Below are 42,915 nucleotides of genomic sequence, written 5' to 3'. Positions count from 1 at the left end.
GCTTACGCGATGATTAGGGCTTTGAACAAACTTACTGGGCTAGGTATGCCTGAAACCCACTATGTAGCTTGATATTTGAACAATGATGAGAGTGTTGTTCGCTCACTCGATTTAGGAAACAAAGCCTTAGTAGGCCATAATTTCTAGTTGCTCGACGATCTGGTTGCCTTGCTCAAGCCCTACATGATTCACAATCTTCGCTTTAATTAACTCAACATAGTTTGGCTGGATATTGTCGTCATCATCAAAAAGAGCGTCGCCTGCGTCGGAGATTAGTACTGCTAAGGCATTAAAACAGCGAGACATTTGGGCTAAATCGGTAAAAAGAAGGTTGGGCTTCCAACCACATGCGCCATGGCGAGCGAAAAGAATGTGTTCATCCTTTAAATGATAAATTAAGGGATCGCCATAGGAGCTTGCCAGTACTAGCCAATTATCATCCCAAGTAGGCTCCCGCGCTTGGGTGATACCATGCCAGCGATAACCCATTTGAAAATCGATGAGGTCTTCAAATCTTGGAAATTCAAATAGGGCAAAACCTATATCAAGTTGGCGTGATTCAGGAATATCAGAGCTAAGCCATGGCTTTAATGCTAGTGGGATGATCAAGTCCATCGTGATTACATTCCGTTGTCGTAAGCAATGAGCAGATTGCGATGCGGCGCATGTGCTATTCGCCGTGATTAAGCTATTTCCCCATGCACTCGGCGAGTAATTTAATAAAAAACTCGCTACCTTTACGCTCACAAAATTGAATATTGCGCTCGGGGATTGATTCAGGGTCGTTATAGTTAGCCAGGGCTAACTCCATACTGGCCTCGCGAATAATATGCAGGGTTGGGTAGGGCGCGCGGTTGGTAAAATTGGCGGCCGAGTCCTGTGGTTCATCCTCAAAACAATAGTCGGGATGAAAATGCGCGAGCTGATAAACGCCTTCATAGTCGTTGTCGAATAAGGCGTCGTTCGCCATATCGACGAGATCGAGGTAAGTGTAAAAGCCCTCAAATCCCCGCGGCAGAATAAACAGCGAGGTTTCGTGCTCTGGGTGCGCATCCAGGTATTGGCATTCTTCAATCAATGCCTTAAGCACTAGCTTGACTTTGGTTTGTTCAACAACAAGATAGCGAATACTGCCGCGCTCGACCTCACGTCTAGCGAAGGGGCAAATATTGTATTTCATGATCACTTTTTTCACCCAGTTATCGGTTTGTTGAGTGATCAGTTCTATCTCATTCATGCTAGTGCTTAACTCTTACGGCCAAAATTAGGGGGCGATCATAGGGATGATAGACGCCACAAGCAAGATGGCCATAGTGATATTAAAGATCTTCTGCTGGCGTTCGTTTTTCAAAATACGTTTAAGTGCTACACCAAACCCAAGCCAGACCACGGCACAGGGAAAAGCCACACATAAAAACACTGTGGCAATAGTAACCACTTGAGGTGTGAGATCCTGTTGTACTGAGGTAAAAGTGGCAATCGCGCCCACGGCCATAATCCAGCCTTTAGGATTAACCCATTGAAATGCCGCGGCTTGCAGAAAACTAAAAGGTTTAGCGATGCTCTTGCCCTCCATCTTGCTACTGCTATTGGCTATCAACCATGACAGGTACAGAAGGTATACAATCCCAATGACTTTAATCACTTGGTGGATAATCGGGTAGGCTTGAAATAGGGCGCTTAAGCCTAGGCCGATGGCGAGGATCATGGTAGGAAAGCCAAGGCTAATCCCCATCAGATGCGGAATACTGCGTTTAACGCCAAAGTTGACCCCTGAGGTCATCAGCATAATATTGTTAGGCCCAGGAGTGATCCCCGATGAAAAGGCAAACAATGCGATAGCCAGTATTAACTCCATAGATAAATTCCACACCTTTTATATATTGTCATTTTTGGCATTGAATAGGGATATTACTCTCGAATTTAAGCGCCGAGGTATTACTATCACTGACGTTGAGCGAGGCATTCTAGCGGGTAAATTGAATCGCGCCTATACGCTGTACGGGCTTTATAAAGTAACAAATCATAACTATGTGGTGCACACTAAGGTTTCTGAGCAATATAAGTGCAGCGGTTGCCGAACGTTGCAATTTAACACTATGATGAATATCGACTTTCAGTCTGAGAAATAGCAACTATCCTTAAGCTGTAAAAATTGCCATAAGGGAAAGAGCATGTATTTACCACAAAAAATAAGATGTGTACTGACAATTGTAAGCTTGAGTTTGCTAGGTCTTACCGCCTGTGTAAGTGTGAACGATGATTCGCAAGTGCTACGAACTACTGTCGTAACTTCGGGGGATTTGAGTCAATTACCGCCGAGCGCCATGACCTACAGTTGGCATCCCACACTACAGAAGATTTTTGTTGACCGCAGGCTCGATCAACAACAAGTCTTACAACATATGCAGGACACCCTTAAAAAAGTGCTGCTGACAAAAGGTTATCGCTGGGTTGAAGACCCGCAACTGGCGGACTTTCAAGTGGGGTTCGGCATCGCCATGGGCACACAAATGTCGGATGAGCAGATACTTGCCGCCGCAGGCTTAGTGCCTGGCCTGTCGAATCAAGGTGTTGATCTTAAAAAATACGATAAAGGCTCAGTGTTGATTAGCTTTTTTAAGCCAACGGGCATTGCGGGTCAGCCTTATGAGATGGTATGGCGAGTTCTTGGCCAAGGCTTTGCCAATATTAAGGATATGGACGAAGTCAAAGCCCGCTTCGATGGCTCAATCGAGGAAATGCTGCTATCGCTGCCCGCCACTCATGCGGTGCAATAGGGCGGATATTTTGGCGCAGTAATCAGTAAAGTCTTAAGGTGAGTAAGATGCTCGCCTAAAGAGCTAGCTGGAACACGAGTTTAGGATGTTGCAATGATAGACTAGACAATTCAGTTAGCTATTTACTTACCTATCTACAGATGACAGGTATTTTTACCTGACTAGGATATACGTCCGCAGAGGACTTATAAAGGGAGATTATGATGGCACAAAGTATCTTTGTTAATTTGGCGGTTGAAAGTGTTCAACAATCAAGGGCTTTTTATGCTGGTCTAGGGTTTGGTATCAATGAGCAATACAGCAATGAGCAGGCTGCTTGCGTGGTGATCCGCGGACAATATTTATGTGATGCTGCTGGCGAAGCCTTTTTTTGCTGGTTTTACCGATAAGGTGATTGCCGATGCCCATGCCACGACAGAGGTACTCAATTGCCTAGACTGTGACAGTCGAGAACGTGTCGACCAATTGGTAAAACTTGCTGAACAGCATGGTGGCAAAGCCTATCGTCAAGCACAAGATCAAGGGTTTATGTACGGCCATGCGTTCGAAGATCCCGATGGACATATTTGGGAACTTGTCTATATGGAAGCGCAAGTTGGTTAGTACATTGCCTTTCAAGCCAAGCGTTGCTAAGCCAAGAATAGCGCGCGTTGTGTAGGGCTTCGCCTTAGCACAACGCGGCGTAAGCTAGTTGCTTAAGGATACACTCACTTCATAGGCCGTAAATTTGCGGATATTAATCACGCCCGTATCGAACAGTAAATATTGGCCTTTGATGCCCTGTAAAATTCCGCTGACCACGGCGTCTTTATCAAAATTATGTGAGCTGATTTTTTTGGGGAAAACTTCAATCGGATAATGAATGGTTTGAATGTCTTCCTGCAATCGCTCGATGCTGTAATCACCTTTTTGCATAGCGATTTCATGCAGTTTTGCTTCGATGTGTGGGATCAGTTCCGCAGCCTTAGCATTCAAATCGATATCATCGGCATGGCCCTTTAACATGGCTTGCCAGTGAGTTTTATCGTTGATGAGCTTGGCTAACTCCACTTCCACTAAACCCGAGATTTGTCGTGTCGACACTTTAAAAATCGGTAAACCTTGGGTGGCACCTTGGTCAATCCAACGAGTTGGCAGTTGAGTGTGGCGAGTGATGCCGACTTTGATGCCTGAAGTATTAGATAGATAAACATAATGCGGCACAAAACAATGGCTTTGCGCCCACTCTGGCTCCCGGCAGGTGCCTTGGTCAAAGTGGCAAGTTTCGGGCTTCATGATGCACATATCGCAGCTGGCGAGCTTTTGCATACACACAAAGCAATGGCCTTGCGAATAGCTCTTTTTGGTCTTTTTGCCGCAGTTACAGCAGAAGATGTTACCCGTGTGGGTAAGTGTCAGCGGCTTGCCAATTAAGGGATTCAGTGGCAGTAATTCTTCACCTATCACCAGTTGATACTGTACTTGTTGCGCCTCATCTAAGTGTGCGCGCAGCTTTTTTAGCGTTCCTAACATAGGTGTTCCTAGTTTTTATTGTGTCACTGGGTTGGGCAAGGCTTCCCAGCGCACTTATGCATTCGTCATTGCTTGGTGTGCAGTATACAAGATTATCTAGTCGAGTTTAGATAGGAATTTTCGATTGATACCCCAACTTGATTTAAATGTACGGCGGTTAACGAGGGCCAATGAACTGTCAATTAACTCGTGGTGAGTGCGTCAGTTTGTTATTCACTTGTAGGTTATTTTGGACAAGCGTCCAGCATATCGGTAATCTTGTCATCCTTTTTAATCATTGAGACAGTATCTTGCCTGCCAATTTTTTACTCCTGCTCGCCGCTGCCATTTGGGGCTTTGGTTTTGTCGCGCAAACCTTAGGAATGGAGCATTTATCGCCCTTTGCATTCAACGGGCTACGTTTCTTAATTGGTACGCTGTCACTCGTTCCACTGGTGTGGTACTTGGCTCGGCAAGGTAAAATTCATCTCGGTACACCTAAAGATTTTGCCATTGGCTGCGTGGCGGTAGGCGGATTGCTGTTTGCTGGCGCCTCATTGCAACAGGTGGGGCTGCTGTATACCACCGCGGCCAATGCGGGCTTTATCACTGGGCTTTATATCGTGTTAGTGCCGATTTTGGGGCTGGCGCTGAAACATGCTACTGGCGCAAATACATGGTTGGGGTGTGCCGTTGCATTAGTGGGGTTGTATTTTTTAAGTATTAAAGACGGCTTTCACATTGGTTATGGCGATATGCTGCAATTGATTGGCGCGCTGTTTTGGGCGATGCACATTTTGGCGGTAGATCATTTTGCCAAGCGGATTTCGCCAGTGTTACTCGCCATGATGCAATTTTTGGTGTGCGGCGTATTAAGCCTGCTGGTGTCGGCGGCCATTGAGGTCACGACAGTCGATAAGGTGGTTGCCGCCTGGGGCTCACTGGCCTATGCGGGGCTGATTTCAGTGGGTATTGCCTACACTTTGCAGGTGCTGGCGCAAAAGCATGCGCATCCTGCCCACGCGGCGATTATTTTGAGTTTAGAAACTGTGTTTGCGGCCATCGGCGGTATTTTATTCCTTGGGGAGAGCTTAGGGCTGCGCGCCTTGGTTGGCTGCGGTTTGATGCTGCTCGGTATGCTGATTTCTCAAGTGCCGCTGCGTTATTTGATTAAGTCTCGGCACCAGAACGTTAACTAAGTCTCTATAAAAAAACGCCGCTGGCAGTGCCCGCGGCGTTTTTTGTTAAAAGTGTTGAAACCTAACGGCTGAGTTTATCCAGCACTAAGTCATCACCGAGGGCGTAGAGGGATTGCATTAGTTGCTCCTCTTGAGCAAGGTCGGTCAAGCCTAAACCTATGGTGGCGCGAAAGAGGGCGATGCCAGTATGGCCAGCGGTTTCAAATTGACTGCTAAATTGCTCGATATTGATGCCAAGTGCGGTGATCCGATTGGAGATATCCAGCACTAATCCGGGTCTGTCGTAGGACACTAAACTGTAGGTCAGCCGCTTAATGGGTTTGAGGGCGACTGAGGTTTTAGCATAGGTGAGGGTGAGCCCGTCGATACACTCTAAGGCTTCAATCAGCTCGTCCATTTTCAGGGAAGGTACTTCGAGTAACAAAATGGCGGCAAAAATCCCGTCGATATGGCGCAATTCTGAGTCGAGCCAATTGCCGCCATGGCGACTCACGGCGTGGGCGATTTGCTCTACTAATCCTTTTCTATCAGGTGCTTGAAGCGTGATTAAATATCGTAGCATGGCGACTGACTCCTATTTTTTGTAAAAGGCACCTGTTTTACAACGGGGTGTAACACAACTGTCATCTTTGCGTCATATAATTCAACGCACTTAGAATGAAGGGTGTTGTTATTGCTCAGTTTATGCTCAAACAGTGTAAGCATAGCATTTCGCAATTCCTAGCGAAAAAACTCACAGGCTTTAATAATAGAGGTTCTTAATGGAAAGTCAGGTCATTCAACCTGGTTCTGCGCCGCACAGTATGCTGAAAGGCGGACGTTCAAGTCGCAGGGCATTTAAGGATAAAGCGGCTCAAATTGGGGTCACGATTGGCGGCACTATGGTGTTTGTCGCCTTATTGTTGATCTTCTTCTATTTGTTATACGTGATTAAACCCATTTTCGACAGCGCGGATGTGACTCCAGTAAAAAGCGTGAGTTATCAACATGCTGAAGTCGCGACCCTGATGGTCGGTGCTGATGAGCAAAATGAGGTAATGTATCGCGTAGCCGCCGATGGCCAAGTGGATTTCTACACTGTTGCCGATGGCAGCTTACTCTCCAGTTTTACCCCGCCATTACCTGCGGGTGTGACCGTAACCAGCGCCGCGATTGCTGCGCCGAGTGAGCAACGTTTTGCCCTAGGTTTGAGTAACGGCCAAGCCTTAATCGTGGGTATTGAGTTTGGGTTAAGCTATCCCAATAATAAACGTCTTATCACGCCAAAACTGCGTTATAGCGCAGGTGAAACACCTATCACGATTGATGGTTCTGGTAGTGCTATCCACCATTTAGCTTTTAGTTACAGTAGCGATAAAATCACCTTTGCCTACCAAGATAATAATGGCATTTGGCGTTTAAGCCGTCTTGAAGGTCAAGAAAACATGATGACCGAAGAGATTGAGTGGACAACGACGAGTGCACTGCTCCCAGATGCCCCTAAAAAGGCGGCGCACCAATTAATGACCCCTGATCAACGCCAACTGATGTTGCAGATGGGCAATAAGGTGTTTGTTTACAATATTCGTGACATTGAAAATATCGATTTAATTCAAGTTATTGATGCCGAAAAGGACAAGTCTAAGGTTAATAATATTGCCTTGCTCGCAGGTGCTAGCTCGATTTTAGTGAGTTATGACAGCGGTGTGGTGACCCAGTACTTCCAAGTGAATGGTCCAAAAGGCCGTTTATACAAAGAGATCCGTGAGTTTACCGACTTAGCGCCAGTGGCCTCGATTGCCTCTGAGTTCTACCGTAAAAGCTTTGCCGTGGTGAGCCCAGAGGGTGAGTTATCACTCCTGTACACCACCAGTGAGCGCGAACTGTTTGATGAAAAGTTTGACCTTAAAAACCCAGGTGTGATGGGCTTTAGCCCACGTTCGAACGGCCTAGTGGTCGAAGCGAACAACCAACTGAATATCTTCCACGTGGAAAACTCGCACCCAGAAGTGTCTTGGAGCGCGTTGTGGAATAAGGTGTGGTACGAAGGTTACCCTGAGCCTAAATTTGTGTGGCAATCCACCTCGGGCAGTGATGACTTTGAAGCCAAGCTGAGCTTAATGCCATTGGCCTTTGGCACCATGAAGGCTGCATTTTACGCCATGTTATTTGCTGTACCATTAGCGATTGCAGGCGCGATTTATACCGCTTACTTTATGTCGCCTAAGGTGCGCGGCATTGTTAAGCCAACCATCGAAATCATGGAAGCTTTACCAACGGTTATCTTAGGTTTCCTCGCAGGACTTTGGTTAGCTCCGCTGATTGAAGAACACTTGCCGGGCATCTTAGTGCTGCTGATCTTGCTGCCGACCTCGATTTTGCTTTCAGCCTATTCTTGGAGCAAGTTACCCGGTAAATGGAAACAACGTTTACCTGAAGTCTATCAGGAGCTGATGCTGATCCCGGTTATCTGCTTTGTGGGTTGGTTCTCCTTTGCCATCAGCCCGATGATTGAAGTGGCATTGTTTGATGGTAACACTCGCCAATTTATCACTAACGAATTAGGCATCACCTTCGACCAACGTAACGCGCTGGTGGTGGGTATCGCCATGGGTTTTGCGGTTATTCCAACCATTTTCTCGATTGCGGAAGACGCCATTTTCTCTGTGCCACGCCATCTATCTAACGGCAGTTTGGCGCTGGGCGCGACGCCTTGGCAAACTCTGACTCGTGTTGTGCTGCTGACCGCAAGCCCAGGGATTTTCTCTGCGGTGATGATGGGCCTTGGCCGCGCGGTGGGTGAAACCATGATCGTACTAATGGCAACGGGTAACACCGCCATTATGGAATGGAGCGTGTTTGAAGGTATGCGGACATTAGCGGCTAACATTGCGGTAGAAATGCCTGAATCGGCAATTGGTAGCTCACATTATCGTGTGCTGTTCCTCGCAGCTTTTGTACTGTTCGTATTCACCTTCTTCTTTAACACCATTGCCGAAGTGGTAAGACAGCGTCTGCGTGACCGCTATAGCTCGCTGTAATGGAGATAAGATAATGATACTAAATACTATTTCGCCAATGACCTTGAGAGGTTTGTGCAATGGGTAAGTGGGTAAAATCAGGCTCGCCATGGATTTGGATGACAGGTGGCGCGGTGAGCATCAGTTTGATTGCAGTATTAGGTTTGTTACTGCTGATTGCATGGCGCGGATTAAGCTACTTTTGGCCTGCAACGATTTATCAATGGGAACTTGAAGATAACACTGGCGCACGTTCAACCTTAATCGGTGAGATTTACGATAGGGAAGAAGTGCCAACCGAACGCTTAACCGCCGCGGGCCACGTGTTTAAACAGCCACCCGGTGAGTTTGTGACGCGTTACTTAGTGAAAACCGGTAACCGTGAATTTGTGGGCCTAGATTTCCGCTGGATTTTAGCGACTGACATTATTAGCCGTAGTGAGCCAGCTGATGTCGCAATGCTTGAGCGGACGAAAAACGGTAACTTTTACGGTTACCCAGTGGCCGTGATTGAAAACGGTAAACGCTTAGAACTTAAAAACGATGCGCTTGAATCCTCCTTAATGGAACATATTGAGCGCGCAGTCGCACTGTCTGACAAAGCCTTATCACTGCAAAAACAAGATATTGGCTCGATTAACTACAACATCGAAAAACTGCGTCTAAAAGAGCGCCGTTACGAGTTAGATGGTGAGCTGACCGATAGTCGCAAGCAGGAGTTAGCCGCGGCGAAACATTCGCTCGAACAAGACTATAAAGTACTCGAAAAACAGCTGTTTGCCCTGCGTGATGAAGCGGCTCGCGACGCTGTGATTGTACGCGATATGCGCGGTGTTGAGGTGGAACTTAAATTAGACACTGTGCTGGATGTCACCTACGTCAACCACTTAGGCTTGATGGGAAAAATCGGTAAATGGTTTGTCGGGGTTGGCCGTTTCCTGCTGGATGACCCACGCGAAGCCAACACTGAAGGGGGGGTATTCCCTGCAATTTTCGGCACAGTATTTATGGTGATCTTAATGGCCATTATTGTTACGCCATTTGGGGTGATTGCCGCGATTTACCTGCACGAATATGCCAAAAAAGGCCCAATTACTAAGATGATCCGTATTGCGGTAATCAACTTAGCGGGTGTGCCATCGATTGTGTACGGGGTATTTGGTCTCGGGTTCTTCGTATACATGATGGGCGGCTCAATTGACCAACTGTTTTACGCCGAAGCCTTACCATCACCGACCTTTGGTTCACCAGGGGTGATTTGGTCGGCGCTGACATTAGCGATTCTGACCCTGCCAGTGGTGATTGTATCGACCGAAGAAGGCTTAAGCCGTATTCCGAGTGCTGTGCGTCAAGGTAGTTTGGCACTGGGCGCGACTAAGGCCGAAACCCTGTGGCGGATTGTGATCCCGATGGCAAGCCCTGCGATCATGACGGGTCTGATTTTAGCTGTGGCCCGCGCCGCGGGTGAGGTGGCACCGTTAATGCTGGTGGGTGTAGTGAAATTAGCGCCGACATTGCCACTGGACTTAAACTTCCCGTTCGTGCATTTAGAACGTAAATTCATGCACTTAGGGTTCCATATTTATGATGTGGGCTTCCAGAGTCCTAACGTTGAAGCAGCACGTCCTCTGGTATACGCCACCTCCTTCTTGCTGGTAACAGTGATTGTGGCACTGAACTTAACCGCGATTAGTGTGCGTAACCACTTACGTGAAAAATATCGTTCGCTTGAGCATTAATCAGCGATTATCCTGAAAGTATTAGGACTGAATATGATTTCTATAGATTCGACAGCCATGAAAACCAACAACTTTGACTTAGCAAACTTGAGCCAGAACGATACCGCGCTGGAGATCCGCAACTTAGACCTGCGCTATGGCAATAAGCAAGCGCTATTCAATGTGTCGATGAAGATCCCCAAAAAGCAAGTTACGGCGTTTATCGGCCCCAGCGGTTGTGGTAAATCCACCTTATTGCGTTGCATTAACCGCATGAATGATCTGGTGGACAACTGCCATATCGACGGCGAGATTTTGCTGCACGGTCAAAATATTTATGACAAAAAGATCGACGTTGCCGCCCTGCGCCGCAACGTAGGTATGGTGTTCCAGCGTCCTAACCCATTCCCTAAATCGATTTACGAAAACGTGGTTTATGGACTGCGTCTGCAGGGCATTAACAACCGCCGTGAACTCGACGAAGCGGCCGAGCGTTCGCTACGCGGCGCGGCGATTTGGGATGAAGTGAAAGACCGCCTGCACGATAACGCCTTTGGCTTATCCGGTGGTCAGCAGCAACGTTTGGTGATTGCCCGTGCGATTGCCATTGAGCCAGAAGTATTACTGCTCGACGAACCTACTTCGGCACTCGACCCGATTTCAACCTTAACCATCGAAGAGCTGATAACCGAACTTAAAACTAAGTACACAGTGGTTATCGTTACCCACAACATGCAACAGGCGGCGCGGGTATCGGACCAAACGGCCTTTATGTATATGGGCGAATTGGTGGAATACGCCGATACCAACACCATTTTCACCACACCGAAAAAACGTAAGACCGAAGACTATATTACCGGCCGTTACGGTTAATCACCTTGCCCTTGGCAGTGGTTATGTGAGTGATAAGCGATTAACGAAATAAGCCACCGCCTAGAACAGAGTTAAGCATTGCAAACTCCATCTAGGCGTTGATACAGTTGAGTAAAAGGTTGGCAAAATGGAAAATATGAATTTAAACAAACATATCTCTGGGCAATTTAACGCCGAGCTAGAAGATATTCGTAACCGTGTACTTGCTATGGGTGGCTTGGTTGAGCGTCAATTAGAGCAAGCCATCGACGCCTTAAGCACCTTAGATGCCGAATTAGCGCAAAAAGTGATCTTAGGTGACCATAAAGTCAACGGGATGGAAGTCTCGATTGACGAAGAATGCACCCGTATTATCGCCAAGCGCCAGCCCGCAGCGAGCGACTTGCGGATGATCATTGCGATTTCAAAATCCATTGCTGATCTTGAGCGTATCGGTGACGCCTGTGTGCGTATTGCCAAGGCAGCATTAGATAAGCGATTGAATAATCAGCAGCCTTTATTAGTCAGTATTGAAAATATGGGCCGCCATGCGACTCGTATGCTCCACGCCACTTTAGATGCATTAGCCCGTATGGATGCAGAGTCTGCATTGGAACTGCACAAGGAAGACGCTAAACTCGACCGTGAATATGAAGGCATTATCCGCCAATTAATGACCTATATGATGGAAGACCCACGCTCAATCCCCGATGTATTAGACGTACTCTGGGCAGCCCGTGCGGTTGAACGTGTGGGCGACCGCTGTAAAAATATCTGCGAATACATTATTTACTACGTAAAAGGTAAAGACGTCCGCCATACTTCCTATGAAGATATGGAAAAGGATATGAAGAACTAAACGCCTTTTATCACAAGGCGTTATCCACAAACGCTCTGCCTAATCCGCAGAGCGTTTTTGTTTAAGGGGGTAAATGGAAGAGGGCACTTGAGAGTCGTTGCTGATGCGTATTGGTAGGTGAGCCATGGTATTTGCTCAACGACACGCAGCGAGTCCATCCGTGGATGCTCGACCGCCCCGTCCGTGGGGCTGACGGTCGTCTCGCTAATCACCATGGCTCACATGTTTAACATCGGCGTAGCCTGTTTGTTTTAAAGGAGATAGAGACTCGTTTGGGGACAAAAGCGTGCTATGTTTTGCGCGAAATTATCTCCATTTCGGATAAAAAAAAATAATCCCAAACGCTGAGTCGTAACGAACTTAAGGATGTAACGCTTGGCTTGAGGCTTTTCCTTTACACCATTTGCCGCTGTTATGCTGTTTTTTAAACGCGCACATGCTATCCCATCGACCACTTATGCCACTGTATTGACGTCGAAACTCTTTGGCTGATGTGAGCCACGCATCGGGCGCAATGCCTAATTCATTGAGTAGTTTCGGCCGTTGATTATCGATATAGCCTTTCTTATCAAGGCGGATGGCGCGGCCTGTCCAATCAATCAGTTCGAGATAATCGGCAAAATGAAACGGAATGCCCGCTTGCTCATTTAGGTGAGCTGCGCCATCGAATTGGACCAGAGCCTTGTGGGGAATATGAGCTTGATTAGTTGCGGAGTCAGTTTGTGGCGTTGAGATGGCTAATGAACGATTGGGTGAATCTAGCGAGTTAATTCGCTCCTGAATCGATGTAAAATCAGAGGATTGCAAAGAATCGGCAATGCCTGCTCGAATGGGGTTTAAATCGACATACATCATACACGCGAGCAGGGCTTGCTCATCTAGCAGCGCTTGCGACTTAAATCGGCCTTCCCAAAAGGCGCCCTTGCACTCATCTTCACGATTAGCCTTACGGGCAATTTCTTCGTTTAAACAACGCATAAACCAAGAAATACTGCTTAATCGTTCATGCCACTCGGTAATTAAGCCATCGAGCAACATGCGTTCACCTTCGATTAATGCATCACCATTCATATACTTAGTCGCGACTGCATGGCCTTTAGTGATTTGGCACCAACGGCTGATAATGTCTTTTTGCGTTAAGGATTTGGCCTTATCGACATCTATTTTAAGCACTAAATGATAGTGATTGCTCATCACCGCGTAAGCGCAAATATCCACACAAAATATCGCAGACAAGGCTTTGATTTTATCAACAATCCAGCCACGTCGATGCTCGTAACTGCGCCCTGAAAACTTATCCTCACCGCACAAAAAAGCCCTGCGAACACAGCGATTTATCACGTGATAGAAGGGCGTTGCATTAGCATCAATTAGCTGTCTTCTGGCAGAAGTCATTGCAAACTCCACACAGACAAAATCAGGATAATTTAAAGCCTAGTAGAAGACGCTGAAAAACACAAAAAGATGTGGCTGTCCTCGCTATTTTAAAGCCTAGTTGAAGGTGCTGAAAAACACAAAAAGATATGGCTGTCCCCGCTTTTGCCCCTTGGCCTTGCTAACCCCGAGGTGACCATATATGTCCCCGCTATTTTGAGCAGTCCAAAACAGTAGAAGTGATCACTTGTGAACAGCAGAAGCGATCAATTACGCCAGTGCCGCCAATTGGCGGCGCTGCATCAAACTGCCCGCCCTGCTGGCAGCGACTGATCACTTCTACCGGCAAGCACTGCCCAGACCGCTGGTCGAATTGCCCGGTTTCAGGCAAGAAAAAGCCCCACATAAATGGGGCTAATTGACTAAAAGTGTGACGCATGTTCTATTTCTTTTCTATCTTTGTTCTTACAGTTCAATACTAAAGCATACTGAAAAAGGGAGGTCTTTAGGAAGATGCTTTGTTACATCTTCAGTTGGAACGTCTCCCTTTATTAAGTCAATCTTTCCATGGTCAAATACAAAACAATTTGAAGAGAAAGTGTAAGCTAACACCTCTCCTCGAAACGAGTTCACACACTTCTCGGGAATAGCAAGTAATCTGCAAAAAATATTAGATAGTTCACTGATATTATCTATATTATCCCTCACCCAGTCCTTATCTGCTGATACTAAGTACCAACCATTAACATTCTGCACTAGCACTCTTCTAGCTGATAATGCAAGCGCATCAGACATCAAGTGGGATGCTATTTCGTTTGCCGGTGACTCTGTATTTGCTAAGTACTTCTCAGGGTGCGCCTTTATTAACTCAACAGCCGTTGGTACTGGTTTTAGGTCGTTCAAAGTATATTTTTTCATGGCGTCGCTACTATATCTTCAGTCTTTCTATATGAGTTAAATGTTCCAAATGCTTGCGGAGGGACCAAATATTCATAACCGTCCGCTCTAAATCCACCAACAGGAATTTTCTGAAAGTAGGCTCCGTTAGCATTTAGCCCGCCCAGTGCTTTGTTTGAAATTATAAACTGAATGACGGCACCTTCTCCTCGTCGAGTGGCGAAGAATGCAGCGTCATCATAGTCAGTAGCCAAGTAAAAACCCGGTGGCCCATCTATTTTATTGCCAGCTGCTATCTGAGCACTAAGCGGCTCACCGTTTAGCAATCTGATCGCTGATTGAACGTCAGTGCCATGGTAAAGCACTATTCCTCCATCTGCTGTTCTTACTCTTGAAATTGCGGCCGCTTGCTCTTTCTCATACGCAGCTATGTTTGCAGCAATAATTGGTGCCGCAAGCGCTTCCATTTCTTCATCGGTTGCTGTTTTGGTCGGTTTGAGGGCCTCAATCCCTGCCATAACTGCACCACCACCTAGTAGTGCAGCGGCGCCTTTAGCCAATGTTTTGGCGCTTAGATTCTTTCCTGCTGCAGCGGCAGCGGCACCACCGAGGGTTAATACATCCGCACTCCCTCCACTGGTGCCACCATTCCCCCCGCCTTTAGCAATCTGCTGCTGGGATCCAATATCAGCAGTCTTACCAGCATTGGCTATTGAGTTGGCAACCGCAGCCTGACCTTTGCTGGAACCATTGCTGATATGCACATTACCTTGGCTATCCTTGCCGATATGGCCAACGGTTTTGCCGTCCGCATTGGTGATGGCTTCAGTTTTCCCCGCTTCCAAGCCATCGGCACAACCTTTCAGCGTATCGTCCGTCGAACAGTAGCCCGTTGGATCTATACCAGACATGGGGTTATTCATGATATACGAGTAGGGATTCACGCTCTGAGTCGATGTCGGACTCTGAATTAACGGGTCCACCGACATAAACCTACCCAGGTTGTAATCGTACACCCGGCCGTTCATATGAATTAACTGCTGCTCATTCAAATGCTCGTGGTCGGTAAAGCCACGGCGGTTTTTGTTGGTCACATCCAAATCCTGCAGCTTTGATTGCAGGGTATTTTTATTCACTATATCAGTACGATGCCCACCGCCTGTCGATGCGGTTCGCCCAAAGGGGTCAAAATAGCGCTGACTAACAATATTGCCATTTTGGTCCGCTAGGGTGGTGGCACTGCCGAGGCGGTCCTTGAGAGTAAATTGCAGCAAATGACCACGCTGTGAGGTATAACTGAGTACCGCAATGTCGTCTAAGTAGGCACGCCAGCTACCATCACTGTCGGCTTCGTAGTACTTATCGACATAATAAGTGGTTGTGGTTGTGCTACCGACTGTACGGCTCTGCTTGGCGCGCATATTATCGCTGCCATAGACAAAACTGGTGGTGGCACCACGGCCAGAGACACTCAGTGGCTTATCCATGGCATTGTAGGTCATGGTGAGGCCATCACCCACACGCAAATTGCCGCGCTTGTCGTATTGAAAGTTTACTGTGGTGTTATTGAGCTTAGTCAGCTGGCACACTGCGTTAGGGCCAGCATTATTGCCCGCTGCACAGCTGGCATTGCCACCATAACGGTAGGCTGTGGTGCTATTGGCACTGTAGTCGGTCTTGTTAAGGAAGTTACCGACTTTATCGTAGGCATAGTTAACTGTGGCGCTAAAGGTCGGATTGGTATTGCTAAACTGATACTCGGTTAGGCGATTAAGCGTGTCATAACGGTAACTCTTAGTTATGCCTGTCACCCCATCACGTTCACTGGTGAGATTCATAAACTCATCATAGCCATCATAGTAGTGCGCATGAATCCGCCCCAGCGGGCCATCCACCTCAACACTCGCCATGGTGCCTTCACTGTAATAACTGCGGGATTCAGACATCACCCGGTTACCAAGGTCAGCGCCTGTGATATGGCCCGCTTCATCCATGGCTGTGACTTGACGATATTGATAGCCAGAAGCTGCATTGCTGGTCTGCTCGAGGTAACCGTAATCGTTATAGCTATATTTCAGGGTTAAGCCGTTCGGGTATTCGAGTGCCTTAGGACGACCATAGAAGCTATCGTATTGATGTTTAACCGTGCGACTCACACCATCAACGGTCACTGTGGTTTGCGCCAATTGCTGCGCAGTTGTGTAGGCATAAGTGCGAGTGACGCCGTTTTCGGTTTCAGAGGTGAGTAAGCCTTGTTTGAGCGTGTCCCACACGAAGGTGGCAGTACCCGGCGCGCTGCCGCCTGAAGTGGTTTTGCTAGTGATACGACCCAGAGTATCCAGGCCGAATAGCTGGATAACATCGTCATTGAGATTGACAGGATCCATGATGTAAGTTTGCTTATCCAATTCGCCTACGCTGTTGTAACCAAAATTGGTAGTGCCTTGATTAGGGTCGATAACTTGGGTTTTATGCCCAAAACCGTTGTAAGTCGCCTTGATATCACTATTGTTGGCATCGCGGATAACTAACGGCCTACCAGCGCTATCGTAGGCAAACCGGTTGGTGCCATTCTGCGCATCCACGGTTTCATATAACCAGCCTTGACTACCATAGGTGCGCGACATACTGCGACCGCCGACGGTAATGTCTGTGGTGAGGCCATTATATTCGTAAGTCGACACAAGGCCGCCGGACTGACCGTTAGGTATGCTGCGGAATTTGGGTCTATCGAGTGCATCAAACTCACTGAACTCGGTATAGTCTGCCGCCGTGCCGTTACCATAGGGCGTCGATTCTCGGGTTAAGCGGCCGAGCGCATCATAATGCTTATCCTGATATTGATAGCCGCCATCGAAGCCCTGAGTTGCCGTGCGCAGTAATCGACCTTGGCCGTCAAAATATTGCTCCGTTTCGGGGATACCTGCACCACTGGTGCGGGTCACCACCACAGGAATATTGTCGTTGTCCTGGGGCGGATTATTCCCCTCATTGGCGAGTAAATAACGCAAATAGCGGGTTGGACTACCCGTCTGTTTGACCTGCACCGGACGACCGATACCATCGTACTGGGTTTGAGTCACGATATTATTAGGCGCTATCACTTTGGTGGGGAGTCCTAGCCCCATATCGTATTCGGTAGTGGTGATATGGCCCTTGGCATTGGTGACCTTGTAAGGCAGATAACCATCGTCAGCCTGAGTTGTACCGTCTTTGGTGTAGGTAAAACTGGTTTGCCTTGCCGCCATGGCGCTACACGTACTACTTTGCCCTGTGGTTTTAGTCCACAGTGGCAGACCGTAACTGTTTAATCCGGTTTCTTCGACGCGATAACAACTGCTATTACTGGCGGTATAAGTCACTTTAGTGGGTAACTTATGATTGCTATCCCAGGTATTGACCGTTTGCAATTGCCACTGCGCCTTATCCATCGTGCCGACGGGGTCATCTCCCCAGTTGCGCAGCGCAGTAGTGTGGCTCGTCTTTATCGAATTGAACTTATTGAGCCACCAATTATTAATATCGGGCACATAATCGGTTTCCGTGACACTGGTATAGGTATTCGCCTGACCCTTTATGTAATCTGTAACCGTTTGAGCTTGCTTTTTAATATTGCCCGATGAATCAACATCACTGGCATTCACTTGCACTTCTTGTGTTGATAAAGCAATGCCCTGTAAATCCCAGCTTTGCTGTAGCGAGCGGGTTTGAATATTGTGGTAAACACCGCTTAGGGTGTGCTGTGGATTATCTGCCCAAGTGTTCGTCACTTGGTTAACGGTAGTCGAACCTACGCTGACCGTTTGTTCAGTTAGCAGTCCCACCTCAGGAAACTTCTGCTTGAAGACGCTATGCACGGTCTTATCCCGCTGCATATCCTTTTCCCAGATTTGATTAAATCCGGTAAAGCCACGTCCTTGCAGGTTGTACATCGCGCCTTTATAGGCATATTGGGTTTCATTTTCGCCACTCTGTCCGTTGCTTTGCTTGAAGGACTGCACCACATACATACTGGAGGCGAAATGCACATAGCCGGTTCCCACTTCATCGAAATCTGTGGCGTAGAGTTTATCCTGCCCGGCACTGCCTTCTCCTGTTGACAGTGGGCGATAACGCCATTCGCTACTGTTACCAAAGCCATCCGTCACTGATTGCAGGTAATCCGTGGCGGCATAATCGTTGGTTGCTTGTCCAGTACCCGAACCATAGTTACGGCTGAGGTAAGCGCCATATCGCGCGCCCCACATGCTTGAACCCGGGTTTTGTATCCACGTTTCGTTAAACTGTCCCGTGCCAGGCACGCGTGGCCCATAGGTTGTGAGCATATCAACCAGACCATCCCCAAATGTATCCACCAAGCGGGATTCATGGGCAGAGCCGTAATATGGGGTGGATTGCTTTACCAACCCCCAGCGGCCATCGGCTTGCAACACGAATTTAATTGCATCGTATTGATAAATCGAATCATCAAAATCTGAACTGGCAATTGGTTTGCTGGGAACCGTATTAAAACTGTTTACAGGCATATCCCCATAGAGCGCATCACCACAGAGTGTCCTTTTGATGCCGCTGCCCGAAGTCCCACCGGGAAACATAACATAGGCACAACCCGTGATAACCCTCGTACCTGGAAGTAATATTTCCTCAATACCATCTAAATCGATGTCAGCCGTTTGCATACTGTCAAAGTATTGTGGGTAAATTACATCCATAGGCTCTTGCGCCGTGACCACCACCGAATGGAAACGCTCTTTCAAATGCAGATTGCCCGCAAAAGCCACCCAAGGGGCAAACGTGGCGCGTCCTTGATTAAGTTCATAACCAATCACGCGGTCATTATTTACCATGCGCCAGGAAATAATGTCCGCTAATTCATCACCATTAATATCAATCAGCTTTTGGAAAAAATGAAAACCATCCCCAGTATGGAATGGATAAGTTGGAGCACTTGACCATTGCACACTCCATTGTTGCGGTGTGCTGTTATTTAAGATGAAACTTCGCAACACGGGGACAGGGGCATTCGCCGCACCACTGCCGCCCAAGCTTGACACCACAAAATCCACCATCCCATTGCCATCAATATCACCCGCCATAGTGACATCAACTTCAGGTCTTGCTGGCCAACTTCCCAGTTTAGGGTCTATTGCGGTCTCATGGATTAATTGAAAGGAATTCGCGGAATAAGGCGTTGATGCGTTACCCGTATTTAAATAAGCCCGCCAATAGCCTTTACCGCTCACAACAGTAAAGACCATCAGGTCAACATCCCCATCTCCGTTGAGGTCAGTCGCGCTCATTAGCCTATCAGGGCTTGGAAAGCGATTCGGATTAAAAGGGATGCCCGTTGACACATACGAAGCTGCCCCTGATGCAGATAATTGAATATGTAAGATGTTGTTGATGGATTTAAAGGGGTCGACTTTACCGTCATGGTCCGCATCGAATGCAACACAAATCCAACCATCGGAGACATAATCGTTATAGCAAGCTTTCTCATGAGTAAAACCATTTTGACCCAGCATGTCCTGCTCTGCATTTGAGTCATATCCTGGGAAATCGGTGGAACCATCACCATTAGCATCGCCATGCGGGGTCACTTTATTAATGTCCAACTCACCTGAGAATACCGTTTGCCCACCAATGAGGAGTTCATTGGCTTTAACTGTTGACGCGCTATCGCGCCAAGTCAGTTGAGTTTGCGGTGTGCAGCGGCCTAAGGCATCGCACTGCGCTAGCGCCTTTAATAAGTGGCGCCCACTAGCCGGACTCAGTTGATAATCAAACTGATATTGATGAACTAATTGTCCTCCTGCACCATTGACCTTAAGCTCTGATAACAAACGAGTACTGGTTGTTAGCCCTCCGGCCAGATAACTTTTACGCTTGTCAGTCCGAGGCTGATAATAAAATGTGACATTCCTATCACCTAATGCGCCCAAACCACCTGTATATAAAATCTGGCTAAGAAGATGCTCACCCGCCACGCTCGTATCGTATTGATAATCGATGGTATTAGCGCCATTGGAATAAGACTCCTGAGTCACCTTCCAACTGAGTGCAGTGCTTAAGCCGCTTGGCACAAAGCGACTGTTGGCGTTTGCGCCATAGGTAGCCTTGCTACCATCAGGTTTGTAGGCGGTAAAACTGCTGTTACTGTCATTAATATTGCCGAGCTGTACCACTTTAGTGAAGGAATCCATCTCAGTGCGATATTCGGTATTACCTGTGCCATAGGTGCCAGTAATGGCAATCAAGCGCTGGCCATCGAGGCACAATCGGTCTGTTGAGGCATTAAAGGTGACCGCACGGGTAAAACCATCCTGCGCAAAGGTTGCACCACAACGACTAATACTTGAGCCCGCATTGAGTGACCAGCCCATCCCCAGCAATCCATTACCAGATTGAGAGTTGTAGCTAAGTGATATCGAAGGTTGAACGCCATTACGCCCTGGCGGTAAATCGATAGGAATGTGATAACTTGCCTGGCCACCTGAAACGCCAGCTCGCCCCTTAACCGCAGCCGCACTTAAATCAACAACTTCAGCGGGCTCGATATCACTACCGCCCGCATCGGCAACTGTCACCCGTGATAGGTTTTTCCAATCACTGCCAAGCACGGGCAAACTGACCTGAGTATTGCTGGATAACTTCCAGGCACTGCACGCCGTTGAGCAAGCCCGCACTTGATATTGATAGGTGCCCGAAGCGAGTCCCGACAAAGCATAACTGGTGGCCGTTCCAGAATATTTCGCAACCCATACGCCACCATTAATGCGTTGCTGTAACTCATAACGCGTAGCGCCACTGACGCCAGCCCAAGAAACGCTAAACGCCCCTGTTGTATTGGTTGCAGGAGTCGAGATAGAGGCTGGAGCCGAGGGGGTAGAAGGCGCAGAAGGAGTGCCAACAAGAATAGAAGGGCTATAAGCGCTACACAATGAACCTTTGCAAGCATTGATGCGATAGTAATAACCTGGGAGGGTCTTATTAGGGAGTTGCAATAATCGTTTGCTTGACCAATCACCACTGCAAACATCACCCCCAACAGCAAACGTAGCATAGGCAGCTGTATTATCCGCTTGACCTAATCCCGTATAGATTGATGCCCAAGACTGATTATTGATGGATTCTTGGATATTAACGGCAGTGACAGAGCAATCAATACTCCAGCGTAATTCGACACTTGACGAAAAACGACTACTGGAAAGAGAAGGTATTGCTACAGGTAAAGGAATACTTGGCAATATAGGGTCAATTTCAACATCAGGTTTTGTCAGCGCCGCCTCACTCGGTGCTCCCACAGACAACCCCAATAGCAATATAAAAGCGGCAAAAGATGAGTGACGGTGCGGTGTCCACAGAGGCAACATAATATTCCCTTTAGTTTAACTTTCCTTTTTTGTCAAATCAAAATACAAAAATAAATACATGATTGCAACACATTAAAAACAAACAACTAACTTAAGTGCTTGCGAATCAATATTGCGATAAGGCTGACTACGGTAAATAGGGGATGTTTTTTTGGGGGCAGAGCTACCGTGCGATTAGACCAAGGCAATGGCGCTCAACACAACCACTGCCTTTATCCATTTACACCTCAATGGATTCCGATATGCGCAGTGCATCTTCAATCTCAACACCTAAGTAGCGGACGGTGTTATCTAACTTGACATGGCCAAGTAATATTTGAATCGCTCGAATATCTTTCGTTCTACGGTAAATCAGCGTGGCTTTGGTTCGGCGCAGTGAATGCGTGCCGTACAATTCACTATTTTGGCCTAACTGACGCGCCCAGTTTTTGACTATCGCGCGGTAATAGCTATAACTCATCGGCTGATGAGCACACCTTGGGCTCGGAAATAAGTAGTCTTCTGCGACGAGCCGCTTTTCAAGTAACCAAGAAGTCAAACAATGTTGGGTTGGTAGCGTAATTTCAAACTGCACTTCACGGTGAGTTTTACGTTGCGTTAAACGCACTCGCGGATTAATGATGCCTGCTGAGGTAATGTCTTGAACCTTCAAATGCAGTAAGTCACAAGCGCGTAATTTTGAATCAATCGCCAGATTAAGTAACGCTAACTCAGCAATATTATGCTCTAACTCCAAACGAGTGCGAATGCGCCAAATCTCTTCCAATTTAAAAGGTCGTTTTTGTCCCATGGGATGACCTTTATTCCAAGCGTCCATACAAACCTCCTCGGGTAGTGATGAATAGACACTTAAATTTTAGGAAATGGTGCGCTTAATTGGACACATATGGATTATAAAATCTCATGTATAAATGAAATTAAAGCGGAGTCTAAAAATGGAGTGCTAAATTGCTTTGGGGCAAAAAGTTTTTAGCTAGATGAACAGTTCAATGGTCGTAAAGATTGTCATTGTTGCAACTGTGACCGTTGGCGGCATGGATGCCGCCGTCGAGCCCTCAGGGATGAGTTTATGGCGTGTCACTGGGGAAGCAACAGTGAAATAGCTTGCCAAACACGGTGGTCAGTTTAAGCCAGTTATCATGGGTTATAAATCCGTCCATATATTCTTTAATAAATAACACTATCGACTTGTTTTAAACTCGCTAAGCAGGAAAAACCGCTATAGCACTGAGCACCAGTGCGAGCGGTATCAGCGTGATCATGGCAAGGGTACCTAGACAACCAGACAGTTGTTTTTGTCGTGCTAAATTTTCGGCTTCACTCATTTGTTTAACTGCCTGCTCTACATCTGCTTTTCGTTTTTCGAGTAACTGTGCAGAGGCGATAACCAGTTCTTGAGAGTCAGCAGGAACTTTCTCGGTTACTAGGGCGAGTTCACCTTTGAAGGCGTGTACCGTATAGCGATAATTACCTTTTGAGAAAGTGTCTTTCTCAAAGCTGACATTCAGTACTGCATTGCATCCACAATGCTTTGCAAGCTGTTCTAAATGACGTCTTCCTTCGCTGGGGTCTTTAAAAAAGCGGGTCGTAATGGGATAGCTAACAAGCACTGTGCCGTTTTTAGGGTGGCGGTCTTTAGTGGTAAAAAAGTCAACTAATCGCTCCCTGATAAAGACTTCGGGCAAACTGATCGCTTTGGCGGCTAGGCCTTTAGGTGTGGGCGTTGGATCAAAATGGACCATTCTGCCTTTGACTAACTTGCCTTCATCTTTCTTGTCTAATAGTTCAGAAAAATGCAAAAAATAGCTTTCACCATCATCGCCTTGGATAAACCCATACTTTTTAGCGGCAAGGTATGAGACAACTTTTCCTTTCAAAACAGTAGCCTATATAAATTGATGCTCAGCCGAGAATTATGTTACTAGCCTAGCGTTATAAATGAAAAATATTATAAATCAAATAGATAATCAGATAAACGATCTGAATTTATCTGCAACACGGCACATAGACCATGTCTTCGAATCTAGGATCGTCATAGGCATCTGCGTGGGAAAGGTGTCCATCAAAAGCCCCAATTTTATTGATGGTTGATCCTTGTTTAAACACGATTTGTAAACCGTGCTCGGGCTCCCAATCGCAGTGGCAAGTAAGGGAGATATACACGGCGTTATCCCCATGTAGGCGGCGTGACACCATTAATTCGTCGCCAAACTCAATATGGCGCCACACTTGGTTCGGGCTAGGAATATGAATATGTTCTTCGCTCGCAGGCGTAATGTATGCGCAGCAATCTTGATAATATTGGTAAATCGCGTCTTGGGCTTGCTCGAGTGCGGTATGGTCTAGGGCGAGAAAATGTTGCACCGCAGTGTGAAAATCCTCCACCTGTGGGTCGGTTTCGTACTCTTCTAAGACAAACTCAAATTTACCGCTTAGCGCATTGATCTCAATGGGTTGGCTTTTAAGCCAGCCATCATAGGGATCAACTTCAAGCAAACCTAGGATGGGTATTGTTATCATCTTATCATTCCGTTCATTGTTGACTTTATTAGCTAGCTATTGCTGAAATTTATTTTTGTAAAACAATATTTTATAGTATTTCTATTCTGAAATAAGGTTATTCGTGCCGATTAAATATGATTGGATTAGACGCTACTGCGTGCAGGCCGGCAGATATTCGGATAATTCCAATAAATTCAAATCGGGGTCGCGGATATAGACGGAGTTGATGCGACCTGTGGCGCCGGTGCGCAGGACTGGGCCTTCAATAATCTCAACTTCAAGGTTGTTTAAGTGGTTGATCACTTCTTCGATATTGTGGCTGACCACAAAACAGAGATCGGCGCTGCCGGGCGTAGCAAGGTTTGCCTTCGGTTCAAATTCGGCGCCTGCTTGGTGAAGATTGATTTTTTGATCGCCAAAGCTTAATGCGATACGGCCCTGACCAAATACGGACTTTTTCATCCCTAACACGCGTTGATAAAAGTCGACACTGGCCTCGATATCTTTCACAGTTAACACTAAATGGTCTAGGCGGGTCACGCGCATATTCTTTCCCTCGATGCCGTAGCAGTTCGTTATTGGTTTTCTCTGCGCCTTACCTTACATCAAGTGCTGGTGCAAAAGTGACTCTGTGGTAGCATTTAACGCGCTTTTTAGCGTAAATAATTTATGCCTTTTTTTATCCCATTGGATTTGATGAGATTGTAATGAAGAAAACCTTAGCCCGTGGCTTGATGAACCTGTTGCCGATGGCGTTAAGCCTGTGGTTATTTTGGTCATTGTTTGTATCGTTAGATGGTTTAGGGATTTTTATTTTAGAGTTGGTAGGGATTAACCAACATTTTGTCGGCGCGGGCTTTATCTTAGTCGTGGCCATAGTGTTTGCGGTGGGCCTGTTGTTTTCGGTGAGTCCCATTGTGTGGCTCTATGGCTGGATTGAACGTCAGCTGATGCGTTTTCCGCTGTTTAAATCTGTCTATGGCAGTATTCGTGATATCGCTTCCTTAATGAACCGTGAGGGCAAACCCAATACTCAGCAAACTGTGTTGGTTAAACAGGCCAATGGCGGGTTTGTGGTGGGCTTTATTATGACGGATACGCCGCCGCAGCCGTTGCTCGATGCTTTACCCGAAGGGGATTGGGTGCCTGTGTTATTCCAACTCAGTTACCAAATGGCGGGGGTGACTAGCCTCGTCAAACGTGAAGATTTGATTTTAGTCGACTGGTCTTTTGAAGAGGCGATGCGCTTTAATTTAACGGCGGGTATCTCACAAACGCCGGGCGCGGCAACGGTAAAAACTAAAGCTGAATAAAGCTGTTTTGGTTTTTTACGTCAAATAGAGGTATTTTTGTGATATAATCCGATGGCGACTTAATAGGTCGCCATTTTTTATGCTAATTCAGCGACTGTTGTTTAGCATTATCTGTATCTCTATTGAGTCAGTTTTCGACAGTATGTGGTCTCTGTTCGAAGGCACTCCAGTAGAGCTTAAGCAAGGCCGAGTCGTTATTTGTTACGGGTTAACCGTTAACCGTTAACCGTTAACCGTTAACCGTTAGCCGCTAATCGCGCTTTGCATTCCTCACTCTCGATATCACCGATATCGAACCGCTTATATGCATTATGTCGCCATTGAGGTTGAACCCTGCGATCCGGTCGCATGGTGTCGATGCTCGCTGTCTTTAAGAGGGCGGCTGGTTCTAAAAGGGCATTGCACAACTGCGGTGTAGTGGTTTGTCGAGCAAATGGTTACTGACTTTGCTATTGCGTAAAAGCGTCGAGCAAACAGGAAAGTGGGGAAGCGTTATCAATATGAGTATGACATCACAAGGTATTGCTGACCGCGAGCCCTTGTCATGGATTATTTATGCCTATTTCATCCTGACCACATACTAGCTGAGGCTAGGGTTACCTATTATTGTGCTATCTCTTCAACATCGAAGGGATGTTAATAGGGAACTGGCTAGAACAAGGGAGTTTTATGTCTATCAAGTCGAGTATTAATCCACCGGTTTTTTATTCGTCGGTCTTTTTTATCACATTAATGGTGATGATCTGCGCCATTTGGCCCACCGAGGCCAATCACTTTTTCAAATCCATGCAGTCGTGGCTAGAGGCGAAAGCGGGCTGGTTGTATATCCTTGGCGTGGCGGTTTTTCTGATTTTTATCATCTTTGTTATGGTCAGTCGCTTTGGCGATATTAAGCTAGGCCCCGATCATGCCGTGCCCGACTATAGCTATAAGAGCTGGATTGCCATGCTGTTTTCGGCGGGGATGGGGATTGGATTGATGTTCTTCGGCGTTGCCGAACCCGTGATGCATTACTTAGCGCCGCCCGATGCAACCCCTGAGAGTTTGGCAGCCGCTAAAGAGGCGATGAAGATCACTTTCTTCCATTGGGGCATACATGCGTGGGCGATTTACGGGGTGGTTGCCCTGAGCTTGGCCTATTTTGCTTATCGGCATAAGTTGCCCTTGTTACCTCGCAGCGCACTCTATCCCTTAATCGGTGAGCGCATTCATGGCCCGATTGGCCACTGCGTCGATACCTTTGCGGTATTGGGGACAATGTTTGGGGTAGCGACCTCCCTAGGCTTTGGGGTGTTGCAGGTTAACTCGGGCCTAAGCTATTTATTCGCGCAACTGCCAAATAACACCACGGTGCAAGTGTCGCTGATTATTGGCATTACCTTACTCGCCACTTTGTCGGTTTTTTCGGGACTCGATAAAGGGGTGAAGCGCTTAAGTGAGCTTAACTTAGGCTTGGCCCTTATTCTGCTGCTGATTGTGTTAATCCTTGGCCCAACGGTGATGTTGCTACAGGCTTTTGTGCAAAATACTGGTAGTTATCTGAGTGATATTGTTAATAAAACCTTTAATCTGTATGCCTATCAGCATAAGGAAGACTGGCTTGGCGGTTGGACGCTACTCTACTGGGGCTGGTGGATTTCGTGGTCACCTTTTGTCGGCACCTTCATTGCGCGGGTGAGTCGCGGCCGTACCATACGTGAGTTTTTAGTCGGCATTTTATTTGTACCTTCGGCGCTGACCTTTTTGTGGATGACGGTATTTGGTAACTCGGCCATCGACGCTATTATGAATCAAGGCGCGACCTACCTAAGCGAAGCGGTGAATACCAATGTTCCCGTGGCGCTGTTTGTGTTTTTTGAACATATGCCGTACCCGCACCTGTTATCGGGCATTGGGATTTGTTTAGTGGTGACCTTTTTTGTGACTTCATCTGACTCGGGATCCTTAGTGATCGACAACCTGACTTCGGGGGGCGATAACAATGCACCCGTTTGGCAACGGGTGTTCTGGGCATTACTCCAGGGTGTGGTGGCCTCAGTGCTGCTGCTTGCGGGTGGCTTACAGGCACTCCAAACCGCCGCTATTGCCAGTGCGATGCCATTTTTATGCGTGATGCTGCTGATGTGTTTAGGGCTGTATAAGGCGCTGAAGGACGATTGGCTTAAGATCAACAGCGTGCAGCTCCATACCACCAGTGTGCAATATGCTAAGACCAATATCAGCTGGGAGGAGCGTATCGAAGTCTTAGTGTCGCATCCCACGGAAGATGAGGCGCGTATCTTCCTCAATAATGTCGCGACACCAGCGTTATCTAAGGTGTGTCAGCAATTTATGAGCAAGGGACTGACGGCGGATCTTGAGTATCTCGACGGCAAAGTGCGATTGGTGATTAGCAACGAAGCCTATCAACCCTTCGTATACGGTGTGCGGATGCGCTGCTTTGAAATCGTCAATCCGGTCGGTGAAGAGTTAGAGCAGGGCAACAATTGGTATTATCGCGCCGAAGTGTACTTAGAGCAGGGCGGCCAGCACTATGATGTGATGGGCTATACCGAAGAGCAGCTATTGGCGGATGTGGTCACCCAATACGAGAAATACCTGCACTATTTGCACTTGTCCAATGCTGACCAAGGACATGTCGCCTAAACGTTTTGCGCATCAGAAATATTGCCCCAAGGAATAACTCGGATTATCCTTGGGGCACTTTTTTAGGGGTTATCAGTTAGGTGTGAGCATGTCAGCAAATCCAGGCCAGAGTAAGTTAGATCAAGTCTTAGCCCAAGAGCGGGAATACCGCGCGAAGCGTGAGGGCGGTTACCGCGAGCAGGCGCTCAAATTGTATCCTTGGATCTGTGGCCGCTGTACCCGCGAATTTACCTCAAAAAATTTAAGCGAGTTGACGGTTCACCATAGAGATCACAACCACGACAACAACCCATCCGACGGCTCGAATTGGGAATTATTGTGTCTCTATTGCCACGATAACGAACATTCACGCTTCGAAGAACTGATCCGCTACGGCAGTACCACAGAAACCAAGCAAGCGGCGGCGACCTATAATCCCTTTGCCGATTTAAAAGCGATGATGAAAAAGTAGCGATAAAAGTAAAAAGCCTGCAATTTCAGGCTTTTTTTGCAAGTCGTGCCTCGGCTTCCAGCCATTTAGCGCGGCTTAGCACCTGTTGATTTTCGTCGCCTTCGAAATGGGCTTTGCGGGCGGGAAGTTGCGCGATAATCGCGGCATGTTCTGCATCGCTGCTATCGCGCCAAGCGACAATCTCATCGATATGGCGAAAACAGCCCATGCAATAATCTTCATCATTTAAGCCGCAGCGGGCGACGCAGGGGGAGAGCATACTTTTCCTCTAAAACTCTTTTCTTTAATTGGCTTTTTTGGGTATACACACATGGATTGCCAACTGGTATAGCAAGTTGGCCAAAACTGCGGCGATACTAGCAGCTTTAGGCGCCATATGGGCAGCGATATTAAGTCAAATGCGCCTTGAAATTTGTAAAGGCTTAATGACGGCATAGTTTTCAAAGTGACGGCAAAGTTTTCAAAATAGTTTTCAAACTGGTTTTAAAAACAGTGCTGTTGTGAAGGCTTGGCGGCTAAGGCCAATAAGAGAGTCAAATGGAACACATCAGAGTAAAGCAAATTCAGCATGGCAATTAAGCTCGATAATCATAAGCAGGCAAGGGTCGAGCGTCAGGACAGGCTCAGGGCGCACTTTATCCAATTGGATAAGTTACTTGAGCAGAGTCGCGCCCTGTGGCAAGTCCGTGCCTTTGAGGCAAAAGCACTGCCTTGGGCGGCGCAATTCCCAAGGCTAGCAACCACCCTTTGGGCGCTTGATGATGCTGTGCTCGATAGTTTGGATGCCGAGCAATCGGCGTTAGTCGATGCCTTATCTCCTGCACTCAAGCAGGATCTTGCCGCGTTAGGCTTAGACTGGGATCTGTCTTTACTCCTATCCTCCTTTGCCGAACTTTCGCTGGGCTCAGATATTGATTCAGATATAGGCTTTGATATTGGCTCTGATGATATTGAAACTGCTACTTCACCTCGTATTGATCTTACCGAGCTGGCTCACTTTAGCGCCCATATAAAAGGCCGTAAGTGGGAGCAGATCACTGCCTTTGTGCAGCATTTGCCCGATGCGGGATTACCCGTGCTGGAGTGGTGTGCGGGCAAAGGCCATTTAGGCCGCTTAATAGCCAAAGCACGTGGTGTGGATGTGTTAAGCCTCGAGTGGCAGGCGATGCTCTGTGAAGAGGGCCAAGCCTTTGCTGATAAATGGCAATTATCACAGCGATTTCTCTGTGCTGATGCCTTCGCTATCGAAGGTAATGCTTGCGAAAATTCCACTCATCAAACCAATCCTTTTCGCGCCCAGCAACAGGCGGTGGCGTTGCATGCCTGTGGCGATTTGCATGTGCGTTTACTGCAATTAGCCGCAGCGGCGGGCACCCAGGCTCTGGCGATTTCACCTTGCTGCTATCATTTAATTCAAGCTAATCAATATCAAGGCTTATCGACACTCGCCAAACACAGCGCTCTACGTTTAAGTCGCCATGACTTGCAATTGCCTTTACAACAGAGCGTGATTGCAAATCCGAAACAACAGGCGCTGCGGCATCAGGAAATCGCCTGGCGGCTCGGTTTTGATGCGTTGCAGCGAAGCTGTCGTGGCATAGATGCTTATTTACCTTTACCCGCAATAAAGCAAAGTCAGCTGAGTGGTGAGTTTGCCGAGTTTTGCCATTGGGCGGCAGCGCAAAAGGCGGTTACCTTAGATGCAGATTGTGATTTTGACGCTTGGCTCGAGATAGGAAAGCAGCGACAAAGGTTAACCCGACGCATCGATTTGGCGGCGCATTTATTCCGCCGTGCGCTGGAGCTGTGGTTAATTCTCGATCGTTGCTGCTTTTTGCAGGAAAGTGGCTATCGGGTGACCCTGAGGGAATTTTGTGCAAACAGTGTGACACCCAGAAATGCGCTGATTTTGGCGCAAAAATTGAGCGAGTAAAAAACAATCTACTATTTAATGTTATACCTGACTGTTTTTTATAAAGTATTTCTTTATTAGTTCATTTTGAATTAACGGATTGGCGGCATGATCGTCACAAGGGTTTATAAACCCTGTGAGACAAGTCTAAGGCGAAAGATGGTTTTTTATTGAATCATCGGGCTTTTCTTGTTCAAATGTCGCCTTAATGACACATAACAACTAAAAACTGACCTAAAAGATCAGTGATCCTAGTGAGCGAATAAAACAGTTTCATGAAATATTCCCGCGTATTTATTAATAGCCTTGCCTATGAACTGGCACCTGTGGTGGTTTCCAGTAGTGAGCTAGAATCTCGCCTCGCGCCTCTATATCAAAAATTTCGCATTCCCATGGGGCAACTTGCGGCCTTAACGGGTATTACCGAACGCCGTTGGTGGCCAAAAGGGCATCAATTATCTGATGGAGCGATTAAAGCGGCGCACAAGGCGATAGCAGAAACGGGAATAGAAGTCGCCGAACTGGGCGCTGTGGTGTACACCGGCGTTTGCCGTGACCAGCACGAACCCGCCACCGCCTGTCGGATTGCGGCGGCCTTAGGGGTGTCGAAGGACACGGCGATTTACGATATCAGCAATGCCTGTCTTGGGGTGTTGTCGGGCATTTTAGACATTGCCAACCGTATCGAGCTTGGTCAAATTAAGGCGGGCATGGTGGTGTCTTGTGAATCGGCGCGGGATATTGTCGATGTGACCATTGATAATATGTTGGCCGATCCGACCATGCAGAATTTTGCCCAGTCGCTGGCGACCTTAACTGGCGGCTCTGGCGCGGTGGCGGTGATCCTGACCGATGGCAGTTTGCCGCTGACGAATGTGCGTAAGCATCAGTTACTTGGCGCCTCCCATTTATCTGCGCCGCAGCACCATCAACTGTGTCAGTGGGGTTTGCAGGAAGTAGGTCACAATATTTACCGTGAGTTTATGCGTACCGATGCGGTGACCTTACTCAAAGAAGGGGTCGAGCTGGCAAAGCACACGTGGGAGCATTTCCTCGCTCAGCGGAATTGGTTGGTCGAGCAGGTCGACAAAGTAATCTGTCATCAGGTCGGCGCTTCAAACCGCAAACAGGTCTTGAGTGCGTTAAATATTCCACCTGAAAAAGAATTTCCAACATATCAACTGCTCGGCAATATGGGCACAGTCTCTTTACCCGTCACTGCGGCCATGGCACACGATCAAGGCTTTTTACGCCCAGGGGATCAGGTGAGCTTTTTAGGTATCGGCAGTGGTTTGAACTGTATGATGCTGGGCATTAAGTGGTAGTTTTTCAAGGATTGTTATTTGCCTTAGCCGACGCTTGAGAGCAAGGTTTGCTAGGGCATTTTTATGCTTATTGGTTTAGCGATGGGCATTAGCACTGAGCATAGGTAAAGGCGAATTTACCTGCACAGGCTACCAATACAAAATAATTAAAACAAAAGATAGGAAGCGTCATGTTAGACACTCTGTTGCCGTTTAAACGTCATTTTCTTAGCCGTAATGGCAACAAGCTGCATTACATCAATGAAGGCCAAGGTGAACCTGTGGTCATGGTGCACGGTAATCCAAGTTGGAGTTTTTATTACCGTAATCTCGTGAGCGCCCTTAAGGATACTCACCAGTGTATCGTGCCCGACCATATTGGTTGTGGCCTGTCGGATAAGCCGGATGACAGCGGTTACGATTACACCTTAAAGAATCGCATTGACGATTTAGAGGCGCTGCTCGATAGCCTAAAGGTAAACGAAAACATTACCTTAGTCGTCCACGATTGGGGCGGTATGATCGGCATGGGCTATGCTGCGCGTTACCCTGAACGAATTAAACGTCTGGTGATTTTAAATACCGGCGCCTTCCATTTACCCGAAACTAAACCCTTACCGCTGGCGCTGTGGATCTGCCGTAATACACTGCTTGGCACCGTATTAGTGCGTGGTTTTAATGCGTTTTCATCGATAGCCTCCTATGTTGGGGTAAAGCGTCAGCCGATGTCCAAGTACATTCGCGAGGCCTATGTCGCGCCGTTTAACTCATGGGCAAATCGGATTTCGACCTTGCGTTTTGTGCAGGATATTCCGCTAAAACTGGGTGACAGAAACTATCAGCTAGTGTCGGATATTGCCGCCAGTCTGCCAAAGTTTGCCAAGGTACCGACACTGATTTGCTGGGGTTTACAGGACTTTGTGTTCGATAAGCACTTTTTAGCCAAATGGCGCGAACATATGCCCCATGCACAGGTGCATGAATTTGCCGATTGTGGTCACTATATCCTCGAAGATGCGAGCGATGAGGTGATTACCCATATCAAACACTTTATGGCTGAGGCGCAAACGCCAGCGGCAGAAGTGCAGCACGTTGAAATGGTGCCGGTCACAGAGCCTGAGGAAGAGACTCAAGCGCCACAGGCCGCACATTAATGGCTAGAGTGGAGGATGCGCAGCTCGGCCATGGGACATCTACCGCCGAGCAAGCAAGCTATGCCAATATCTGTCGGCATTTAAAGCAAGCCGCCCATCACATTCCCCATCATCTTGCGGTTGCGGTGCAACAGGGCAAGGGTAAATCCCTTGCCAATCTGACTTACCAAGAACTCGATTTTATTAGCCTCGATAAACAAAGCGATGCCATCGCCTTCGCGCTCAATGCCCATGGGTTGACACGGGGGATGAAGGCGGTGCTGATGGTCACCCCGAGTCTGGATTTTTTTGCGTTAACGTTTGCGCTGTTTAAGGCGGGGATTATCCCCGTGCTGGTTGACCCAGGCATGGGCATTAAAAACCTTAAGCAATGTTTTATTGAAGCTGCGCCCGATGCCTTTATCGGTATCCCTAAAGCCCATATCGCCAGACGCTTATTAGGCTGGGGTAAGGGCAGCGTGCAGCATCTTATCAATGTGGATAGTAATCCACGCGGAGTTGCTGGCACGCTATCGCGCTTACTCACGGGCGCGCCAAGTTTAGCGTCGATACTCTTATCAACAGCTAAGTCGTCTACAGCTAAGTCATCTGTGGCTAAATTGTCGGAACAGGGCGAGTACCCGATGGCGCTGCTTAGGCATGACGAGATGGCGGCGATTCTCTTTACCAGTGGCAGCACGGGGACGCCAAAGGGCGTTGTCTATAGCCATGGCATGTTTGAGGCGCAAATTCAGGCGCTAAAACAGGATTATGGCATTGCACATGGCGAGCGTGATTTAGCGACATTTCCGCTATTCTCCCTCTTTGGTCCGGCGCTCGGTATGGCATCGATTGTGCCTGAGATGGATGCCAGTAAACCGATTACGGCCAATCCTGAATTTTTATTTGCCGCCATTGAGAAATACCAATGCAGCAATATCTTTGTTAATCCAGCCTTGCTTGAACGTTTAGGCCGCGCCGGTGAGCAAACCGAGTCGAAAAAGCAGCACAAACTCAGCAGTGTGAAACGCGTAATTTCCGCTGGCGCGCCCGCGACTATTGCCTCGATTGCACGCTTTAGCAAAATGCTCAGTGACGGCGTGCCTGTACTCAATTCCTACGGCGCTACCGAATCCTTACCCATCAGCATGATTGCCAGCGACGAGCTATTTACCACGACTCAAACCACAGACAATGGCGGTGGGATTTGTGTCGGTCGTGCCATCGATGGTGTCAGCATCGAGATTATCGCCATCACTGAGGATAACATCTCTGAGTGGGATAATGGCATGCGTCTTAACGCGGGGGAAATTGGCGAAATAGTGGTAACAGGCCCTATGGTGAGCCAGTCCTATTATCGCCGCGAAACGGCAACGACGGCGGCTAAAATCTGGGACCGCGAGCAGCAAACCTTTAAGCACAGAATGGGCGACCTTGGCTATCTGGACGACAGCGGCCGGTTGTGGATGTGTGGCCGCAAAGCCCATAGAGTCGATGCCACCCAAGGTGGGCAGTTTGTTAAACGGTACTATTCCATTCCGAGTGAGCGTATTTTTAATACCCATCCGAATGTGAAGCGTTCGGCGTTAGTGGGGATCAAAGTGAAGGGGCAAGGCGGCGCGAGTGAGATTGAACCCCTCATCTGCATCGAGCTTGACCAATCTTTGGTATGCAATAAGAGTGCGCAGCTCTATCAAGAGCTGATGGCGATTGCCGAGCAGTATAGCCACACTCAGGGGATTAGACGTTTTCTCATTCATCCCGATTTCCCTGTGGATGTGCGCCACAATGCCAAAATATTTAGAGAAAAATTAGCCGTTTGGGCGCAATCGCAAACCAAAGGCTGATGTTCATTTAAGGGACTTTTAACCTTACTCGTCTAGATTTTCTGTTGCTTTTTAGTGGCATAGGGATGAAATATTATTCCATTGCATATAAGCGCTGAACTTAATACTGTAAACGACACTGTGTGTCTCGGAATAGCAAGATGACCGATAATTGTTCCATTTCTCTCGCCCCTACGGACTTAGAATGTACGCCGTCGCAACCAACAGGCCTAAACCCAGTGGGCGGTGACCAAGCATGTAGCAAACTAAGTCTCGATAAGCGTGAGCAAGTCGCGCTTTATGCCTTGGCGGCTAAGGTCAGCCATGCCTTTGTGACTGGCGCGGGGGGATTTTTGGGTAAGGCGATTTGCCTACGCTTACTTGCTGCTGGGATTAAGGTGACAGGGTTTGCCCGTGGCCATTACCCTGAGCTTGAAGCTCTTGGCGTGACTATGGTTCAGGGAGATTTAGCCAATCCTGAGCAAGTCAAACAGGCGATGCAGGGCTGCGATATCGTGTTCCATGTGGCCTCAAAAGCGGGTGTATGGGGCGACAGGGACAGCTATTTTTGCCCTAATGTGAAGGGAGCAGCTAATGTGATTGCCGCTTGTAAAACGCTTAAAATCAGCAAATTAGTTTATACCAGCACCCCTAGCGTGACCTTTGCGGGCGAGGATGAATCGGGTATTGATGAATCGACGCCCTACGCCAGCCGTTTTTTAAATTTTTATGCTCACTCCAAGGCGATTGCCGAGAAGATGATGCTCGATGCAAATCAAGCATCGATAACTGCATCGGCGTATGCGCTAAAGACCGTTGCCCTGCGGCCGCATTTGATTTGGGGTCCTGGCGATCCCCATCTTGTGCCGCGGGTACTGGAACGTGGCCGTTTAGGAAAGTTAAAACTGGTTGGCCGTGAAGATAAACTGGTCGATACCATTTATATCGATAACGCCGCTTATGCCCACATTCTGGCGGCCGTTGAGCTTTGCCAAGTCTCGCCTAAGTGCCAAGGGAAAGCCTATTTTGTCAGTAACGACGAGCCTCTAACTATGGCCAAGATGCTGAACCTCATCCTAGCCTGTGATGGGTTGCCGCCTGTGACCGCGCGAGTGCCACAGACCCTAGCCTATGTGGTGGGCGCAGTGTTAGAAATGACATATCGACTGCTGAATAAGCAAGAAGAGCCGATAATGACGCGCTTTGTCGCTAAACAGCTTTCCTGTAGCCATTACTTCGATATCAGCGCGGCAAAACGGGACTTTGGTTATCATGCCTTAGTGTCGATAGACGAGGGTATGAGGCGCCTCAAGGCATCGCTCTAGTGCAGTATTTAGCACAGGACAAACTTGGTGATATCTTATGCCATTACGGTAACCTAATGGATTAAAGCGTTAATGGCGTGCGACGATTGTAATACTTCGATTTTTCGGCAAAAGATTGGCCGCTGCAAACGCTGCATGTGGCAGTTGACGTTGCTGTCGCTTATCGGTTGGCCGTTGTGGTGGTATCTCTACAGTGACGCTCCACGTGAGGTCAACTCCATCGCCTTACTGTTTTTCTGCTCAGCCTTTAGTGGTTTGTTGTTACTGCATCTTGTGGTATTAGTCGCGCGTCGTCTGCTCGGGCGCGAATAGTTTTGCACTTCTTATCGAATCATTTTTTTACCCCTTGCAGTGGATAGTCATGCTCGCCATTTACGCTATTTCAAGCGGCCATTCTTGCCCGCGGATTTTTCATTTTCGCTTAATACTCAAGTGTTAAACAGTGCGCTCAAACAGCTCGCTTTTCACACCGTTAGCGCAAACGCTATCGATTTGTGCTGGCTAAGGCGTGAGTAGTGATGAGTCCGTGAGCGTTAGGACTAGGCTTAAATCTGATATAGAGTACGATAAATGCTCCGAAGATAGGGTCTAGTGCAACTAGTTGTTTTGGCTGTTTAGTATGGATTTAAACAAATTTTAATCTGCTATTTTAAACTTTTTACCCTGTTTCACTGTTTTTGGTGTCGCTAAGTATTAAGATCGAGCATGGCGATGTGGCCGAGAAAACTCGGTATTTTTAGGTTTTAGGGAGTGTTATGGAGTTTTTTACCACGCTATTTGTGGGTTACCCGATATGGGTTTGGTTAATGTTTTTTGGCTTTGTGTTGGCATTGTTAGCCTTCGACTTAGGCGTGCTACACAAAGAGCAACACGAAATTACCGTGGCAGAGAGTCTTAAGTTATCGGCCTTTTATATCTGCATGGGTCTGTTGTTCGGCGCTTGGTTATGGTGGTACAAGGGTTCGACCGCGGGGATGGAATACCTCACGGGTTACCTTATCGAAAAATCCTTATCTATGGATAACGTCTTCGTTATCGCGCTTATTTTCAGTAGCTTAGGCATTCCCCGTCTGTATCAACACCGAGTGTTATTCTGGGGGATCATGGGCGTTATTGTGCTACGTGCGATTATGATTGGCTTAGGCGCGGCGCTGGTGGCGCAATACCAAGGCGTGTTGGTGTTATTCGGCCTGTTCTTGATTTTCACCGGTATTAAGATGCTCTTTTCCGATGATGAGCATGGTGATATCCAAGATAATAAGTTTTACAAATGGTTACGCTCTAAAATGCGTTTTACCCCAAGCCTTCATCAAGAGAAGTTTTGGGTAAGGGGAGAGGAGCATCAACTCAGCAAAGGCTGGTGGGCAACGCCTCTGTTTTTGGCGTTGATCTTAGTCGAAACCGCGGATCTGGTGTTTGCGGTGGACAGTATTCCGGCGATTTTTGCGATTACCCAAGATCCCTTTATCGTCTATACCTCTAATATTTTTGCGATTTTAGGTCTGCGGGCATTGTATTTCGCCCTCGCGGCCATGGTGCATCGTTTCGAGTACCTCAAGTATGCGCTATCGGTCGTGTTAGTGTTTATCGGTGTAAAAGTCGGACTGGTGTACTTTAATCATGAAGGCATTGTGGACTTTAAAATCCCAACGGCCTTATCCCTTGGTGTCACCTTCGGCCTCTTGCTGGCGGGGGTATTATTCTCCCTGTGGAAGACGCGCGAGCAGAAGTAAGCTAATGTTTTTCTACCTAAAACTGGCGCCATAGTGCGCCAGTTTTTTATTCGGTCATCTCAAAGATAGGTTGTGATTGCCTGGGTTATTGACCGATGAAATAACTTCTATTTGCGGTTTTTAGGTTTGGTAAAAGTGTGCAAACTGTTCTATTTTTCGTATAGACAGTCGTTTGGCTCGGGCTTTCTTTCTACTTGGGTAATCGTTCGCCTTACAGCGCACTGAGCCAAATATAGATAGTCTGTTTTCATCAATTTTGCACTAATAACAATAAATTATTAGCACCATCAAATTTGTGGCTTAGCTCTTTATCTGCCGGAATGGGACGACAGTTTGGCTCATTCTGAGATGTTGGCCATTACGCCACGCCATCATTACAAATAATCGAACAGATGACCGCGAACCAGGCCGTTAATGCCGAGGATCGTACGAGGAGAAAGATCATGTCTATGGTGAGTGCGAAGGAATTTGCTCATTGGCTAAAGAAACGCTTCGAGGGTGTTGAAAAGGGCGTGAGTTTAACTCGAGAAGATATCAATCAGCTGACCGGACGCCAAAATTTTTCATTGGTGTTTGTCCATGATATTCACTACGAGTTGATGCGTTTTGGCATCGCCTTTGTGACAGACACGGGGCGCGATACATATTATCTTGTGCGGGTTTTCGATAAACCTTGGCGAAATCAATTGGAGCAGGACTCTGAAAAGGAGCTGTTCTCTAACGTAGTGTCGATTAATTTACTGCGTTAAGACGTCAATTCGTGGCATTTATCAGTGCAATTTTGCTTGAGGTGGTGAGTGCTTTCGAAGCACCTCGGCGCGCTGCTGCGCAAGCACGACAGCCCCTGTTACATGAGGATTAACAGGGTTAATAAATCGCGTCTTTACGTGACTTAACTTCTCCTAATTTCGTTACACTCTCTCTCTTTACACCTTAAATCCGCCGCGAAAAGTGCAAATTTGCTTGTTCTTCGGCATGGATTTTCCTAAGGTAATTGAAAATGATTTTCACTGAGGCTCATATGAATACTCATCTGCAATTACAGGTTAAGCATTGGCTCGAAAATGACCCCGATCCCCGCACTCAGGCACAACTGCAAGCCTTAATCGACGCCGGCAATGACGCCGAACTCGAGGCACGTTTTGCGGGACGGTTAGAGTTTGGTACCGCCGGATTACGCGGTGTGGTGGGCGCAGGTCCTATGGGCATGAATCGCTTGGTTATCCGCCAAACATCTGCTGGGCTTGGTGCCTATTTGCTCGAACAAATTAAAGATGCCGCCGAGCGCGGGGTTGTGATTGGTTACGATGGCCGCCACGATTCACGCACTTTCGCCCATGATACCGCCAGTGTACTCACCGCGATGGGGATTAAAGTGCGTCTCACCGCCAAAGTGGCGCCAACGCCGCTGGTGGCCTTTGGGGTTAAGCATTTTAATGCTGCAGCGGGTATTGTGGTGACTGCCAGCCATAACCCACCACAATACAATGGCTACAAAGTGTATTGGGAAAACGGCGCGCAGATTATCCCGCCCCATGACTCAGGTATCGCCGCTAAGATTGAGCAGGCGGCAACCCAAGCAATTCCGTTTATGGATCAGGCTGATGCCATCAAGCACGGTAAATTGATTTGGCTTAATGACGATTATTACGAAACCTATCGCCGCGGCGTGATGCACGCCAATGTGCTGCAAAATCACACTGCGCCCGAAAAAGTCAGCCTTGCCTATACCGCTATGCATGGTGTGGGCGCTGAAATGGCTGAAACTGTGCTTAAGGACACGGGTTTTACCCAAGTCTACTCGGTGGCGGCGCAGCGCGAACCCGATGGGGATTTCCCAACGGTTAACTTCCCTAATCCGGAAGAAAAGGGTGCGATGGACTTAGTCATCGCCGAAGCGAAAAAACATGCCGCCATGCTTGCTTGCGCCAATGATCCCGATGCCGACAGATTTGCGGTTGCAGTACGTAAGGATGATGGCGAGTATCAAATGCTAACAGGCGACCAAGTGGGCGTGCTCTTTGGCCATTATCTGTTAAGCCATGCCGCGAAAGACCAACGACTGGTGGGCACGACTATTGTGTCCTCCAGTCTATTATCTAAAATTGCCAAAGGCTTTGGCGTTGAAAGTTATACCACGCTCACCGGTTTTAAATGGCTGATGAATGTGGGGATTGCGCAGAGTCAGCCTGAAAATCAATTCCTGTTTGCCTACGAAGAGGCGCTGGGTTATACCGTCGGTAGCATGGTGTGGGATAAGGATGGCCTATCGGCCTTAGTTGCCTTCGCCCAATTAACTGCCGAACTTGCTGCTAAAGGGCAAAGCATTTGGGATAGACTCGAGCAGATTTACCGCGAGCAGGGTTTTCATCTCAATGCCCAAGTCAGCATTGCCTTAAAACCCGACACGCCGAATATCGGCGCGTATCTGCGTGAACATCCGCCGCTGAAGATTGGTGAACATGCCGTGGTGTCGACCGATGATCTCAAGGCGTTAGAACGCCGATTTGCCGACGGCAAGGTTGAGAAAATCAATCTGCCCGCCAGTGATGTATTAACTTATCGCTTAGCCAATGGCGCGCGGGTGATAGTACGGCCATCGGGCACTGAGCCTAAAATCAAGTGTTACTACGAGGTGGTTGAGCCTATGACGGCGCAAGATACCTTAGCCACGGCGCAAGCGAGAGCGACTAAGGCGATGGAGGTGTTTATTTCAGCCCATCAGGCAAGCCTGCCTAAGTAATCCTGTTATTCTTCGTTAAATAAATTCAGCTTCACTCAAAGGCTACTGACATGATGCTGTCAGTAGCCTTGTTTTATTCTTGTTGTCGTCCGCTGGTGATCCACATTTATAACGTGATGAATCATTGGCATTTTTCAACAAGGAGAAAGTGAAAATGTTATCAATTGCACCGTTAGTTTGGGGTGAAATTCCTGTCAGTGATATGGATCGTGCCATCGCTTTTTATCAACAACATTTCGGCGTTGAATTTAAGCGTGACGACATGGAAGACATGCAATACGCCACGATTGAAACAGAGGATGAAGGCGCACCAAGCATTGGCCTCGTTAAATGCAGCATGAGCAAACCGTCGATGGACGGTAGCACTGTATACTTGCATTTCAGCACTCAATTGCAACCTTTAGTGGATAAACTCGTGGCCGCCAATGTGACTATGCTATTGCCTGTGACGCCTATCAAGGATGGCGGTTGTGGTTATATCGCCCTGTTTGTGGATAGCGAAGGCAATAAGGTCGGCCTCTGGTCGCAAAACCAGTAATTGAAACCTTGCGGAGTCGTGCTTTGGCACGACTTTTTGCTCTCTGTTTTACATTGATATTTATAAGATATTGTTGGCTACCAGCGTCTGGCTATGCACCTAAAACAATAGATATCAAATGACAGGCCTTAATTAATAACCTTAAGTGATGGTGAAAGTGAACACGACAATAGAACTGGTTTATTTGGCGGCTCAACCTATGCTTGGGCTGAGTACGCGCACCAACAATAGCACCGAAATGGCGGGTGAGGGCGGCAAGATTGCAGCGCTTTGGCAGACATTCTTTGAATCATCACAACTCACGGCGATGCTCGATTCTCCCATGTATGGGGTTTACTACGACTATGAGTCCGATATGACGGGAGACTATTCGGTTTTAGTGGGGAAAAGCGTTGAGTCTGTCAGCGAGACCGGCCCTTTTACGGCGTTGCAGCTGTGAGAAGGAAACTACCTTAAGTTCAGTGCGCAAGGGGAAATGCCCCACTGTGTGGTGGATCTTTGGGGACAGATTTGGCGCTACTTTAGTGCACCTAATTGTCCGCATCAGCGTGATTATCAAACGGACTTTGAAGTGTATCGAAGCGCCGATAAGGTCGAGATTTATATCGGGATCGTGTAGGCCGAATCCATAACGCTTTGCCTGTACACTATCGCTTGGGCGGCTAAGCTTTAGCGGTTAAGATCCCAAGCTTTTGTAGCAAACCTAATTTGAGGTGTGATTACTGTCCATGCGCCGTGCCGACCGCCTATTTCAAATAGTGCAAATTCTTAAACATCGACGACTGACGACCGCCCAAGAGCTGGCGGATCGTTTAGAAGTCTCGACTCGCACGGTTTACCGCGATGTGCAGGATTTGTGTTTGAGCGGCATTCCCATTGAAGGGGAGGCGGGCGTGGGTTATCTATTGCGCCACGAAGTGAATGTGCCGCCACTGATGTTTAACGAGGCCGAATTAGAGGCGATTCAAGTCGGCATGCGCATGGTGCAAACATGGGGCGGCAAAGAGCTTGGCAGTGCGGCGCGTCAGGCGATGATAAAAGTGGAAGCCGTGCTACCTAAGCGTTTGCAAGCCTATCAATCCTTGATGTTCTCGCCGGATTTTTATCTAGATTCCAACGAGTTTCAGTTTCTCGATCCGCTGCGTAATGCGGCCCAGCGCCGTGAATACGTCAAACTATTCTATCAAGATGTGAATAAAACCCTGACAGAGCGCGAAGTGCGGCCGCTCGCCATCTATTTTTGGCGCGGCACTTGGACCTTGCTGACCTGGTGTGAATTACGCCAAGATTTTCGCAACTTTCGGGTCGATCGTATCACAGGATTATTAAGGCTTAACTGCCATTTTGAACCGACGCCGGGACAGGAGTTAGAGGATTATATTTGCCTGATTGAAAGCCAGTCTTAACATTTGCGGTGATGGTGGTGTTGATAGAAAGCGATGGAATACCTCATTGAGTGAGGAAAACATTGTTTATATCGTTAACCATTCAAAGGAACTATGGTTCTAACACAATGGTTTTAGTCAATATTGATCAACCAAAGTCTTTGATTAATAAGGTTATTATGGATTTTTAATTTATGTTTAATGGCGTAAAAGCCATCTTAGCAGATCCAGCGTCTCGCATTATATGTACAATGTGGTATTTGGATATTTTACCCTGCACGGCTTATAAGGGCATGTTTGCTTGGTTTGACTCACAAAACGCATAAATGTTGTGCTGTACATACCTACGAGATCTATTCTTTCTGCTAAAATTTAGCGGGAAGGATAGCTTTGATATAGCGTAATGAGCATATATGATGACATTTCAGCGTTTTAGTCTGTTCACTTTGCTGTTTTGTATTGGAATATGGACATATATACCAAACTCATATGCTGTTGATACTTTTATTATTAATCCTCCTGAATCGAATAATGACCATAGATACCAATATACTTATGATCT

At 47.5% G+C, this 42,915-nt stretch carries 38 protein-coding genes and 1 pseudogene (1 of these 39 only partly in view); 25 read left to right on the top strand and 14 right to left on the bottom strand.

Annotated elements, in window-relative coordinates; translation table 11 throughout:
* Positions 1-126 precede the first annotated feature (126 nt).
* The 3 genes from IEY09_RS08205 to IEY09_RS08195 form a co-directional block, all read right to left on the bottom strand.
* Complete coding sequence (locus tag IEY09_RS08205; RefSeq protein ID WP_188870594.1) at positions 127-615, bottom strand: hypothetical protein; 489 nt, start codon at positions 613-615, stop codon at positions 127-129.
* Between the two features lie 73 nt (positions 616-688).
* Positions 689-1,237, bottom strand: coding sequence for a DUF1415 domain-containing protein (locus tag IEY09_RS08200; protein ID WP_037429883.1), 549 nt, complete (start codon positions 1,235-1,237; stop codon positions 689-691).
* 27 nt (positions 1,238-1,264) lie between these two features.
* Positions 1,265-1,858, bottom strand: coding sequence for a LysE family translocator (locus IEY09_RS08195; RefSeq protein WP_011623319.1), 594 nt, complete (start codon positions 1,856-1,858; stop codon positions 1,265-1,267).
* A gap of 316 nt (positions 1,859-2,174) precedes the next feature.
* On the opposite strand from IEY09_RS08195, the gene IEY09_RS08190 reads away from it, so the two are divergent.
* The 3 genes from IEY09_RS08190 to IEY09_RS20210 all read left to right on the top strand — a co-directional run bounded on the left by IEY09_RS08190 (position 2,175) and on the right by IEY09_RS20210 (position 3,383).
* Complete coding sequence (locus IEY09_RS08190; RefSeq protein WP_188870592.1) at positions 2,175-2,780, top strand: DUF4136 domain-containing protein; 606 nt, start codon at positions 2,175-2,177, stop codon at positions 2,778-2,780.
* Positions 2,781-2,983: 203 nt separating this feature from the next.
* The gene (locus IEY09_RS20215; protein WP_229777780.1) at positions 2,984-3,169 is read left to right on the top strand and encodes a VOC family protein; all 186 of its coding nucleotides are present in this window, start codon (positions 2,984-2,986) and stop codon (positions 3,167-3,169) included.
* A complete protein-coding gene (locus IEY09_RS20210; protein WP_229777778.1) occupies positions 3,126-3,383 on the top strand; it encodes a VOC family protein in 258 nt (85 codons plus the stop codon). The genes IEY09_RS20215 and IEY09_RS20210 overlap by 44 nt, the downstream gene beginning before the upstream one ends.
* 84 nt (positions 3,384-3,467) lie before the next feature.
* On the opposite strand, the gene IEY09_RS08180 is transcribed toward IEY09_RS20210, so the two are convergent.
* Complete coding sequence (locus IEY09_RS08180) at positions 3,468-4,292, bottom strand: DUF2797 domain-containing protein (protein ID WP_037416933.1); 825 nt, start codon at positions 4,290-4,292, stop codon at positions 3,468-3,470.
* A gap of 290 nt (positions 4,293-4,582) precedes the next feature.
* On the opposite strand from IEY09_RS08180, the gene IEY09_RS08175 reads away from it, so the two are divergent.
* Positions 4,583-5,470 carry a DMT family transporter gene (locus IEY09_RS08175; protein WP_188870590.1) on the top strand — a complete coding sequence of 296 codons (888 nt, stop codon included), beginning with the start codon at positions 4,583-4,585 and terminating at the stop codon, positions 5,468-5,470.
* A gap of 61 nt (positions 5,471-5,531) precedes the next feature.
* On the opposite strand, the gene IEY09_RS08170 is transcribed toward IEY09_RS08175, so the two are convergent.
* Entirely contained in the window at positions 5,532-6,032 is a 501-nt protein-coding gene (locus IEY09_RS08170) for a glycine cleavage system transcriptional repressor (RefSeq protein ID WP_037416937.1), read from the bottom strand.
* Between the two features lie 199 nt (positions 6,033-6,231).
* Between IEY09_RS08170 and IEY09_RS08165 the strand changes: the two genes are divergently transcribed.
* The 4 genes from IEY09_RS08165 to phoU all read left to right on the top strand — a co-directional run bounded on the left by IEY09_RS08165 (position 6,232) and on the right by phoU (position 11,898).
* Positions 6,232-8,490 carry an ABC transporter permease subunit gene (locus IEY09_RS08165; protein ID WP_188870588.1) on the top strand — a complete coding sequence of 753 codons (2,259 nt, stop codon included), beginning with the start codon at positions 6,232-6,234 and terminating at the stop codon, positions 8,488-8,490.
* 59 nt (positions 8,491-8,549) lie between these two features.
* Positions 8,550-10,208, top strand: a complete 1,659-nt coding sequence (gene pstA, locus IEY09_RS08160) for a phosphate ABC transporter permease PstA (RefSeq protein ID WP_188870586.1) — start codon at positions 8,550-8,552, stop codon at positions 10,206-10,208.
* 33 nt (positions 10,209-10,241) lie between these two features.
* Positions 10,242-11,060: a phosphate ABC transporter ATP-binding protein PstB gene (gene pstB / locus IEY09_RS08155; protein WP_037416943.1), complete on the top strand. Its 819-nt coding sequence runs from the start codon at positions 10,242-10,244 to the stop codon at positions 11,058-11,060.
* Between the two features lie 127 nt (positions 11,061-11,187).
* Positions 11,188-11,898, top strand: a complete 711-nt coding sequence (gene phoU / locus IEY09_RS08150; protein WP_037429875.1) for a phosphate signaling complex protein PhoU — start codon at positions 11,188-11,190, stop codon at positions 11,896-11,898.
* A 360-nt stretch (positions 11,899-12,258) separates the two neighbouring features.
* Here the strand turns inward: phoU and IEY09_RS08145 are convergent, their stop codons facing one another.
* From IEY09_RS08145 to IEY09_RS08110, 8 genes are all read right to left on the bottom strand, one after another.
* Positions 12,259-13,293 (bottom strand): transposase, encoded by a 1,035-nt coding sequence (locus IEY09_RS08145; protein WP_172590342.1) that lies wholly within the window; start codon positions 13,291-13,293, stop codon positions 12,259-12,261.
* Positions 13,294-13,483: 190 nt separating this feature from the next.
* Entirely contained in the window at positions 13,484-13,711 is a 228-nt protein-coding gene (locus IEY09_RS08140; protein WP_188870584.1) for a hypothetical protein, read from the bottom strand.
* A 26-nt stretch (positions 13,712-13,737) separates the two neighbouring features.
* Positions 13,738-14,190 (bottom strand): hypothetical protein, encoded by a 453-nt coding sequence (locus tag IEY09_RS08135; RefSeq protein WP_188870582.1) that lies wholly within the window; start codon positions 14,188-14,190, stop codon positions 13,738-13,740.
* Complete coding sequence (locus IEY09_RS08130) at positions 14,187-21,542, bottom strand: RHS repeat-associated core domain-containing protein (protein ID WP_229777776.1); 7,356 nt, start codon at positions 21,540-21,542, stop codon at positions 14,187-14,189. The genes IEY09_RS08135 and IEY09_RS08130 overlap by 4 nt, the downstream gene beginning before the upstream one ends.
* Before the next feature lie 220 nt (positions 21,543-21,762).
* Positions 21,763-22,359, bottom strand: a complete 597-nt coding sequence (locus IEY09_RS08125; protein WP_188870580.1) for a tyrosine-type recombinase/integrase — start codon at positions 22,357-22,359, stop codon at positions 21,763-21,765.
* A gap of 385 nt (positions 22,360-22,744) precedes the next feature.
* Complete coding sequence (locus IEY09_RS08120) at positions 22,745-23,419, bottom strand: cold-shock protein (RefSeq protein ID WP_188870579.1); 675 nt, start codon at positions 23,417-23,419, stop codon at positions 22,745-22,747.
* 109 nt (positions 23,420-23,528) lie between these two features.
* Positions 23,529-24,062: a DUF6985 domain-containing protein gene (locus tag IEY09_RS08115; protein WP_188870577.1), complete on the bottom strand. Its 534-nt coding sequence runs from the start codon at positions 24,060-24,062 to the stop codon at positions 23,529-23,531.
* 132 nt (positions 24,063-24,194) lie between these two features.
* On the bottom strand, positions 24,195-24,590 hold the full coding sequence (locus tag IEY09_RS08110; RefSeq protein WP_188870575.1) for a VOC family protein: 396 nt from the start codon (positions 24,588-24,590) through the stop codon (positions 24,195-24,197).
* A gap of 161 nt (positions 24,591-24,751) precedes the next feature.
* On the opposite strand from IEY09_RS08110, the gene IEY09_RS08105 reads away from it, so the two are divergent.
* The 4 genes from IEY09_RS08105 to IEY09_RS08090 all read left to right on the top strand — a co-directional run bounded on the left by IEY09_RS08105 (position 24,752) and on the right by IEY09_RS08090 (position 28,454).
* The gene (locus IEY09_RS08105; RefSeq protein ID WP_011717603.1) at positions 24,752-25,357 is read left to right on the top strand and encodes a DUF502 domain-containing protein; all 606 of its coding nucleotides are present in this window, start codon (positions 24,752-24,754) and stop codon (positions 25,355-25,357) included.
* A 79-nt stretch (positions 25,358-25,436) separates the two neighbouring features.
* Positions 25,437-25,583 carry a hypothetical protein gene (locus IEY09_RS08100; RefSeq protein WP_188870573.1) on the top strand — a complete coding sequence of 49 codons (147 nt, stop codon included), beginning with the start codon at positions 25,437-25,439 and terminating at the stop codon, positions 25,581-25,583.
* 443 nt (positions 25,584-26,026) lie between these two features.
* Positions 26,027-28,003 (top strand): BCCT family transporter, encoded by a 1,977-nt coding sequence (locus tag IEY09_RS08095; protein WP_188870571.1) that lies wholly within the window; start codon positions 26,027-26,029, stop codon positions 28,001-28,003.
* Positions 28,004-28,091: 88 nt separating this feature from the next.
* Positions 28,092-28,454 (top strand): YajD family HNH nuclease, encoded by a 363-nt coding sequence (locus tag IEY09_RS08090; RefSeq protein WP_011717601.1) that lies wholly within the window; start codon positions 28,092-28,094, stop codon positions 28,452-28,454.
* Between the two features lie 25 nt (positions 28,455-28,479).
* Here IEY09_RS08090 and IEY09_RS08085 read toward each other — a convergent pair whose 3' ends face one another.
* On the bottom strand, positions 28,480-28,713 hold the full coding sequence (locus IEY09_RS08085) for a DUF1289 domain-containing protein (RefSeq protein ID WP_011623302.1): 234 nt from the start codon (positions 28,711-28,713) through the stop codon (positions 28,480-28,482).
* 309 nt (positions 28,714-29,022) lie between these two features.
* On the opposite strand from IEY09_RS08085, the gene IEY09_RS08080 reads away from it, so the two are divergent.
* The 13 genes and pseudogenes from IEY09_RS08080 to IEY09_RS08020 all read left to right on the top strand — a co-directional run.
* Positions 29,023-30,387: a methyltransferase gene (locus tag IEY09_RS08080; RefSeq protein WP_188870569.1), complete on the top strand. Its 1,365-nt coding sequence runs from the start codon at positions 29,023-29,025 to the stop codon at positions 30,385-30,387.
* Between the two features lie 254 nt (positions 30,388-30,641).
* Positions 30,642-31,691: a 3-oxoacyl-ACP synthase III gene (locus IEY09_RS08075; RefSeq protein WP_011717598.1), complete on the top strand. Its 1,050-nt coding sequence runs from the start codon at positions 30,642-30,644 to the stop codon at positions 31,689-31,691.
* A gap of 170 nt (positions 31,692-31,861) precedes the next feature.
* Positions 31,862-32,824, top strand: coding sequence for an alpha/beta fold hydrolase (locus IEY09_RS08070; protein ID WP_088585784.1), 963 nt, complete (start codon positions 31,862-31,864; stop codon positions 32,822-32,824).
* The gene (gene oleC / locus IEY09_RS08065; RefSeq protein ID WP_188870567.1) at positions 32,824-34,650 is read left to right on the top strand and encodes an olefin beta-lactone synthetase; all 1,827 of its coding nucleotides are present in this window, start codon (positions 32,824-32,826) and stop codon (positions 34,648-34,650) included. The genes IEY09_RS08070 and oleC overlap by 1 nt, the downstream gene beginning before the upstream one ends.
* A 140-nt stretch (positions 34,651-34,790) precedes the next feature.
* The gene (gene oleD / locus IEY09_RS08060) at positions 34,791-35,954 is read left to right on the top strand and encodes a 2-alkyl-3-oxoalkanoate reductase (RefSeq protein ID WP_229777774.1); all 1,164 of its coding nucleotides are present in this window, start codon (positions 34,791-34,793) and stop codon (positions 35,952-35,954) included.
* A 72-nt stretch (positions 35,955-36,026) separates the two neighbouring features.
* Entirely contained in the window at positions 36,027-36,266 is a 240-nt protein-coding gene (locus tag IEY09_RS08055; RefSeq protein ID WP_099457876.1) for a DUF3624 domain-containing protein, read from the top strand.
* 443 nt (positions 36,267-36,709) lie between these two features.
* Positions 36,710-37,687 (top strand): TerC family protein, encoded by a 978-nt coding sequence (locus IEY09_RS08050; RefSeq protein WP_037417025.1) that lies wholly within the window; start codon positions 36,710-36,712, stop codon positions 37,685-37,687.
* Between the two features lie 443 nt (positions 37,688-38,130).
* A complete protein-coding gene (locus IEY09_RS08045) occupies positions 38,131-38,436 on the top strand; it encodes a hypothetical protein (protein ID WP_055646780.1) in 306 nt (101 codons plus the stop codon).
* A gap of 272 nt (positions 38,437-38,708) precedes the next feature.
* Positions 38,709-40,430 (top strand): phospho-sugar mutase, encoded by a 1,722-nt coding sequence (locus tag IEY09_RS08040; RefSeq protein WP_188870565.1) that lies wholly within the window; start codon positions 38,709-38,711, stop codon positions 40,428-40,430.
* A gap of 154 nt (positions 40,431-40,584) precedes the next feature.
* Positions 40,585-40,968 carry a VOC family protein gene (locus tag IEY09_RS08035; RefSeq protein WP_188870563.1) on the top strand — a complete coding sequence of 128 codons (384 nt, stop codon included), beginning with the start codon at positions 40,585-40,587 and terminating at the stop codon, positions 40,966-40,968.
* A 148-nt stretch (positions 40,969-41,116) separates the two neighbouring features.
* A pseudogene (locus tag IEY09_RS08030) lies at positions 41,117-41,587 on the top strand (GyrI-like domain-containing protein).
* A gap of 109 nt (positions 41,588-41,696) precedes the next feature.
* Positions 41,697-42,374: a helix-turn-helix transcriptional regulator gene (locus IEY09_RS08025; protein WP_188870561.1), complete on the top strand. Its 678-nt coding sequence runs from the start codon at positions 41,697-41,699 to the stop codon at positions 42,372-42,374.
* A gap of 392 nt (positions 42,375-42,766) precedes the next feature.
* Positions 42,767-42,915, top strand: the 5' portion of a protein-coding gene (locus tag IEY09_RS08020) for a type 2 periplasmic-binding domain-containing protein (protein WP_229777766.1). It continues 775 nt past the right edge of the window; the window shows 149 of its 924 coding nt (coding positions 1-149); its start codon is at positions 42,767-42,769; its stop codon lies off the right edge, out of view.

The sequence above is a fragment of the Shewanella xiamenensis genome, from assembly GCF_014647135.1.
Lineage (GTDB): Bacteria > Pseudomonadota > Gammaproteobacteria > Enterobacterales > Shewanellaceae > Shewanella > Shewanella xiamenensis.
Note: the sequence above shows the minus strand (reverse complement) of the source record. Positions and strands in the feature narration are given on the sequence as shown.

What these genes read in the sequence shown, in the direction of transcription:
- IEY09_RS08205 (WP_188870594.1), bottom strand. Translation starts at nt 615, where the DNA reads ATGGACTTGATCATCCCACTAGCATTAAAGCCATGGCTTAGCTCTGAT.
- IEY09_RS08200 (WP_037429883.1), bottom strand. Translation starts at nt 1,237, where the DNA reads ATGAATGAGATAGAACTGATCACTCAACAAACCGATAACTGGGTGAAA.
- IEY09_RS08195 (WP_011623319.1), bottom strand. Translation starts at nt 1,858, where the DNA reads ATGGAGTTAATACTGGCTATCGCATTGTTTGCCTTTTCATCGGGGATC.
- IEY09_RS08190 (WP_188870592.1), top strand. Translation starts at nt 2,175, where the DNA reads ATGTATTTACCACAAAAAATAAGATGTGTACTGACAATTGTAAGCTTG.
- IEY09_RS20215 (WP_229777780.1), top strand. Translation starts at nt 2,984, where the DNA reads ATGGCACAAAGTATCTTTGTTAATTTGGCGGTTGAAAGTGTTCAACAA.
- IEY09_RS08180 (WP_037416933.1), bottom strand. Translation starts at nt 4,292, where the DNA reads ATGTTAGGAACGCTAAAAAAGCTGCGCGCACACTTAGATGAGGCGCAA.
- IEY09_RS08170 (WP_037416937.1), bottom strand. Translation starts at nt 6,032, where the DNA reads ATGCTACGATATTTAATCACGCTTCAAGCACCTGATAGAAAAGGATTA.
- IEY09_RS08165 (WP_188870588.1), top strand. Translation starts at nt 6,232, where the DNA reads ATGGAAAGTCAGGTCATTCAACCTGGTTCTGCGCCGCACAGTATGCTG.
- pstA (WP_188870586.1), top strand. Translation starts at nt 8,550, where the DNA reads ATGGGTAAGTGGGTAAAATCAGGCTCGCCATGGATTTGGATGACAGGT.
- pstB (WP_037416943.1), top strand. Translation starts at nt 10,242, where the DNA reads ATGATTTCTATAGATTCGACAGCCATGAAAACCAACAACTTTGACTTA.
- phoU (WP_037429875.1), top strand. Translation starts at nt 11,188, where the DNA reads ATGGAAAATATGAATTTAAACAAACATATCTCTGGGCAATTTAACGCC.
- IEY09_RS08145 (WP_172590342.1), bottom strand. Translation starts at nt 13,293, where the DNA reads ATGACTTCTGCCAGAAGACAGCTAATTGATGCTAATGCAACGCCCTTC.
- IEY09_RS08140 (WP_188870584.1), bottom strand. Translation starts at nt 13,711, where the DNA reads ATGCGTCACACTTTTAGTCAATTAGCCCCATTTATGTGGGGCTTTTTC.
- IEY09_RS08135 (WP_188870582.1), bottom strand. Translation starts at nt 14,190, where the DNA reads ATGAAAAAATATACTTTGAACGACCTAAAACCAGTACCAACGGCTGTT.
- IEY09_RS08130 (WP_229777776.1), bottom strand. Translation starts at nt 21,542, where the DNA reads ATGTTGCCTCTGTGGACACCGCACCGTCACTCATCTTTTGCCGCTTTT.
- IEY09_RS08125 (WP_188870580.1), bottom strand. Translation starts at nt 22,359, where the DNA reads ATGGACGCTTGGAATAAAGGTCATCCCATGGGACAAAAACGACCTTTT.
- IEY09_RS08115 (WP_188870577.1), bottom strand. Translation starts at nt 24,062, where the DNA reads ATGATAACAATACCCATCCTAGGTTTGCTTGAAGTTGATCCCTATGAT.
- IEY09_RS08110 (WP_188870575.1), bottom strand. Translation starts at nt 24,590, where the DNA reads ATGCGCGTGACCCGCCTAGACCATTTAGTGTTAACTGTGAAAGATATC.
- IEY09_RS08105 (WP_011717603.1), top strand. Translation starts at nt 24,752, where the DNA reads ATGAAGAAAACCTTAGCCCGTGGCTTGATGAACCTGTTGCCGATGGCG.
- IEY09_RS08100 (WP_188870573.1), top strand. Translation starts at nt 25,437, where the DNA reads ATGCTAATTCAGCGACTGTTGTTTAGCATTATCTGTATCTCTATTGAG.
- IEY09_RS08095 (WP_188870571.1), top strand. Translation starts at nt 26,027, where the DNA reads ATGTCTATCAAGTCGAGTATTAATCCACCGGTTTTTTATTCGTCGGTC.
- IEY09_RS08090 (WP_011717601.1), top strand. Translation starts at nt 28,092, where the DNA reads ATGTCAGCAAATCCAGGCCAGAGTAAGTTAGATCAAGTCTTAGCCCAA.
- IEY09_RS08085 (WP_011623302.1), bottom strand. Translation starts at nt 28,713, where the DNA reads ATGCTCTCCCCCTGCGTCGCCCGCTGCGGCTTAAATGATGAAGATTAT.
- IEY09_RS08080 (WP_188870569.1), top strand. Translation starts at nt 29,023, where the DNA reads ATGGCAATTAAGCTCGATAATCATAAGCAGGCAAGGGTCGAGCGTCAG.
- IEY09_RS08075 (WP_011717598.1), top strand. Translation starts at nt 30,642, where the DNA reads ATGAAATATTCCCGCGTATTTATTAATAGCCTTGCCTATGAACTGGCA.
- IEY09_RS08070 (WP_088585784.1), top strand. Translation starts at nt 31,862, where the DNA reads ATGTTAGACACTCTGTTGCCGTTTAAACGTCATTTTCTTAGCCGTAAT.
- oleC (WP_188870567.1), top strand. Translation starts at nt 32,824, where the DNA reads ATGGCTAGAGTGGAGGATGCGCAGCTCGGCCATGGGACATCTACCGCC.
- oleD (WP_229777774.1), top strand. Translation starts at nt 34,791, where the DNA reads ATGACCGATAATTGTTCCATTTCTCTCGCCCCTACGGACTTAGAATGT.
- IEY09_RS08055 (WP_099457876.1), top strand. Translation starts at nt 36,027, where the DNA reads ATGGCGTGCGACGATTGTAATACTTCGATTTTTCGGCAAAAGATTGGC.
- IEY09_RS08050 (WP_037417025.1), top strand. Translation starts at nt 36,710, where the DNA reads ATGGAGTTTTTTACCACGCTATTTGTGGGTTACCCGATATGGGTTTGG.
- IEY09_RS08045 (WP_055646780.1), top strand. Translation starts at nt 38,131, where the DNA reads ATGTCTATGGTGAGTGCGAAGGAATTTGCTCATTGGCTAAAGAAACGC.
- IEY09_RS08040 (WP_188870565.1), top strand. Translation starts at nt 38,709, where the DNA reads ATGAATACTCATCTGCAATTACAGGTTAAGCATTGGCTCGAAAATGAC.
- IEY09_RS08035 (WP_188870563.1), top strand. Translation starts at nt 40,585, where the DNA reads ATGTTATCAATTGCACCGTTAGTTTGGGGTGAAATTCCTGTCAGTGAT.
- IEY09_RS08025 (WP_188870561.1), top strand. Translation starts at nt 41,697, where the DNA reads ATGCGCCGTGCCGACCGCCTATTTCAAATAGTGCAAATTCTTAAACAT.